Below are 53,016 nucleotides of genomic sequence, written 5' to 3'. Positions count from 1 at the left end.
CGATGAGGGCCCCTAGTCCAAACAGTGCTCTACCTCCAAGACTCTTACAACGTGAGGCTAGCCCTAAAGCTATTTCGGAGAGAACCAGCTATCTCCAAGTTCGATTGGAATTTCTCCGCTACCCACACCTCATCCCCGCACTTTTCAACGTGCGTGGGTTCGGGCCTCCAGTTGGTGTTACCCAACCTTCACCCTGGACATGGGTAGATCACCTGGTTTCGGGTCTACGACCACATACTCATTCGCCCTATTCAGACTCGCTTTCGCTGCGGCTCCGTCTTCTCAACTTAACCTTGCATGTAATCGTAACTCGCCGGTTCATTCTACAAAAGGCACGCCATCACCCATGAACGGGCTCTGACTACTTGTAGGCACACGGTTTCAGGATCTCTTTCACTCCCCTTCCGGGGTGCTTTTCACCTTTCCCTCACGGTACTGGTTCACTATCGGTCACTAGGGAGTATTTAGCCTTGGGAGATGGTCCTCCCAGCTTCCGACGGGATTTCTCGTGTCCCGCCGTACTCAGGATCCACTCAGGAGGGAACGAAGTTTCAACTACAGGGTTTTTACCTTCTCTGACGGGCCTTTCCAGACCACTTCATCTACCCCGTTCCTTTGTAACTCCATGTAGAGTGTCCTACAACCCCAAGAGGCAAGCCTCTTGGTTTGGGCTATGTCCCGTTTCGCTCGCCGCTACTCAGGGAATCGCGTTTGCTTTCTCTTCCTCCGGGTACTTAGATGTTTCAGTTCCCCGGGTCTGCCTTCAATACCCTATGTATTCAGGTAAAGATACTGTTCCATTACGAACAGTGGGTTTCCCCATTCGGAAATCTCCGGATCAAAGCTTACTTACAGCTCCCCGAAGCATATCGGTGTTAGTCCCGTCCTTCATCGGCTCCTAGTGCCAAGGCATCCACCGTGCGCCCTTTCTAACTTAACCTAAAAGGTCATTTCTCTAATTGAATAGAGAGAAAACTAAAATGGCGATCACTCGGTTTTTCTTGGTTCTTCTTACTTACGATTATCTAGTTTTCAAGGAACAAAAAAGCTTTGAGAGAATTGCTCCCTCAAAACTAAACAAACAAGCTAGTCAACAGTACGAACCAGAAGGTTCGCATTCCGATTGCCATTACGGCAATATCCTTAGAAAGGAGGTGATCCAGCCGCACCTTCCGATACGGCTACCTTGTTACGACTTCACCCCAATCATCTGTCCCACCTTAGGCGGCTGGCTCCAAAAGGTTACCCCACCGACTTCGGGTGTTACAAACTCTCGTGGTGTGACGGGCGGTGTGTACAAGGCCCGGGAACGTATTCACCGCGGCATGCTGATCCGCGATTACTAGCGATTCCGGCTTCATGCAGGCGAGTTGCAGCCTGCAATCCGAACTGAGAATGGATTTATGGGATTGGCTCGACCTCGCGGTTTTGCAGCCCTTTGTTCCATCCATTGTAGCACGTGTGTAGCCCAGGTCATAAGGGGCATGATGATTTGACGTCATCCCCACCTTCCTCCGGTTTGTCACCGGCAGTCACCTTAGAGTGCCCAACTGAATGCTGGCAACTAAGATCAAGGGTTGCGCTCGTTGCGGGACTTAACCCAACATCTCACGACACGAGCTGACGACAACCATGCACCACCTGTCACTCTGTCCCCCGAAGGGGAACGCCCTATCTCTAGGGTTGTCAGAGGATGTCAAGACCTGGTAAGGTTCTTCGCGTTGCTTCGAATTAAACCACATGCTCCACCGCTTGTGCGGGCCCCCGTCAATTCCTTTGAGTTTCAGCCTTGCGGCCGTACTCCCCAGGCGGAGTGCTTAATGCGTTTGCTGCAGCACTAAAGGGCGGAAACCCTCTAACACTTAGCACTCATCGTTTACGGCGTGGACTACCAGGGTATCTAATCCTGTTCGCTCCCCACGCTTTCGCGCCTCAGCGTCAGTTACAGACCAGAGAGCCGCCTTCGCCACTGGTGTTCCTCCACATCTCTACGCATTTCACCGCTACACGTGGAATTCCGCTCTCCTCTTCTGCACTCAAGTTCCCCAGTTTCCAATGACCCTCCCCGGTTGAGCCGGGGGCTTTCACATCAGACTTAAGGAACCGCCTGCGCGCGCTTTACGCCCAATAATTCCGGACAACGCTTGCCACCTACGTATTACCGCGGCTGCTGGCACGTAGTTAGCCGTGGCTTTCTGGTCAGGTACCGTCAAGGTACCGGCAGTTACTCCGGTACTTGTTCTTCCCTGACAACAGAGCTTTACGACCCGAAGGCCTTCATCGCTCACGCGGCGTTGCTCCGTCAGACTTTCGTCCATTGCGGAAGATTCCCTACTGCTGCCTCCCGTAGGAGTCTGGGCCGTGTCTCAGTCCCAGTGTGGCCGATCACCCTCTCAGGTCGGCTACGCATCGTTGCCTTGGTGAGCCGTTACCTCACCAACTAGCTAATGCGCCGCGGGCCCATCTGTAAGTGACAGCCGAAACCGTCTTTCAGCTTTCCCTCATGTGAGGGAAAGGATTATCCGGTATTAGCTCCGGTTTCCCGAAGTTATCCCAGTCTTACAGGCAGGTTGCCCACGTGTTACTCACCCGTCCGCCGCTGATCTTCAAAAGCAAGCTAATGAAGATCCGCTCGACTTGCATGTATTAGGCACGCCGCCAGCGTTCGTCCTGAGCCAGGATCAAACTCTCCAAGAAAGAGTTATGAGTTAGCTCATAAAGTTAAAACGTTGGCTCATGTTCTTCTATAAATAGAAGTCATGATAATTTATTGTTTGTTGACGCTTGTTTGTTTAGTTTTCAAAGAGCAAGTCATGCGCGCCGCTCAGAAGCGACTTTAATAATTTATCACATCACAGCGTTGAATGTCAACAACTAATTTCAAATTAATTTTCACATCTAGAAAATGTTGTTAACCTGTTCGCGACTGTTTCTATATACTATCACCGGACATGCCCAGAGTCAACATGATTTATCCTTGAAATAATTGGGAAACATTTCGATTGATCCTTTTCTTCTATATAAAAACAGCCGGCCTCCATTCAGGAGACCGGCAGCTATTATGGCTTATTTAGAAATCTTAATGATATCCTCGTCTTTCACATCTACATTGCCCTTTTTATTAATGACAATGCTCTCGCCTTCCGAAAGGTTCGTGAAAACAATCGGAGTGATAGTGGATGTTGCGTTTTTCTTAATGTAATCAAGGTCCACTTTCAATAACGGCTGTCCTTTGGTGACTGTATCATTTTCAGAAACAAGTGTTTCAAACCCTTGTCCTTTCAAATTAACAGTGTCAATACCAACATGGATGAGGATTTCCCGTCCAGAGTCAGACAGAATACCAATCGCATGCTTTGTCGGGAACAGGTTGACGATCTTTCCGTCTACTGGTGATACAACTGTACCCTCAGCAGGAACGATCGCAAAACCGTCTCCCATCATCTTGCCTGAGAAGACTTGGTCAGGCACTTCAGTGATTGGCAAGATTTCTCCTTTAATAGGAGAAACAAATACATCAGCGCTTGCATCTGCGTCATGGTGCGTTTGCAACGCTTCTGGATTTACTTCTTCGATTTGCTGTTCAACTTCTGTTGCCTGGTTCGTTTCGACCGGACGAGGCCTTTTACCATTCATGATGTCTCTCATCTGACCTTTGATTGTCTCTGAACGCGGTCCGAAGATCGCCTGGATATTGTTGCCGACTTCAAGTACGCCAGCTGCACCAAGCTTTTTCAAACGGTCTTTGTCGACATCCTTAATGTCATTTACTGATACACGAAGTCTGGTGATACATGCATCAAGATGAGCGATATTTTCTTTTCCGCCCATTGCTTCAAGGACTTCATATGGAAGGTCGCTAGTTTGTCCTTTCGCTGAGCCTTCTACCTCATCTTCTTCTACTTCTTCACGGCCTGGAGTCATCAGGTTAAACTTACGGATCGCGAAACGGAAGCCGAAGTAGTAAATGACCGCGAACACTAAACCTACAGGGATAACAATCCATGCATTTGTCTGAGGGTTGATCAGACCGAACAGAATGTAGTCAATCAGACCACCGGAGAATGTCATACCGATTTTTACATTTAACAGGTGCATCGTCATAAAGGATAGACCTGCAAAGATCGCGTGAACCCCAAATAGTACTGGTGCTACGAACAGGAATGAGAACTCAAGTGGTTCTGTGATCCCTGTCAGGAATGATGTCAATGCTGCAGATACCATCAAACCGCCGACGACTGCTTTTCTTTCAGGACGTGCTTCTTGATAAATCGCTAAAGCTGCTGCTGGAAGGCCAAACATCATGAACGGGAATTTACCAGTCATGAACGTACCAGCAGTCAGGTCTTGTACGTTGTCCCCAATCTGAGCCATGAAGATACGCTGGTCACCGCGGACAACATCGCCAGCTAATGTAGTATATTGGCCGAATTCATACCAGAATGGTGAATAGAAAATATGGTGCAATCCGAATGGAATCAATGAACGTTCAACTACTCCAAAGATGAACGCAGATAAAGTCAAGTTGGCGTGAACCATGTTTTGCGAGAATGCATTCAGGCCATTTTGGATTGGCGGCCAGATGACAAGCATTGCTAAACCAAGCAAAATGGCTGTTCCCGCTGTAATGATTGGCACGAAACGCTTACCAGCGAAGAACCCAAGATAGGATGGCAATTCAATTTCAAAGAACTTATTGTAAAGAGCGGCAGCTATTATACCAACGATGATACCGCCGAATACACCCGTTTGCAGGGTTGGGATTCCCAGGATGTTTTGATAGTTAAGTCCATTTACATCCTCTGGTGTGATTTGAAGAACTGTACCCATTGTCACATTCATGATCAGGTACCCGATGATTGCCGCAAGACCGGCTACACCTTCACCGCCAGCTAAACCGACGGCAACACCGACCGCAAATAAGAGCGGAAGGTTTCCGAAGACAACGTCCCCGGCCTTTTGCATGACAGCAGCTACCATATCGACGCCGCTGTTATCTAAAAATGGAGCAAGCTCCAGCAAAGCAGGGTTGCGAAGCGCAGCACCAAGAGCAAGCAAAATACCTGCAGCTGGCAATAGTGCAACTGGAAGCATCAGCGCTTTACCTACTTTTTGAAGAACACCAAAAGCTTTCTTTAACATAGGAAGACCTCCTGTAATTTTTTCTCCTAAAGCGGTTACAAACAATAAAAAAACAAATAAAAAAGGCATGAGAAAGATGTAGCGGAAAGAAGCATACGGATATATTACCCATAAAACTCCATTTCAATTACATTCTTTACTCATGCCTGATCGAATCAGTAACACGTAAAAAATAAATGCCTATTTAACTTTTTTCTGAAGCCTTTGCAGATGCATCGTCAGATACACGGCTTCAGCATCGCATACTTGTTTTTTCAAGGTCTGCTGCATCACTTTAATGAGTTTCCACGAAAGATTGTAACACAGAGGATATTCTTCTTTCAAGAGGTCTGCAAATTTTTCTGGTTCCTCTACTTTTTCCCCATTATTGACTCTTTCGATCGTGAATCGTATGTGGCGGACTAGTCTTGTATAGTCAATGCCTTCTTTATCAATGACGATATCCAGGTTCTCCTCAATCATCTGTACCAGTTTTGTCACAAGTTGTGAGTGTTTGTTCACATCAGACAGATTGCGATTCATTACGGCACTATGAATATGGAGGGCAACAAAGCCGATCTCCCCATCTGGAAGTTCAACACCAGACTTCTCTTTAATCAGCTGTACAACTTCCTTCGCAATTTCAAATTCGGTCGGATACAGTGTCTTGGTTTCCACCAAAAATGGATTCTTGAATTCCATCCCTTTTGCAATCCTGTTGACCGCGAACATTAAGTGATCGGTCAGGGCAACATGGATGTGTTCGTTCAGTTGGCTCGCTGTCCGTTTTTTGATTAATTCAATAGAAGAAATGATGGCCTCATGCAGATCATTCTCAACAAATGGCAAAAGTTTAATGTAGTTTGCCTGTTCCTTTTCATCCTTCAGGACAAACATCTTCTCTGCCTGACCCTCTTCTAGGCTGTCACCCTTTTTCCGATTGAAGCCAATGCCCTTGCCAATCAGGATGACTTCTCCGAACGTTGGATGGTCAGCAATTAAGACATTATTATTCAAACCCTTTTTCACTTCGATTTTATCCATGCTGTATCCCCGTTTCAGCTTGTTCTATGGGAATATCGTATAAAACGAAGATTTATAAGTCAATCCGAAGTATTTGACAGGAGCTCTTCAATTTTTGGCAAAAAAAGATCCAGCGTCAGCCGCTGGACCTCCCTGCTATTCTGTTAGAAACACAAAGTATAGAACGAAAATCACGAAAAACAGATACATAATTGGATGGACATCTTTTGACTTTCCTTTTACGAGCATCGTGATTGGATAAAAAATGAATCCTGCCGCGATCCCAGTAGCAATGCTAGATGACAAAGGCATCGCAATCATTGTCAAGAATGATGGCACTGCGATTTCAAAACGACCCCATTCAATCTTGCCCAGTGAAGAAACCATCAGCACACCGACGATGATCAATGCCGGCGCCGTCACTGCCGAAGTGACTACAGAAAGCAGCGGGAAAAAGAATAGCGATAACAGGAAGAATCCTGCTGTAACCAGGGAAGCAAATCCGCTTCTGGCACCTGATGCAACACCTGCAGATGATTCAATATAGGATGTAGTTGTCGACGTACCAAAGATGGAACCAACTAGTGAAGCGATCGAGTCTGCAAACAATGCGCGGCCGGCGCGCGGTAGCTTGTTCTCTTTCATCAGACCTGCCTGGTTGGCAACTGCCACAAGTGTACCTGCGTTATCAAAGAAATCGACGAACAAGAAGGTCAGGATAATCCCGAGCATGGTTGATGTATAGAAAGATGGATCACCGAATGCTGTAAAAACTGCTCCAAATGTTGGCGCTACGCTTGGTACTGCCCCAACTACCTTTTCAGGCGTATCAATAAGATTGAAAATCATTCCGACAATAACACTTATGATGATTCCAAAGAAAACAGCACCGTGAATGCCTCTTGTCAGCATGATGACCGTAATTAATAAACCAAAAAGCGCTAGTAATGTATTGGCATTTGTCAAGTCGCCCAATCCAACAAGTGTTGCTGGATTATCGACAATGATTCCTGCATTTTTCAAACCAATGAATGTGATGAACAACCCAATTCCTGCCCCAACTGCATGCTTGAGTTCAACTGGGATGGCATTGATCAGTTTTTCACGCCAGCCTGAAATTGTCAGGAGCAAGAAGAATACACTTGAGATGAAGACTGCGGCAAGCGCGTGCTGCCATGGAGCACCGTGGCTAAGAACAACTGTGTAAGCAAAGAATGCGTTCAAACCCATTCCCGGAGCAAGGGCGATCGGGTACTTACCGATCAGTCCCATGATGATGGAACCTACAGCTGCCGCAAGAGCTGTCGCTACAAAAACAGCACCGGCATCCATCCTCAACGAATCCGGCAGATCCTGTATGTCAGCCAGAGTGAGGATATTCGGATTAACAATCAGGATGTACGCCATGGCAAGGAACGTTGTCATCCCGCCGATGAATTCGCGGCGATAGTTCGTGCCAAGCTTCTCAAACTCGAAATACTTCTTCATTTTTCATTTCCCCCTGAATAGTTTTCAGGAAATACAGCCAAAAAGAAAAACGCCTCGGGATACCGGGCGTTGACTAAAGGCAATAGGAGAAATGATGGCGGCAATAGATTAAAAGCTTGATAGATTGCCAGCCATGAATTCTATACCTCGTAGTCAAGCCATTTACGGTAGCTCGGTAGAAACTTTTGGGCCATATCCCCAACATTATACGACGAATTATGACAAAATATTAAGTTCAGATTCATTCTATCAGGACTTTTGCCCCGAGTCAATAAAAAAACGAACATTTTCATGTCCGTTTTTAATATCGTTCGTGTTTTATTCCCATTCAATGGTTGCTGGCGGTTTGCTGGTTATATCATAAACGACGCGGTTAATGTGGTCCACTTCGTTGACAATCCTGGTGGAGATGACTTCTAGAACATCCCAGGGGATCCTTGCCCAGTCTGATGTCATCCCGTCGATGGACGTGACTGCACGGATTCCGATTGTGTAATCATAGGTCCTGGCGTCGCCCATGACACCCACGCTGCGGATATCAGGCAGCACGGTAAAATACTGCCAGATGTCACGGTCCAGGCCTGCCTTCTTGATTTCATCCCGCAGGATAGCATCTGATTCGCGAACAATCTCCAGCTTTTCTTCCGTTATGGCTCCTAGGACACGGATACCGAGGCCTGGTCCAGGGAATGGCTGGCGCCAAACGATTTCTTCCGGCATGCCAAGTTCAGTGCCAAGCGCACGGACTTCATCCTTGAATAATGTATTCAATGGCTCAATCAATTTGAACTGCATATCCTCAGGCAGTCCGCCTACATTATGATGCGACTTGATGGTCTGGGCTGTAGCTGTCCCGCTTTCAATGATATCGGTATACAATGTTCCTTGTGCCAGGAACTCAATGCCTTCCAGCTTTTCTGCTTCATCGTCAAATACATAGATGAACTCATTACCAATGATCTTGCGCTTCTGCTCAGGGTCTGAAACTCCCTCCAGCTTGCTCAAGAAACGGTCCTTCGCATCGACTTTGATGACATTCATATTGAAGCCGTCAGCTAAATTTTTCATAACGCCTTCCGCTTCATCTTTCCTCAATAAACCGTGATCAACGAAAATGCAAGTCAGCTGGTCGCCAATCGCTTTGTGGATCAGGACTGCGACCACCGAGGAATCCACTCCCCCGCTAAGCGCACACAGAACTTTCTTGTCTCCGACTTGCTGGCGGATTTTTTCTATTTCGATTTCGATAAAGTTTTCCATCGACCAATTTCCTTCGCATTCGCAAACTTTGAATACGAAATTTTTCAAAAGGTCATTTCCATAGATGGAATGGCGTACTTCCGGATGGAACTGGACTGCATAAAGCTTGCGGCTCTCATCACTCATGGCCGCAATTGGGCAGGAAGGATTGATGCCATCCACCGAAAAGCCAGGAGGTGACATTGTCACAAGGTCTCCATGGCTCATCCAGACAACCTGTTCGCCCGGTGTTCCTTCAAATAATCTGTTCTGGTTATGAAGTGTCAGCAGCGCTTTCCCATATTCACGGTTCTTCGCCTTCTCGACTTTCCCGCCGAAATGCATCGTCATCAGCTGCATTCCGTAGCAGATCCCTAGAATCGGTAAGCCAAGTTCAAAAATCTCCTCATCACAACGGAACGCTCCTTCATCATAGACAGAATTCGGGCCGCCGGAAAAAATGATTCCTTTTGGATTCATCTCCTTGATCTCCGCTGCCGTAATCGTATGTGGATGAAGCTCGCTGTAAACGCCAAACTCCCTGATCCTTCTTGTGATCAACTGGTTATACTGACTGCCAAAGTCTAATACAATGATTTTTTCCTGGTCTTGCAGCTCGGTTTTCATAAAGTCACCTCATCATAAAATAGGAACGCGGAACTTCCTTAAGCAGAAGGTTATGTAAATAGTATGGTTTGCACCCGCGTTTTTTAAATAAAAAAAGCCAGAATCCTGCCTCCAAAAATAATAGGAAAGCAGGATTCCAGCCTGTTACGAACAAAAAAGAAGCCTGCCTTCATAGTCAAATCATTTCCGGTGATTTGGTAGATACTTTCGAACCATATTATCGAGGATATATGAAGGTTGATTCTATATAGTTGCAAACATTGTATCAGTATAATATTTTAACGGTCAAGCACTAACTTTCCGAATCATGAACTCCCAATACTTTTTCGCATCCTGCCACATGTTTTCATCCTGATTGCCACGATAAAGATACTCTTCATACTTTTCAGTGAGCCAGCGCATCTCATTCGTAGAGAAGAACGAATCCACATAGTAGGCATAATCGCGCAGTGTCTGGCCATTCTCTCTCTTGATACCGTATCTTCCAAGCTGCTTCAACAGGACAATATACGCTTTCTCCATGTACTTATTTTGCTTTGTGTATTTATAGAGAAGGATATACATGATAGGAAGCCATCTTCCTCTCAGTTTATACATGATCGCAGCGAATACGGCCAATACAAGTAATGTGAGGAAGATTTTCTGGAAGTTATTCTGCAGGATTGCCCCCGCATTTTTCAGGCCATCTGAAAAAGAGACCTTTGGCTTGTCAACCGGTGCCTGCTCTTCTGGGAGGTCCGGCTTCACCGGAGCAGCAGGTGTTGTATCTTCCTCTTCTTCCTGCCCCGTCTGATTTTGTGAGTCGTCTTTATTGTCATACTCGAATTGAACGTTATTCGTAAAGCCTTGCGTTGGCTCAAATGGTACCCAGCCAACACCTGGGAAATAACCCTCTACCCATGAGTGAGCATTATTATTTGTGACTTCATAAAGCCGGCGGCCATTCTCCAATGTATCGATGTATTCCCCTTCTGTATAACCCTTTACCCAACGGGCAGGTATACCAACAGAACGCATCATGACGACCATCGAAGTCGAGAAATTATCGCAGTAGCCTCGCTGTGTTTCAAACAGGAACTGATCGACATAATCCTCATCATCCTCTGGGATTGCCACATTCGTTTGGTCATAGACAAAATCATTCGATCGGAAATACTTTTCAATCGCCTGTGCTTTTTCCAGCCAGGTCTTCTTATCTTCTGTTATCTCCTCAGCAAGCTTCACTACCCGCTCCGGAAGCCCTTCTGGTACCTGTGTGTATTTCGAGACAAAGGCAAACTCTGCTGCCAGTTCTTCAGGTCCGGCTGTCTTAAGCTTTTCTACACTGTACACCGGATGGTTAAAGGTAAGCGAGTATGGCCCAATTGAGCCTGCTTGCCCGTCTGCGATGGACGTGATTTTTTCAGTTGTCGGATCAAGGCTGAATTGCAGGGTTGAGCGGCCTGAAGATGCCTCAACTTGTGTCACACCCAAAGGATAGACAAGGTGAGGATAACCAATCTTTGGGACAACCTTGCTCGTACGCTGTTCGGTTTTGACTTCAGCTTCAAAAGGCTCCATCGGGATGGTCTGCTCAGGCAAAAATTCTACTGGCACGGCAGTCCCCTTGTCTGCAATCCATCCTTTACCTGTATAGAAGTCTTTTGTTTCAATCCGCCAGTAATGACGTCCATCGGCTTCAGCAGTGAAAACGACCCGGTCGTCTCCGATGAACGGTCCGCCAAGTGCTGAATCATCCGTTCCGTAGCCGACTTTTTTCACCCCGCCGCTGCCATCGCCTGAGTCTTGATTATAGGAGGTGATAAATGGCACAGGGTCCGGCCAAATCGGATCAGCCTTTGGAGCCGCGTAACCAACACCTACACTCAGGACAATCATGGCGATTAGTGGAACCATCCACTTTTTCGCACTTCTCAGGTTCTTATTCACTACTTCCTTATCGGCAATCCTGTAGTAAGCCAGCATTCCCATTACAGCAAAACCCGCAATCACTGTCCGGACAATTGCCAGGTCCGCTTCATATGGAGAGAACGTATCCAGCACAGTGATGTAAACAAGCGTCATGAAGAAAAACACAAAAATTTGTTTTCTGTTAATCAGCCAATATTGAATCAGGTATGCCATCAGCCAAAGCAAGATAAAGAACAATAACGTCCTGAATGCATTGGATATTTCAGTCCATTCGGCATTCATGATAATCGATGAATTAGCGATCACTTCATTGACCAGCTGACCGAACCATTCCAGACTGAAGAAGGTTCCGTCATAATACATAAAGTGAACGGAATACAGGATTATGATGATTTTTATGATAGCCGAAGGGAGGATCGGCATATTGAAAAAGTACATCATTAATGCGATGAATACAAAACCGAGAAATACACTTAAGTGTCCAGTATCTGTCAGTTCCTTCAATGGCCGCAGCCATTCCCAAAGCAGCAAAAAGCTGAAAATAAACAGTAAAAAGAAGGCAAAGTCTTTTTTGGTTTTATCAATCCTCAACCTCTATTCACCTCCGAGAAGGCTTCCGAGAAATGTCCGTCGTGTACCATCACAAGATGGATTCCCCTCGCATTTGCTGACGCCCTTAAGTTCTTTTCCATATTTGTCGGCGATTCCTGACTATTCTTGATCAGGAAGATGCTCACCGATCCATTCCGTTGATTATAGAAAGAAGCCTTTTCGATCAACTCTTTCGTCAATTGGGCGGTGATCATCATGATTGAATTGTTCTGCTGCGCTAAAAAACTCTCTGTCTCAAGGACCCGGTTAAACGGGACCGGACTCTCATCCCTGATTTTAGCCAGATGGTAAAGAAGCTGTTGCTGCTGGGCTTCACCGCCACGGGCCGGAAACGCCTTCCGTTCAGCACTCAATGTCAATAATCCGACCTGTGCACCTTTTCGTAAAATAGCCCTGATGACGGAAGCGGTGAAAGAAACGACTATCTCGAAGCGCTGCTCAGGGGCACAATCCATTATAATCGTCACGTCGTGAGACTGCCTCTGTTCGAATTCCTTCGTCATAATGTCATTCCGTCTAGCTGTCGCCTTCCAGTTGATCCATGAAAAACGGTCTCCCGGCTGGTATTCTCGAACACCAATTGCCATGGATGTATCCCGCTGGACTCGTTCCTTCGAAGCGGTCATTCCCTGATCAAAATGATGTGCTACAGGCCTATAAATCATATCCTGATAAGCAGGGTACACGAGTATCTTATTTTCAACCGGCAGGATCTTTTCTTTTTCAATCAATCCAAGCGGATCTCCCGTTTTAAACTTGATCCCCACTAAGGAATGTTCACCCCGGGGAAGGTTTTCAATGGTATAGTCAAAGCCGAATGCCCGGTTGAATCCTGGAAACAGCATCGTTTTCGCTTTTTCAATATCCCTGTTCCCCGTAAGTGTATCTCCTACCTCTTCCTCGGCAATTGCGTAAAAAAGCGGGAATGACACTTTCCTGTCCAGCACGACACTTGCCTTGAACTTCTCACCAGCGTTATATTCCTGCTTCGTATACACCCTTTCGGCCTCGATATCCTTTATTGAATAAAAGGCAAGGCCAAGGGCGTACAGAGCGAAAGGCAAGAAGCTGTAAAACAGGAACCAGCTGACAAAGCCACCCTGGAACATGGCATATGAAAAGGTAATTAGAATCAATAACAGTAAAACGATCAGTTTCCAAACCTCTTTGAACTTTTGGAAAAATTTCTTCATATTACTTCACGAGCCTTTGGACCGGCACAGGCACCCTCGCCAACACCCTGTTGACGACATCCTCAGTTGTGATCCCTTCGAACCTGGCCTCCGATTTCAAAATGATCCTGTGGGCGAATACATATGGAGCAAGGTACTGGACATCATCAGGAATGACATAATCCCTTCCATAAATAAATGCATATGCCTGGGCAGCCTTCATCAAAGCAATAGAACCACGAGGGCTTACACCAAGGTATACACTCGAATGGCCTCTAGTCCGGCTGGCCAGCTCCACAATGTATCGCTTGATCGTTTCATCTACTACCACTTCTTTAATGCTTTGCTGCAGTTCGCGCAGATCTTCAAGTGATACAACAGGCTGCAAGTCTTCAATCGGAAGGTTACGCTGCGCTCGGTTCAAAACTTCCATTTCTTCATCCATCGCAGGATAGCCCATTTTCATTTTTAAAAGGAAACGGTCAAGCTGTGCTTCCGGCAGTGGATATGTACCCTCATAATCAATCGGGTTCTGTGTCGCCATGACGAAGAACGGCTTGCCAAGTATATGGGTTACGCCGTCAACCGTCACACTATGCTCTTCCATTCCTTCTAGCAGAGCCGACTGTGTCTTTGGAGATGTTCTGTTGATTTCATCGGCGAGAATGATATTGCCCATGATTGGTCCTGGCCTGAATTCAAATTCCATCTCTTTCGGGTTGTAAATCGATACCCCTGTTACATCAGAAGGCAACAGGTCTGGTGTGAACTGAATCCTCCTGAATTTAGCGCTTACAGACTTCGCCAGAGCGCGGACCATCATCGTCTTGCCGACACCCGGCACGTCCTCAAGCAGCACATGTCCGCCTGCAAGCAGCGCGATCAAGCTTAGCTCTGCTACATTACGCTTTCCTGTCATAACCTTATCAATATTCCCCAGTATTCTATCAACTGTTGGATTCATCTGATTCCTCATCGGAAATTTCCCCCTAAAATCTATTTATCTACGTAGACCCATTGCTTTTTTTACTTCAATAAGTCTATATTCGCTATTTTCTGTCAAAATCCTGTTATATGGCAGATGAAAATATTACCGCTTAGTAATAGACGGGGGTTTTGTTAGGAATGTTTCATTCAAAAAAAAAAAAAAACGGTCTCTTATCGAGAAGCCGTCAGCATCTGAACCTTTTACTCTATTTAACTTGCAGCCTTTGGGATGGCTCCCATCCCTTCAAGGATGATTCTCGCATCCATATTAAGATAGGCTTCAATATCATTCCGCATAAACAAGAGCGTGTGGTCCTTGATCACCACTTTCAAGCTCCTTAAGTCAAATTTTGAAGCATAATTGTTCACTGCATTGATGACTGCCACGTCTTTTCTGGTGAGCGGCTGCTGCCCTGACTCCATCCGCTTCGTCAAAAACTCAAGCAATTCTCGCGCATTTGATTTTAAACGGCTGCGATTCTCGTTCAGGATGTCAATGTTCTCTTCCATGTACATTCTTGCGGCAGCAAAATCCAGTTCCTCGACACAATTGTTAATCCTGGCAATCAAATCCAAAACATGCATGACCTCTCCTCCTGATGTACGTACTCTGCCTATCCTTTATATCGTCCGGCGACCCTGCTACTCCATCTTTTATGTAAAAATTAGTAAATATGACTTACAACCTCAGATGGATTATAGGCAGAACAGGCTATATAGGAGATGGCTATATAAGGACAGTCTATAGACACATACACCCTTATGCTTGGCGTTTCTCTTACATAAAGTACATTCCACGGATCTATGTATCCTTATACACCGGTTTTCTCTTTCATAAGGGCACATTCCACGGATCTATGTACCCTTATACTTCGGTTTTCACTTTCATAAGGGCACATTACAGGGATCAATGTACCCTTATACACCGGTTTTCTCTTTCATAAGGACACATTACAGGAATCAATGTACCCTTATGCAGGTGTCCGAACGAGTCGTTCCGTCATTTCTACCATTTACACGAAGTAGTTGGTTTTCACCAGCCGCCACCTTCTCCTTTATCTGTGGGTCTTTCCATTTTCATCAACATAGATGGATTCGATGATGGTCCGTTCAAATGGCTTTCCTTTAGCATCAAAACCTGTTACATCTGTCGTCAGGTTGTAAACCCCAGATTCCGTTAGGTCCCCGTCGAGGACTTTACCAGCTTTCGAGCCTTTTCCGGTTTCTTTTAGCTTCTTTTTGCCATCATGGTCATATTTGATCCATTTTGTTTTATATGAAGCCTTCACCTTTTGATTCTTGGCGTCTTTCAATTCAGCAACAAGCGGACTGTCGATGCCGACTACCAGCATATACGCCGCTGCTGGGCCCGTTACCTTCCATTTCCCTGCTTCTGGCTTATCGATTTTAAATGAATGGACCCATGCACCTTTAAAAAATTCACCGGTATCCTGTTCAACTTTTGCCGCCTTATACTCCTGGCCATCTGGTCCCTTCAGTTTAAGTGAACTCAGTTTCTTTTCACTGAGGAATGCCATCTGGAAGCTTTCTGCTCCGTCCTCGATCACGAAGTCTTCTTTGATGGCTTTATCCGCTTTGCCGCCTTTGACAATCTGGTTTGTCTCAGACACTGGTTCTGTCATGCTGGCTGCCGAGAATGCGTTTGAACCGGCAGTCTGCTCTGACATTGTGTACGGTTTGAATACCGAAAAAGTATATGAGCCTTCACGGATTGTAGTATGGTTCCAGGCGCCTTCACGGATGATTGTTCCGCCAGGCAAGCGGGAGCTGGAGACTGTGACGACCCCGTCATTCGAACCATAACTGCTTAAATACAGTCCTCCCCAGTATAAAGCGCTGCCGAACGAACCCCATTTATAGCCCCCGAGCGTATAGTACTTATTCAATTTCGTTTCGGCTTTTCCATCTGTGATGCTGCGAAAATATTTCATGTTTCCTGTTTGAAGCGACCGAGTTGCATCATTATTGTTGCCTAGCAGTGCAGCCAGCCACCATGCCGCGCTGCTGTGAGCAAGATCTGAAAGCTGGGTGCCATGATGAGGCGAGGACAGCGAAATCATATTCGAAACATATGGATGCGCACCATAGTGGACAAGTGCAGTCTGTGCATCCACACCTCCCTTGCTATAACCTACAACAATAAGCTTTTTCTGCCCGAAGTAATCATAGATTACCTTGAGTTTTTGCGCTAACATCGCCCCATTCTCCCACATATCACGATCTGAATAGAGATCAATGAATGCTGTCTGATAGCCATTAGCCAGGGCGGTTTCATACATATCGTTGCCTTCCCACCAGACAGATGCGGAATTATTATACCCATGGACAAATACAATTGGTGCTTTAGCAGGATCAACCCAAGATGGTTCTGCACCTACATACCATGTTCCCGGAACTCCCGAGGAACCTCCTCCCAAATCACCGGCTCTTGCCCCAACAGGAACCATCAGCAATAAAACCATTAATAATGACATAATTCTCTTACTCCTTCGCAAGCCCATACCCCTCCCCTTTTTCTTCAGGCCTTTTCGAATTGAGGCCATCATTCAAGTGTATTGTGCTGATCATCGAATAAGAATGGGAACTGGGCTTCTTTTATTGGGAAAAGAAATAACGAACTAGCATCATAATTTTCTATCGTATGGTGATAATAAAATCTATCCTTTTAAGAATTGGTGATAATTTGAACAGCTTGATAAAGATCCTGGTTCCTAGACAGTTATTTTTATTGCTTTTACTTTCAACCGGATTGCTCAATCACGTTATTCTGATTCCTAACCTGCTTTCAGCAGCCGGACGTGACAGCTGGCTAAGTGTTCTCTTGGCCTTTCCTATCTCTCTTGTTTTCCTTTGGCTGATTTATTTCATTGTCAAGAAAAGTCCGCATGAGGGCTTCTTTTCAATGATCAGGAATAGACTTGGGAAATCTTTTTCGATCCTTTTTTCCATCCCTATAATTTTCTTTTTATTTGCTAGCGCTTATATCACTCTTAGGGATTTAATCATCTGGCTGAATGCATATTTCCTGGCCGACACTTCTTTTTTCTTTATCAATGCGATGTTGATCGTTGCTTGTTTTTTGGTCACTCTCGCCGGAATTAAATATATGGCGATAGCCAGCGGTTTCATATTGCCCCTTGTCATGATTTTCGGAATATTCATCGCACTGACAAACACAGATTTAAAAGATCCTGCCTTGCTATTCCCTGTTTTAGCTGATGGGTATTTTCCTGTTGTCAAAGGGATCATTTATGCCCTATCCGGACTTCTGGAAATATATCTGGTGGTATTAATGCATCCATTTTCTCAGGAACGTATCAAGTTCAGGCAATTATTCATTTTGTTGACCATTCTTACCGGATTGATCTTAGGTCCACTTACCGCATCAATAATGGAATTTGGACCAGTTGAATCCGTTCACTATCGGTATCCCGCCTATGAGCAATGGCGTGTTTTAAGCATTGGAGAGTATATCTCTCACTTGGATTTTTTCGCATTGTATCAGTGGCTGAGTGGTGCCTTGATTAGAATTGGCTTGTTCATGTATCTCATTGGTCTGTTTTTTACAGATCAAAAGAAGCATTACCGATTGAAACCCAAGCTGATTGTCACCTTATATATAACCTTATTTGGTCTGATGATGTTAGATTTAGAATCTTATTCTTTTTATCATTTCGTTTTCGCTTACTTTCTTCCGGCCAGCATGATTTTCTTTATGGTCCAAACCTTAGCATCAGCGTTAATTCTGTTATTTTTCATGAAAAGGGATGAACGAAATGGCAAGAACAATAAACTCGAATCCTCTTCATAAATCAAGTCTTATAGAAAAGGCTAAAGAACGACTAAAAAACAGTCAGGATTTCGTCTGTAAAGAACACAAGACCGATAAAGGCTCTTTTGAGATCGTTTATTTCGAAAGCTTGATTGATATTCAATATTTGGACCAATATATATTGCCGAAAATTGGTACTGATTCAGAAGGTTCTCCTAAAGAGAAGCTTACTGCTTATTTCCAAGTGGCAGATGTAACCTCCAAACCTTTGGAAGAGGTGCTCGATTTACTCTTAGGCGGAAATGTATTATTCCGGTTTCAAGAAGAACTGCTCAGTATCCAGGCTGCAGACCTGCCTAAACGCCAGCCGGAAGAATCCGCACTTGAAACGTCCATCAGAGGACCAAAGGATGGTTTTGTAGAAGATTTAAAAACGAATATCTCCTTAATCCGCAGAAGGCTGAACACCTCTTCCTTGTGCCTGGAAAAGTACACAATCGGCAAGAGAAGTAAAACAAAGGTCGCATTGCTGTATATCGATGATTTGATTGATAAAAAAGTTCTCAATGAAATTCAAAGGCGGATGTCTAATGTTGAATTGGACATATTAACAAGCATTTACGACCTGGAATCAAGAATCCGGGACAGGCCCCTCTCCTTCTTTCCAACAATGGACTACACAGGGAGACCTGATTTTGTTGTCCAGGCACTGAACCAGGGACGGTTTGCTCTTATGGTGGACGGGAATCCTACAGTGTCTTTTGCGCCGATTAACTTGCTTCTGCAAACAAAATCACCTGAGGACAGTTACATTAGCTATGCCTATGTTTCATTAGAAAGAATGATCAGGATGCTCGGAATCACTGTTTCTGCTTTTTTGCCGGGAACATGGATTGCTTTCTCTGCGTTTAATATTGAACAAATTCCTTATTTACTTGTAGCCACCATCTCTGTTTCCCGCTTTGGATTGCCCTTGTCTGCACCAATTGAAATGTTCATCATTCTTTCCTTGTTTGAGCTATTCAATGAAGCTGGTGTTCGTTTGCCGAGGGCGATCGGTCAGACAGTTGCTGTTTTAGGCGGCCTGATTGTCGGAGATGCAGCCATCAGGGCAGGCTTGACGTCACCGACGATGTTAGTCGTGGCTGCGATAACCTATATTTCATCTTTCACTTTAGTGAATCAGTCTCTTAGCTCCGCGATTACAGTTATAAGATTCGTCGTTATATTTCTGAGCACTTTCCTAGGATTATTTGGTGTGATAATCGGGTTTCTCCTGACCGTTCTTTACTTTTCGACGATTTCATCCTTTGGCTCGCCTTATCTGGCTTCGATTGCTCCTATTAGCTTGAGGGAAGCCATAAAATCCTTCCTAAAAGCACCGACTCAGTATTATAAGTCGAGAACCTCCTCAACAAACCCTGAAGACCCGACAAGAGGTGGAAATCGTTCATGAGAAATTCATGCCTTATTCTTTTGATCATCGGCTGTTTAATGCTGAGTGGCTGCTCAAATATTAAAAATATCCAGGATCTAACGTATATTGTGGCGATAGGTATGGATTATGACCCCGAAAAAGAAGAATATACTGCCTACCTGCAAGGGCTGAATTTTGCCAATGTTGCCAAGCAAGAGGGGAGCAGGCCTACTGAACCTATACCAATCTTTATTGCATCCGCAAAAGGAGAAACTTTAAACCTTGCAGTAAGCAAACTGTACAATCGGACAGAACCACCATTATTTTTCGGACATGTCATCACCCTTCTTCTTAGTCAAAGAATTGTTACACATCGCTTCAATGAGGTCATTGAGGAAGTGGGCAGGAATCGTTCGCTGCGGCCGACGCTTCGAGTGATGACCACAGAGGAAAGCATTCAGGAAGTTTTAAATATAAAGGCCCTTTTTAATTATCCTGCTATCTATACAGTTCTTTATAAAAAAGGGGACACCGAATTATTTCAGGATGAAATAAAACCTACTACCCTCATGGACTTCTTAAGACAATATAATGAGCCAATGGGCTCCGCTAAGCTTCCATTAGTCAAAATCGATAAAGAAAGCTGGCAGGCTGACAAAAGCTATCCGGTATTATATTTTGATGGTCTGGCGGTTTTCCAACAGCAAAAGTACACGAATTCATTGCCTTTCGAGGAATCACTCTTTATCGACTGGCTTTTGGAAAAGAAAGTGTCATTGACCCAAAGAGCAGAAGAAGCGGGTGAATTAGCTGCAGTTGTCAAGCTAGCCTCCCCAAAAATGAAAATCAAATATCGAAAAGAAACCGATGCCCCCCACTTCTCCCTTGAAATTAGTGTACAAGCAGATTTACTGGAAAAAGTCAGGAACATTTCTTTAGAGACTTTAAAAAAAGAGATCGAAGAGGAGCTAAAAAAGAAACTGATTTCAACCTATTCAAATGGAGTGAAAAATCGTGCTGATGTTCTGAACATCGGAGAAAAATGGTACAGGACATACCCTAATAAATACAAAGAAGTAAAAACAACAAATACCTTTTACTTAGAGGAGGGTTCATTAAAAGATGTGAAAGTCGATGTCCAAATCCTCCATTTCAACAGCTATAAATATGATTAGCGGAGCTGCTTCGCTCACATGATTCAAAAAATGGCCATTCATCACTTAATGAATGGCCATCTTTGAACCTCAAATCATTATTCTCCAACAATCTTGGCGTCTTTCAGCATATCCTCTGTGAGTGTAATTCCTTCTTCTTCAGCAGCCTTCTTATTAACAATCAGTTCCAGGTTTTCAGGGAAGCCTACTGGAATTTCGCTCGGCTTCTTACCCTTAAGGATTTCTACTGCCATTTTACCAGTCGTGTAGCCCAAGTCATGATAATCAAATCCGTAGGAAGCAAACGTTCCGCGCTTTACCGAATCTCCATCACCGGAAAAGATTGGGATGTCCTTGTCATTTGCTACTGTGATGACAGATTCAAGTGCAGCTACAACAGTGTTATCCTTTGGTATATACAATACGTCGACACGGCCAACCATTGATTCAGCTGCCTGCTTAACTTCAGCGCTCGTTGATATGGTTGTTTCGACCACTTCCAGTCCCTCATCCTTTATAGCCTCTTTCGCATTCTTCACATTTATGACAGAATTCGGCTCGCCATTGTTGTATATGATACCGACCTTTTTCGCATCAGGGACGAATTTTTTGATTGAAGCGATTGTATTTTTGATGGCATCTGGATGAGTATCAGATAATCCAGTTGCATTTCCGCCTGGCTTTTCGAAACTTTGTACAAGCTCGGCAGAGACAGGATCGGTTATGGCAGAGAACAAAATCGGTATATCCTTCGTCGCCTGGACTGCCGCCTGGGCACTAGGTGTCGCAATCGCTAAAATAAGATCATTCTTATCCGAAACCAGCTTTTGGGCAATCGATGCATTGTTATTCATATCCCCCTGTGCATTCTGGTAATCCAGCTTGAGATTCTTGCCTTCTTCATACCCTGCATCCTTAAGAGCAGCAATAAATCCCTCTCTTGTCGCATCCAGAGATGGGTGCTCAACAATTTGGGTAATTCCGATCTTAACCATTTTTTCTTTACTGTCCCCGCTCGCCTCGTCGCTTCCGCCTCCACATGCCGCAAGCAAGAGCATAGCCCCACTTAATATAACTGCCAATGTCTTTTTCATCTAAACTGACCTCCCGAAAATGCAAACTGATTATGTACGTCCCTGGAGAAATAACTAATCTGCTTCCTCCTTTGTTTTTGTATTTTTTTAATATTCTGATATTAACACGGTATCTAAAGTGGGACAATAGGAGATTTTGAGCTTTTTTATCGAATTTTAGAACAAGCATTAACGAAATTAAAAGGACCCATCCAAAATAGGATAGATCCAATCCATTGTTAATCATTACGTATAAACGATTCCAGTTCATTTGTTTTATTACCGTCAAGCATATAAGAATACCCGTTGTTAGCACCCTTTCCTTCCTTGTTGATTGCGATATTGAGGTCGTTCAGCAAGCCGGCGATATATGCGTGTGCCTGCTTCATTCTCTCACTTGGTGCCTTGAACTGGTCTTTATAGTCAAACGGATTTTCATTTTTCAAATTCAGGTGCTCATATCGCTTTTTATGCTCCTCAACAACGATGGATGTAAGCTTGTTGAGATTATGGAAGTCTTTTTCAATTACCGCTCCCTCAACCTTATAATTCAGCTCTAATCCCCCCAATAGTACAGTTGCTTCAATCCAATGGTAATGCTCTGGGTCATCAGCATACTGCTCAGGGAGTGGCGCACTGTACAACTCGGCATGCTGTGCAATAAACTCTTTTACAGTTTTTGCGTCATAGGGACCCAGCCCTTCCGTAATCGTGCGGTCTTCCCAGGCTTTATCATTAACGGTATCTTCATTCGCTGTAGTTGTTTTTTGAGGCTGGTCCTTATCCAGAGTTTTTCCCGGGACATCTGTTGCTTGCTCAACCGGTGATTCCTGAATTGTGATTACTTCATGGAAGACGAATGTTCCCACCCCAGCAAATACAACAGCCGCACACACATTAATGATGATTTTTTGAAGAAGAGAGCCTTTCTTTCTATTTCCCGGAGAGTTCAATGCTTCCCATACACGCTGCTTTTCTTTTTGTGAGAAAGTAATTTTGCTGTACATTTCGTTATCAAGTTGTTCCTTTAAATTGATCATATCCTTTTCACTCATATTCGAACCTTCTCCTTTCAAGCTCCTTTTTCAAAAGCTGTTTACCGCGGCTCAGTCTCGTTTTAACCGTTGCTTCCTTCAGACTGGTAATCTCGCTGATTTCTCTTAGCTTCAATTCCTCATAATAAAAGAAGAAAAGGATTTCACGGTATTTCGATGGGAGATTCATTAATGATTTTGTCACGGTCTTTTGTGTACTTTTATCAATTAACTTTAGCTCAGGAGTTTTTTCCCTGGATGTTACTGTAAACTTTTTGAATGGCAAAATACGTTTATATGCATTACTTTTCACAACATCCTTTGACCGATTTACGGCAATCCGGTAAATCCAGGTTTTATAGGTTGAGTTCTCCTTAAAAAGATGAAGGTTATTATAACAGCTGATGAACACATCCTGCGCAATATCCTCGGCTAGGTTGATATCTTTGACGTATGTAAATGCCAGTTTCTTAACCATATCTCCATAGGAATCCATCAATTCATTTAAGATCTCTTCTTTTGAAGCAGATCTCTCTTTTCCGGAAAATTGAAATCGATGCAATCTATTTGCACCTCCTGTTAAAAAATCAACCTTTAGACGACAAGCGCGTTAAAAGGTTTCAATCTTTTTAATATTCTAGTCCCCTCAATAGCTGACATTAAAGATCCAGCGACTGTACAAGATTAGCAGTGGTAATTATCATCATATCAAGCTTAAGCAATTTAACTTTTGTTAAAAGCTAAATGATTCACCGGCAATCAAAAAAGGACCCTCCCCATTACAGGAAGGATCCTGATTGAAATGCTATATTGGATTTGGTTCTGTATCAGTATTCTTCACTTTTACTTCACCTTTCTTCTCTTTCGCCTTTTTTCCAGGGACTTCTTTCCTGAAGTCTTTCAAAATCGCGAAAGACATGGCGATCAGGACGAAGGTCAATGGAAAGGCACTGACAATGATGGCTGTTTGCATAGCACTCAGTCCGCCAGAGAGCATAAGTACAACAGCAGAGGCTGATAGAAAAAGCCCCCAGATAATTTTCACGACATTTGGTGGATTCAAGTCTCCTTTCGCTGTTTGCATCCCTAAGACGAATGTAGCTGAGTCAGCCGAAGTAACAAAGAATGTAGTAATAAGAATTAATGTAATAATGACCAATGCACCGGAGAATGGTAATAGGTCATATACGTAAAATAGGGCTGTTTCTAAGCTTTGACCGGATATGTTGGCACCTTCAAAGTATTCGAAGTAAATAGCCGTTCCTCCAAATACCGCAAACCAGAAGGCACAAACAAGTGTGGGAATGATGAGTACGGCAACCATGAACTCCCTTACCGTCCTTCCTTTGGAAACACGGGCAATGAATGTTCCTACAAAAGGTGCCCATGCAATCCACCATGCCCAGTAAAAGATTGTCCAGTCTTTTATCCAACCAGCTTGCTCTTCATTAAATGGAGTCAATCTTAAGCCCATGCTCGGCAGGTTTTGCACATAGCTCCCAAGTGTTGTCGTAAACAGGTCAAGGACAAAGCCTGTTGGACTTAAGATTAATAACCCAAAAAGCAAAAGGACAGCTAAAATCAAGTTCGCATTGCTTAAATACTTAATTCCCTTTTGCAGACCAGTGCTGGCAGATAGGAGAAAGAGAACAGTTACAATTGCTATTATAATAAGCTGAATCGTGAAGTTGTTTGGTACTCCCGCAACATAGTTTAGACCTCCATTTATCTGTGCCGCACCCAATCCTACAGATGCCGCTACACCAAAAATCGTTGCAAATACAGCGACTACATCTACGATGGTTCCGAGTATTCCCTTTGAGCGTTCCCCTATCAAAGGCATGAGGGTTATACTCATCAGACCAGGTTTCTTTTTCCTGAATTTATAGTATGCCAGGACAAGTGCGATGACAGCGTAAATAGCCCAGGCATGAAAACCCCAATGCATGTAAGTGTATCTTAAAGCAGTTTTTGCTGCCTCAGGTGTGCCCCCTTCACCAATTGGCGGATTTACAAAATGAGAAATAGGCTCCGAGACCCCAAAGAAAAGCAACCCTATACCCATGCCAGCACTGAACAACATTGCAAACCACGTTGCACGGCTGAAGTCAGGCTTGTCCTCATCTGCTCCTAACTTTATTTTTCCATATTTGCTAAAAATCAAAAATAACGCAAACAGGAGGAAGAAAGAGGCTGCTAATTGATAAAACCATCCAAAAGTGTCTAAAAAGAATCCCTTGGCCACATCCATTACTTCACCTAATTGAATTGGAGCTACCACACCCCAAATCACAAATCCACTCGCAATGACGAGAGAAATCCAGAATACCTTTGATACCTTGTTCACTTCAGCCACTCCCCATGATGAATTTCCTTACAAGATACGGTTATCTTGCCCGAAATCAAGGCATGCATTCGCGAATATCCCCATATATGAGGGGCATTAAATTCCCAAAATTCTGTACAAGTTCCTATTATTATGTATTTATTAAGTTACCAATAAAGAGTATGATAGAAAGTAAAAAGGCTGTTTCGAAGTATACGAAAAGAGTCCTGAACAAAAGAAAGAGGTAAGCAAATGAATGCAGCATACTCAACAACCAAAGAAACATCTAAAACAAAAGTTTTAGTCATCAATGCTCTTTTTATTGCATTGACCGTTGTAGCAACCATGTTCATCAATATCAGGCTCCCGATCATGGGGAATGGAGGCCTGATCCATATGGGCAACATCCCTTTGTTTATTGCCGCTTTCGTTTACGGCAGGAAAACAGGTGCAATAGCAGGAGCCTTTGGAATGGGCTTGTTCGACATCATTTCGGGATGGGCATTGTGGGCGCCGTTCACTTTCGTTATCGTCGGCACGATGGGCTATGTAGCTGGATTGATGGCTGAAAAAATGCCTGGCAAGAAAATGTATGTGTACTCTTTGGCAGTTATCGTTGCGCTTGTCATTAAAATCGTTGGCTACTACTTTACGGAAGTGGTTCTATACGGAAACTGGATCCAGCCATTCGGCTCAATTCCAGGAAACGTCATGCAGGTCGTCATTGCTGGTCTGATTGTCATCCCACTTGTTGGCCGGATAAAGAAATTGTTATAGCTAAGAAAAGCGCAGGCGCCTTGGCAGCCCCGACCAGCGCTGGAGGGACGACCAGTGAAGTCGCTCTTTGACTTCATTGGGCCACTAATCTTATTGCAAAAAAGTTATACGTTCTATTAAAGATAAAACCCCTATGGATTATACTTCTCCATAGGGGTTTTATTATGTATTCATAGATTAGCGCTCAAAAGACATTGACTCCATGTCCTTTCATGTGTGCTGATATATTGTCGAACGCCAATCATAAATTGTAGATATTTCTCGGGAAATTGTTGGATTTTGAAGTTGGGGTGAACAATACCTGACTTTTTTCCGGAGGCAGTTTGAAAGGTTTTTGTATTGCGTATCGTCAGGCGATATACAATAATTCTGTCTAAAACACGGCACAAACACCATCAGTGTGCTCGATTTCATATAGGGCAGCAAGATCCTTTACCAGGACTTGCATGTACCTTATTTCCGGAATATTGCTGTTAGCCATCCCCATTTTCTATTCTTGATTTCCTCTTCCAGACGTTTGTTAAAATCACTCTGGGAGTTCCACTCATCCTTTTGCTCTTCCCGCATTTTCTGAATCTCTTTTTGCAGGAGCTCACTTCTCTCTCTCTCCTGCTGAAGCAAGTCTTCGTAATGGGCATTTTGCTGTTCAAGTAATCTTTCAATTTTCGCATTTGTTCTTTGTGCAGAATTTCCGATACTGGAACTAATCACATGATGATCCTGCTGAAGCTGGGAAACACTAGTCTTCATCTGGGCCATATCGTTTTTCAACTGAATATTCATTTCACGCGCGGCAGCCAGTTCATTGACCACAAAAAGCAATACCTCCTTTAATTGGTCGGGATCCTGCGGTAAGTTATTCCCATATGTATCGTTGATTGCAACCTCTGTACTGCCCGATTCATCCAGCCTCTCCTTTTGCTCGGCAACAAGGTCTTTAGCAGTATCGTCCAATGGCTTGTCCGTATCGCGCAGCGCTATAAGCGCACTAATATCGGATTGGACAAAAATCCTCCGGTCGCCATCCTTCAAAAACTCATATCCATTCCGCTCCAGGATTTGGCCGTACTTTCGAACTGTAGGGGTTGCAATCCCAACAGCTTCTGCCACTTCTTTTGTTGAGAATGCCTGTTCATTCGGTTGTATATCGTGTCTCATATCGCACCTCCTATCTCCAATATGACGAGTTTCAACAATATTTGCAAGAGTCATATCGGCTATATTTTCATTCTACCAGAATTGACGATATTCGACATATCGGTTAGGAATTATTTTCTCTTCTGAAAAGTCGGTTGCCCAGCATTGAATGAAGTAGATGCCGGGCATTTTTAGAGCGATATACAAGCCTATCAGCCGCAACAAAATTTCTGAAATGGATTATCACCGTTTACTCAACTTGAGAACCAAAAATCGCCAAATCTTGATAATCCAATACGAACCTGGAGCCGTTCCATTTTAGTCTATTCTGGATAAAGCCCAATGAATCAGCGTGATATCTTCCTGAAATCTTCTGATAGGCCAAAAGTTCATATATTTTATTGGAATCAAAGTCGATTGGATATAAACCGCTTATTGGATCCACCCATCCATTGACCGCTGACTTAAGCTTCCCGTTTGTATCGTATATCTCATTCAAATATTCCGGCTCTCTCAGAGTCAAATCAATAAGATATTTTGTGTTGTTTAGGCTGCTGAACACTTCAACCTTGTAGTCATCTTTATAGGTAACCCCATATTGATACATTTGGTTATAGACATCCGAATCGAATAACAAGCGCAGATTGTTATGAACAAATGTATAAACATAATTGTAAGTTGTCCCCCCGCTGCCCCCTGTAGCTATGGTGATCAATATATCCCTTACTCCATCTCCAGTAAAATCACCGAGAAACAGAGTCGGATGATACCCCATATTTTCATTAAGCGGAACCTGCGTGAGGTTTCCTGTTGCTCCGTCCTGGATGACAAGCGTCAAGTTTTTAATGATCGAAACATCTGATTCTTTCATGCCAGTAACATACACTGCGTCTGGAATCTTGTCACCATTCACATCGCCTCTAGCAAAAGCTACGACAGTCGAATTCCTGTTATTCGAATAATGATAATGATTTTGCATAACCTGCTCCCTGTATTGATTTGATTTATGCAATACCATATTCGAAAAATTGTATGTTGGTTCATTTATCTGCTTATACAGCACAACAAAAAAAGAAGCTTCCCATAAGTTTACTTAACTTACAGGGAGCTTCTCTTTGCTTTTGCCTTTTATTTAAAAAGGGGTGAAGCGGCAGATTACATCATGCCGCCCATTCCGCCCATGCCGCTCATGTCAGGCATTCCAGCGCCGCCTTCTTCTGGAATGTCAGCAACTACTGCTTCAGTAGTCAAGAACATTGCAGATACGGATGCTGCGTTTTGTAGTGCAGAACGAGTAACCTTAGTTGGGTCAACGATACCAGCTTCAATCATGTTTACCCACTCGCCAGTTGCAGCGTTGAAGCCTGTGCCGACTTCTTCACGCTTCAGGCGCTCAACGATGACTGATCCTTCAAGGCCAGCGTTATGAGCGATTTGACGAACTGGTTCTTCCATTGCGCGAAGGACGATGTTTACGCCAGTAGCTTCGTCGCCTTCCGCCTGGATTTCAGATACTTTGTTGTATACATTCAGAAGCGCTACGCCACCGCCTGATACGATACCTTCTTCAACTGCAGCGCGAGTTGAGTTAAGAGCATCTTCAATGCGAAGCTTACGTTCTTTCAATTCTGTCTCAGTAGCAGCACCAACTTTGATGACTGCAACGCCGCCAGCTAGCTTAGCAAGACGCTCTTGCAGCTTTTCACGGTCAAATTCAGAAGTTGTTTCTTCCATTTGAACGCGGATCTGGTTCACGCGGCTTTCGATAGCAGCGCTGTCTCCAGCACCTTCAACGATTGTTGTGTTTTCTTTAGTAACCACAACTTTAGAAGCGCGTCCAAGAGACGTGATTGTAGCAGACTTAAGGTCGCGTCCAAGCTCTTCAGTGATCACTTCACCGCCAGTCAATGCAGCGATGTCTTCCAGCATAGCTTTACGGCGGTCACCGAAGCCAGGAGCTTTAACAGCTACTGCATTGAATGTTCCGCGAAGCTTGTTGACTACCAATGTAGCAAGTGCTTCACCTTCAACATCTTCAGCAACAAGCAATAATGGCTTGCCTTGCTGTACAACCTGCTCAAGGACAGGAAGGATTTCCTGGATGCTGCCAATCTTCTTGTCAGTAATCAGGATATATGGATTTTCAAGAACTGCTTCCATCTTATCAGAATCAGTTACCATGTAAGGAGATGCATATCCGCGGTCGAACTGCATACCTTCAACAACATCCAATTCTGTCGTGAAGCCTTTAGATTCTTCGATTGTGATAACGCCGTCGTTGCCAACGCGCTCCATAGCTTCAGCAATCAATTGGCCAACTTCTTCGTCAGCAGCAGAGATTGCCGCAACTTGTGCGATAGAAGCTTTGCCTTCAATTGGCTTAGAGATAGCCTTAAGCTCTTCAACAGCTGTAATAACAGCCTTTTCCATACCTTTGCGGATGCCCATTGGGTTAGCGCCAGCAGTTACGTTCTTAAGACCTTCACGGATCATCGCTTGAGCAAGAACTGTTGCCGTAGTCGTACCGTCACCAGCAACGTCGTTCGTCTTGCTTGCTACTTCAGCAACAAGCTTAGCACCCATGTTTTCGAATGCATCTTCAAGTTCGATTTCTTTCGCGATTGTTACACCATCGTTCGTGATAAGAGGTGAACCGAATTTCTTCTCAAGAACCACGTTGCGTCCTTTTGGTCCAAGAGTTACTTTTACTGCATTTGCAAGAGAATCTACCCCGCGAAGCATCGCGCGGCGTGCTTCTTCACTGAACTTAATTTCTTTTGCCATTGTAGAAAAACCTCCTCAGATTTTTTAATTTAAAGTTCTGTTTATAATCGCAGTGATTATTCTACTACTGCTAAAATGTCATTTTCACGTAGGATCAGATACTCAGTTCCCTGGTACTTCACTTCTGTGCCTGCGTATTTTGAGAAGATAATGCGGTTTCCGACTTCAACTTCAAGAGCAACACGCTCGCCGCTTTCAAGGACACGGCCAGTTCCAACAGCTACGACTTTACCTTCTTGAGGTTTCTCTTTCGCTGTGTCGGGTAACACGATACCGCTTGCAGTTTTTTCTTCAGACTCAACAAGCTCGATAATAATGCGATCTCCTAGTGGCTTGATCAAGTGAAACAACCTCCTCAAATTATATGTAAATTATTTTTATTAGCACTCGCCTCAATAGAGTGCTAACACAATTTATATAATAATGAATCTCAATTTTTTTTGCAAGCGTGAAGCAAGATTTTTTCTTAAAAAATTATGATTCCCATGCCCTTGTCGAATCGTGGAAAATTCTCTGCTGACGTCCTTAACATTCTATTTGAAACAGGACATGCCTCTTCAAAGGACTGCCCATATCCACTTTAGGATGTTGAAAAGTCTTAACGGGCTTCATGCCGATTTTTTTCATGACATTTATAGAAGGTCTGTTGATCTCAGCTGTGAAACTGACGACCTTGCTAAAGCCCAGTTCATTAAATCCATACTCCAGACAGGCCTTAGCCCCTTCCGTTGCATACCCATTTCCCCATGCCTCTTTCTTGAGCCTCCAGCCAATTTCAATACAAGGGGTAAAATCCGCTTCGAAAGTTGCCCTGTGAAATCCTATAAAACCTATATATTCTTTCGTCTCCTTGACTTCAACAGCATACAGCCCATAGCCGCATTCCTCCAGCTCGGAGATGATGTTTTGATAAAATTGATGCGTTTCTTCTTCTGATAAAGTATTGGCAAAATACTTCATGACCTCCTGGTCCGCATTCATTTTTGCAAAGTGCTCCAGATCTTCTGCTGACCAGTCACGCAGTTTCAGCCTTGACGTTTCCAAATAGATCATATTTCCTCCGACCCTTTTCAAAAAATAATTCACCTTATCCTGTATGTGCTATTCCAAAATGATTAAAACTTGGTTTCACCTTTTTTCTCCTGACCCTACAATTTGAACTTTCCAATCATTTATTAGTAGAATAAAGACAGTGTCTATCCAAACCAAAGCTGTCCTCGTATTTTATTTTACAGGTCGGCTTATTATTACGTAAAATTTCAGGACATATATTATCTGCATTGATAAGGAGTTTTTCTATTGAAAAAGGAATATTGGTACATCATTATCGCCTATATAGTCATGCAGCTTTCAAGCCTGATTGGCATCCCGATTGTCGCCTTCACCGGTGCTGCAATGGGAAAGAGCCTGGAAGAAATGGAAACCCTCTCGATTCCATACTGGCTTGTGATCAGCTTTTCACTGACACTAGTCATCGTGCTTTTGCTTTTGAGGAAAGAACGCAGATCTCATGCGGACTTACGTGATGCGTCCTCTCCAGCAAGCTCAGCCGCCTGGGCTTTCGCAGGTGTATTCCTCGCACTGTTCGCGCAATCAATCGCCGCCAATATCGAAAATATGCTTGGCATCGAAATGGGATCTGAGAATACCCAGGAAATCATTAAGCTGATTGAAATGTTCCCGGTTGTCATTTTGGTCAGTTCGATCATCGGCCCTATATTAGAGGAAATCGTCTTCCGTAAGATCATTTTCGGCAGCCTGCATAAGAAAATGAATTTCTTTTTCGCTGGATTGATCAGCTCTGTTATTTTTGCGCTTGCACATATGGAACCAGAGCATGTGATCTTGTACTCTGCAATGGGGTTCACTTTTGCTTTCCTTTATGTAAAAACAAAGCGGATCATCGTGCCAATCATCGCCCATGTTACAATGAATACAATGGTTGTTCTGCTTCAATCCGTATTTAGGGAAGACATTGAGAGAATGATAAAAGAAGCAGAGAAAATTCAAGGTTTTATTGGGGGATTCTAAGTTATGAAACAATCGCCTTTATTTTCAGGCATTGTCTACATCTTGTTAGGCAGCTTATTCACCTATTTCGCCATCCAGAATGTAAACGATTCAGGATGGGGATTCTTCAGCTACTTGCTAGTGGCTCTTGCCACGTTCGACTTTGGTTCTGGCATCAGGATGATCCTTTTTCATTTCAAATTGAAGAATATAAAGAAAAAGTAGCTCCTTCCTCTGAAGGAGCTACTTTTTATTCTGCCGATTCTGTTGGTTCGGTATCTGTCGGGTAATGCTTTAAGAAATAGATCAATGATTGCAATTCAACTGCCAAATCAATATGATGGATCCTGATCGATGAAGGCACGTTCAGCCTCGCCGGCGTGAAGTTCAGGATTCCTTTGATATTTGCCTGCACCAATCGGTCTGTTATCGGCTGTGCGACAGCAGACGGGACTGTCAGGATTGCCACCTGGATGCCTTCCTCTACGACAACTTTGTCGAGATCATCCATATGGTACACTGCTACGTCACCAATCTTCGTGCCCACTTTGCCTGGATCTACGTCAAAGGCAATCTCGATTTTCGTATTATTGTTCTTTGAAAAATTGTAGTTCAGAAACGCTGTTCCCAGATTACCGACTCCGATCAAGGCAACCTTCGTCAATTCATCCTGATCCAGCGTCTTTCGGAAAAAGGTCAGCAGGTAATTGACATTATAGCCGTACCCCTTTTTACCCAAAGCTCCAAAGTAGGAAAAATCCCTGCGGATTGTCGCTGAATCCACTTTTACCGCTTCACTTAATTCCGCTGATGATACCCTTTGCTTTCCTGAAGAATGCAAGTTCAATAAGAACCGGTAATACAGCGGCAAACGTTTTGCGGTTGCCTGCGGAATCTTCATAGCATCATTCGTCATTCTCCATCCTCCACCCTGTCCGTATTTCTATCTCAACTTTTCTTCTCTCTTGAAATCGCCGTTCTTACCACCGGTTTTTTCGACCAGATAGGTCTTTCCAATTACCATGCCCTTATCAACGGCCTTGCACATATCATAAACAGTCAGCGCACATGCTGAAGCTGCTGTTAACGCTTCCATTTCCACACCTGTATTCCCTTTTGTTTTTACAGCTGCGGAGATATTTAAAACATAGTCATTTCCATTTTGCTCCCAATCGAATGAAAGGTCAATCCCTGTCAGTGGAATCGGGTGGCACATCGGGATGATTTCAGACGTTTTTTTCGCCGCCATGATGCCTGCTACTTGCGCGACAGCCAGTACATCCCCTTTTTTCATTTTATTTTCAGTGATTCTCACATATATATCTTCATTCACGGTTATGCTTGAATGGGCGACTGCCGTACGGACCGTCTCCGGTTTTTCACTGACATCGACCATCTTTGCTCTGCCCTCTTCGTTAAAATGAGTAAATTCTGCCATATGTAAGCTCCTTTCTATCAAATGATACACTATTTTGTCAAACTTGTGTGTGAACTTTGTTTCAGTGTTCACAATACAAAGTGAAATTTCAATACCATATAACCTATAGCAGTTCGCACATATTGCCGTGCCTATATTAATGGGTTACACTATCTCTAAGGCAATAGAGGTGAAAAATAATGATTTTATTACAGGTTAATCAGCTATCAAAATATTTTGCTGCTGATCTTATTTTATCGAATATAAAGTTTGAAATACAGACCAACGACCGTGTTGCGCTTGTTGGAAGGAACGGAGCAGGAAAATCAACCCTGCTGAAAATCATTGCCGGGTATGAATCCCATGATGGCGGAGAAATCATCCGTCCTAAAGGGACGATGATTGGCTATCTCGCCCAGAATACCGGGCTGGAATCCGAGAAAAGCATCTGGGATGAAATGCTGGCCGTTTTTGACCATCTGCACAGGATGGAAAAAGACTTGCGCAGATTGGAAGAAAAGATGTCGGATCCTGACATTCTTTCTAACCAGACAGAATACGACAGGGTTTTAAAAGATTATGACCTGCTGCAGGTCCAGTTCAAGGAAAAAGGCGGCTACCAATATGAAGCCGATATTCGTTCCGTCCTTCACGGCCTTAACTTCCATTCTTTTGATTATTCCACAAAAATATCCACTTTAAGCGGGGGACAAAAAACTAGACTCGCATTGGCGAAACTTTTATTGACCCGTCCGGATATTTTGATTCTCGATGAACCGACGAACCATCTTGATATTGACACGCTATCGTGGCTTGAGCAGTATTTGCAGGGCTACAACGGCGCAATCTTGATTGTATCCCACGACCGGTATTTCCTTGATAAAGTCGTCAACCAGGTTTATGAAATTTCCCGCCATCAGCTGACAAAGTTTCCTGGCAATTACAGCTCGTACTTAAATCAGAAAGCTGCGAATTACGAACGCGACATGAAACTGTATGAGAAGCAGCAGGATGAAATCTCCAAGCTCCAGGATTTTATCCAGAGGAACTTGGCCAGGGCATCCACAACCAAGCGTGCCCAAAGCCGTCGGAAGCAGCTGGAAAAAATCGATCGCATGGACAGGCCCAAGGGAGATGAAAAATCTGCCTCATTCAGCTTTCAAATCGAACGACAAAGCGGCAACGATGTCATGAAGGTTGATGCCCTATCTGTCGGCTATCACAATGACATCGTATCTGAAAATATCTTTTTCAATCTTTCACGTGGAGACAGCACGGCACTGGTTGGACCAAATGGCGTTGGTAAATCAACTTTATTAAAAACCATCGTGGAGAAACTGCCTTCGATTAAAGGGAATATTCAATACGGTTCTAATGTCTCGATTGGCTACTATGATCAGGAACAGGCAGAACTTAGCTCGAACAAAAAGGTTTTGAATGAACTCTGGGATGAATACCCATTGAAATCCGAAAAAGAGATCCGTACCGTCCTGGGGAACTTCCTATTCTCAGGAGACGATGTCCTAAAGATCGTTTCCACGCTTAGCGGTGGCGAAAAAGCACGTTTGGCACTGGCCAAGCTGATGCTGCAGAACTCGAATTTCTTAATTCTGGACGAGCCGACAAACCACCTTGATCTGGACAGCAAAGAAGTTCTTGAAAATGCACTGATCGATTATCCAGGCACCATCCTGTTCGTCTCACATGACCGTTATTTTATCAATAGGATAGCCACAAAAGTACTCGAGCTCGATCGAGGCGGTGCAACGGAATACCTTGGTGATTACGATTACTATGTCGAGAAAAAGCTGGAGCAGGAAGAGCTGCGAGCCATGGCCGAACAGGCTGCCAAAGCATCGGGAAGTGTTGTGGACAACTCCAAGCAGGACAAGACCTCCTACCAGCAGGACAAAGAAGCCAAAAAACTCGAACGCCAGCGCAAACGCCGCATGGAAGAAGTGGAAGCAAAAATTGAACAACTAGAGTTGGAAGTCGCTGAATATGAAGAATTGCTCTGTGACCCTGAAATCTTCCAGGATCACGAAAAAGCTGGAGAAATCAATAGCAAAATTGAAGCCGCCAAAGAGGCACTCGATGAATTGATGGAAGAGTGGACAGAGCTGGCTTAATAAGTGAAATACCGGACATGAATGTGTCCGGTATTTTTTTGTGTTGAAAATAGGTATAGCGCATTTGCTCTATAAAAGAGTTTTCACCAACCAAGACTTTCGCTTTTTAATTAATCTCAAATGACATAAACAGCATTTGTTCGACAATATTCTATAAAAATCGCAAATAATCCACAAAAAAGCCCCGATTTAAAAACCGGGACTTTTTGTTCACATAGTTATTCACATAGTAAAGACTGATTTATAGCTTATCCAGATAGTTTTCCACATTATCCACAAAAACAGCTGATTTTATCCACATTATACACAGATTAACATCTAAAACACTAACATATCCACAGAAGAGTCTGACAACATTTTTTTCTCTTGCGACTTTAGTTGTGGATAGTAATCTCTAGACCTGGATTTCCATTCAAAGTTAAATCAGCTCGCTGGCCTTTTTCATACATAACACTTCCTGCAGCAGCAATCATGGCAGCATTATCTGTGCACAAAGACAATGGAGGAATAACAATTTCCACATCCGAATCTACAAATTCTGTGGATAGTTTTTCTCTCAATCCCTTATTCGCTGCAACTCCTCCAGCAAGAAGAACCTGTTTTACTCCGTACTCCTTAACAGCTCTTTGTGTTTTAGTGACAAGTACATCGATCACACTTTCCTGGAAACTAGCTGCAAGGTCTTCAGGCGCTATTTCCTCGCCTCGCTGCTGGGCATTATGCACAACATTGATAACAGCAGACTTCAAACCGCTGAAACTAAAATCATAAGAGCCTTCTTCGAGCCATGCACGTGGCAAGTCAATCGTTGCCTTTCCTTCATGGGCAAGCCTGTCAATATGTGGACCACCCGGATATGGAAGATGCAATGTCCTTGCTACCTTGTCATACGCTTCCCCTGCAGCATCATCTCTTGTCTCGCCTATTACCTCGAAATGACCGTGTTCTTTCATATATACGAGCTCAGTGTGCCCGCCAGATACGACTAGTGACAGCAGCGGGAAGTTCATTTCAGCAATTAGACGGTTCGCATAGATATGGCCCGCAATATGATGGACGCCAACGAGTGGTATTCCATTCGCAAACGCCAGTGCTTTGGCAGCATTAACGCCGATCAATAAAGCGCCTACTAGACCTGGGCCTTCTGTAACAGCAATCGCATCCAGGTCCTTTACATCAACCTTTGCCTGGGCTAAAGCTTCCTCTAAAACAAGAGTGATCTGTTCAACATGATGCCTAGAAGCGATTTCAGGTACAACGCCGCCAAAGCGCTTATGGCTCTCAATCTGAGAAGCGACGACATTCGCAAGAATCTCCCGTCCATTTTTCACAATCGCAACAGCCGTTTCATCACAGCTCGTCTCTATTCCCATTATTAATTGGTCTTTTGTCATTATAAATTCACCCACATTACTAAAGCGTCTTCCATATTGTCTGTATAATATTGTTTCCTAATAGCTCCTTCTTCGAATCCGAACTTGCGATACAAATTTTGAGCCCTCACATTGCTGACCCTGACTTCTAGAGTCATCCTCATTGCATCCATTTCGCGGGCAAGCTCCATGACCTTAGCCATCAGAGCCTTACCCAGCTTCAATCCCCTGTATTCCGGAAGCAAGGCGATATTCGTGATATGTGCTTCATCAACGATAATCCACACTCCACAATAGCCAACTACTTTTTGATCCACTTCCACAATCAGATATTGTGCAAACTGATTCTTCGTCAACTCATTGAAAAAAGCTTCCCTGCTCCATGGTATAGTAAAGGAATTAACCTCTACCTCCATCACTTCATCCAGATCATCTACCGTCATATGCCGGAACGTTATCGTTTTATTCATCTTCTCTTCCCACTTAATTTTTAGTCTCTTGCGCTTTCAGCCAGTTAGCCTCTGCTTCCGCCAGGCGGATATAATTAGGAACAAAAGTATGAAGGTCAACACCATCTTTATCCCGTCCCAATAATGCAAGCTCTGCTGGTCTAGGGTTCAACTCAGTGACAGCTGCAAAAACTGCCTTATCACCAAGCTCCTCCTTAATGACCTCTTCATGGAGTTTCAAATCATTGCTCGTGAATAATATCCTGCTGTCCATTTCATTCAATTGTTTTACCCAATCTGCTGACATGACAAGCCGATCATTTTTTACAGTCTCCAATAATTGATTCTCAAACTTATATAACCCAGTATAAATCTGTCCTCTCCTTGCATCAAAGAAAGGTGAAACATACCCATCAAAATACCTTCCAGCGGATGCCGCTGCCACTTCAAGGCTAGATACTCCTGATAACGGAATCTTCAAGCTCCAGGCCATTGTTTTAGCAATGGTCACTCCAATCCTTACACCAGTGTAGGAACCAGGACCCTCGGCAACTACAATCTTTGATAATTCTGCCGGCTTAATATTACATTCTTCCATCAATGTCTGGATCGCCGGCATGACCCTTACCGAATGATTCTTCTTTATATTGGAGATATACTCTCCCATAACGGTCTCACCATCAAGCAAGCCAATCCCCAGGACATAATTGGACGTATCGATTGATAATACCTTCATTTAAAATATCTCCTTACACAATTCTTCATATCGATTGCCCTTTGGCTCAGCAACGATTCTTCTGGCACCATCTTCATCAAGATATAATTGAAGAAGCAATAGCTCTTCAGGCAGCTGGGCTTCAATCAAATGAGCCCATTCCACAACCGTCACACCATTACCTTCAAAGTATTCTTCAAAACCAAGATCTTCAAACGCATCTTCCACTCGATACACATCCATATGATAGAGAGGGAGGCGCCCCTGGTATTCCTTGATGATCGTAAATGTCGGACTGTTCACATTCCTCGTGATCCCCAATCCTTCGGCAAGACCCTTTGTGAAAGTCGTCTTTCCTGCACCTAAATCGCCTTCGAGCGCAATGACATCTCCTGCTTCAAGTAGACCAGCCAGCCTTTTAGCAAAATCCATTGTATCTTCCGGCTGCTTTGAAATGTATTGATATGTAGCCATATATATATCACCTAACTAATAATCAGATTTATAATGATAAGCCCAATCGCCTTGGTTAGCTCCGATCATCGCTGATCTTATATAAAGGAAAACGTATAGTTTCCTTTAAAAGATAAAAAACCTTAGGATGCCTCCTAAGGATGACGATTCTATATGTAGTTTACACGATTTATCAAGGACGGGCAAAAAAACCAACTACTTTTCTTTTTTAGGCAATAAAAAAAACGAAACCCTGTTTCGTCCTGATAATCTACCAAAATATTAAAATGGCGGTCCCGACCGGGATCGAACCGGCGATCTCCTGCGTGACAGGCAGGCATGTTAACCGCTACACCACGGGACCAATATGTATAAAAAGATGGATTATTGCGGGGGCAGGATTTGAACCTGCGACCTTCGGGTTATGAGCCCGACGAGCTACCGGGCTGCTCCACCCCGCGTCGATAATAATATATTATTTTAAATAAATAATATGTAATCCATTAAATTGTTCAAACAGCCCGGCGGCGTCCTACTCTCACAGGGGGAAACCCCCAACTACCATCGGCGCTGAGAAGCTTAACTTCCGTGTTCGGTATGGGAACGGGTGTGACCTTCTCGCCATCGCCACCAGACAATTTTTAAGGACAATATTTATTATACTGCCTTTTATGCATTTTTCAAGAGGTAATTTTTTTTGCTGTCGCAAAAAATTTATTCCCTCAAAACTAGATAATGTGTAAGAAGAATTTCAAGAAAAACGAATGATCTATTTGGTTAAGTCCTCGAACGATTAGTATCAGTCAGCTCCACACGTCACCGCGCTTCCACCTCTGACCTATCAACCTGATCATCTTTCAGGGTTCTTACTAGCTTGCGCTATGGGAAATCTCATCTTGAGGGGGGCTTCATGCTTAGATGCTTTCAGCACTTATCCCGTCCGCACATAGCTACCCAGCGATGCCTTTGGCAAGACAACTGGTACACCAGCGGTGCGTCCATCCCGGTCCTCTCGTACTAAGGACAGCTCCTCTCAAATTTCCTGCGCCCACGACGGATAGGGACCGAACTGTCTCACGACGTTCTGAACCCAGCTCGCGTACCGCTTTAATGGGCGAACAGCCCAACCCTTGGGACCGACTACAGCCCCAGGATGCGATGAGCCGACATCGAGGTGCCAAACCTCCCCGTCGATGTGGACTCTTGGGGGAGATAAGCCTGTTATCCCCGGGGTAGCTTTTATCCGTTGAGCGATGGCCCTTCCATGCGGAACCACCGGATCACTAAGCCCGACTTTCGTCCCTGCTCGACTTGTAGGTCTCGCAGTCAAGCTCCCTTGTGCCTTTACACTCTGCGAATGATTTCCAACCATTCTGAGGGAACCTTTGGGCGCCTCCGTTACTCTTTAGGAGGCGACCGCCCCAGTCAAACTGCCCACCTGACACTGTCTCCCGCCCCGATCAGGGGCGTGGGTTAGAATTTCAATACAGCCAGGGTAGTATCCCACCGACGCCTCCACCGAAGCTGGCGCTCCGGTTTCTCAGGCTCCTACCTATCCTGTACAAGCTGTACCAAAATTCAATATCAGGCTACAGTAAAGCTCCACGGGGTCTTTCCGTCCTGTCGCGGGTAACCTGCATCTTCACAGGTACTATAATTTCACCGAGTCTCTCGTTGAGACAGTGCCCAGATCGTTACGCCTTTCGTGCGGGTCGGAACTTACCCGACAAGGAATTTCGCTACCTTAGGACCGTTATAGTTACGGCCGCCGTTTACTGGGGCTTCGATTCAGAGCTTCGCGTGAGCTAACCCCTCCTCTTAACCTTCCAGCACCGGGCAGGCGTCAGCCCCTATACTTCGCCTTGCGGCTTCGCAGAGACCTGTGTTTTTGCTAAACAGTCGCCTGGGCCTATTCACTGCGGCTCATCCGGGCTATTCACCCAAATGAGCACCCCTTCTCCCGAAGTTACGGGGTCATTTTGCCGAGTTCCTTAACGAGAGTTCTCTCGCTCACCTTAGGATTCTCTCCTCGCCTACCTGTGTCGGTTTGCGGTACGGGCACCTTTTATCTCGCTAGAGGCTTTTCTTGGCAGTGTGGAATCAGGAACTTCGGTACTATATTTCCCTCGCTGTCACAGCTCAGCCTTCACGCAAGCGGGATTTGCCTCACTTGCAGCCTAACTGCTTAGACGCGCATATCCAACAGCGCGCTTACCCTATCCTCCTGCGTCCCCCCGTCGCTCAAACGATAAAGAGGTGGTACAGGAATATCAACCTGTTGTCCATCGCCTACGCCTTTCGGCCTCGGCTTAGGTCCCGACTAACCCTGAGAGGACGAGCCTTCCTCAGGAAACCTTAGGCATTCGGTGGATGGGATTCTCACCCATCTTTCGCTACTCATACCGGCATTCTCACTTCTAAGCGCTCCACCAGTCCTTACGGTCTGACTTCAACGCCCTTAGAACGCTCTCCTACCACTGACATCTAAGATGTCAATCCACAGCTTCGGTGATACGTTTAGCCCCGGTACATTTTCGGCGCAGAGTCACTCGACCAGTGAGCTATTACGCACTCTTTAAATGGTGGCTGCTTCTAAGCCAACATCCTGGTTGTCTAAGCAACTCCACATCCTTTTCCACTTAACGTATACTTTGGGACCTTAGCTGGTGGTCTGGGCTGTTTCCCTTTTGACTACGGATCTTATCACTCGCAGTCTGACTCCCACGGATAAGTCTTTGGCATTCGGAGTTTGTCTGAATTCGGTAACCCGATGAGGGCCCCTAGTCCAAACAGTGCTCTACCTCCAAGACTCTTACAACGTGAGGCTAGCCCTAAAGCTATTTCGGAGAGAACCAGCTATCTCCAAGTTCGATTGGAATTTCTCCGCTACCCACACCTCATCCCCGCACTTTTCAACGTGCGTGGGTTCGGGCCTCCAGTTGGTGTTACCCAACCTTCACCCTGGACATGGGTAGATCACCTGGTTTCGGGTCTACGACCACATACTCATTCGCCCTATTCAGACTCGCTTTCGCTGCGGCTCCGTCTTCTCAACTTAACCTTGCATGTAATCGTAACTCGCCGGTTCATTCTACAAAAGGCACGCCATCACCCATGAACGGGCTCTGACTACTTGTAGGCACACGGTTTCAGGATCTCTTTCACTCCCCTTCCGGGGTGCTTTTCACCTTTCCCTCACGGTACTGGTTCACTATCGGTCACTAGGGAGTATTTAGCCTTGGGAGATGGTCCTCCCAGCTTCCGACGGGATTTCTCGTGTCCCGCCGTACTCAGGATCCACTCAGGAGGGAACGAAGTTTCAACTACAGGGTTTTTACCTTCTCTGACGGGCCTTTCCAGACCACTTCATCTACCCCGTTCCTTTGTAACTCCATGTAGAGTGTCCTACAACCCCAAGAGGCAAGCCTCTTGGTTTGGGCTATGTCCCGTTTCGCTCGCCGCTACTCAGGGAATCGCGTTTGCTTTCTCTTCCTCCGGGTACTTAGATGTTTCAGTTCCCCGGGTCTGCCTTCAATACCCTATGTATTCAGGTAAAGATACTGTTCCATTACGAACAGTGGGTTTCCCCATTCGGAAATCTCCGGATCAAAGCTTACTTACAGCTCCCCGAAGCATATCGGTGTTAGTCCCGTCCTTCATCGGCTCCTAGTGCCAAGGCATCCACCGTGCGCCCTTTCTAACTTAACCTAAAAGGTCATTTCTCTAATTGAATAGAGAGAAAACTAAAATGGCGATCACTCGGTTTTTCTTGGTTCTTCTTACTTACGATTATCTAGTTTTCAAGGAACAAAAAAGCTTTGAGAGAATTGCTCCCTCAAAACTAAACAAACAAGCTAGTCAACAGTACGAACCAGAAGGTTCGCATTCCGATTGCCATTACGGCAATATCCTTAGAAAGGAGGTGATCCAGCCGCACCTTCCGATACGGCTACCTTGTTACGACTTCACCCCAATCATCTGTCCCACCTTAGGCGGCTGGCTCCAAAAGGTTACCCCACCGACTTCGGGTGTTACAAACTCTCGTGGTGTGACGGGCGGTGTGTACAAGGCCCGGGAACGTATTCACCGCGGCATGCTGATCCGCGATTACTAGCGATTCCGGCTTCATGCAGGCGAGTTGCAGCCTGCAATCCGAACTGAGAATGGATTTATGGGATTGGCTCGACCTCGCGGTTTTGCAGCCCTTTGTTCCATCCATTGTAGCACGTGTGTAGCCCAGGTCATAAGGGGCATGATGATTTGACGTCATCCCCACCTTCCTCCGGTTTGTCACCGGCAGTCACCTTAGAGTGCCCAACTGAATGCTGGCAACTAAGATCAAGGGTTGCGCTCGTTGCGGGACTTAACCCAACATCTCACGACACGAGCTGACGACAACCATGCACCACCTGTCACTCTGTCCCCCGAAGGGGAACGCCCTATCTCTAGGGTTGTCAGAGGATGTCAAGACCTGGTAAGGTTCTTCGCGTTGCTTCGAATTAAACCACATGCTCCACCGCTTGTGCGGGCCCCCGTCAATTCCTTTGAGTTTCAGCCTTGCGGCCGTACTCCCCAGGCGGAGTGCTTAATGCGTTTGCTGCAGCACTAAAGGGCGGAAACCCTCTAACACTTAGCACTCATCGTTTACGGCGTGGACTACCAGGGTATCTAATCCTGTTCGCTCCCCACGCTTTCGCGCCTCAGCGTCAGTTACAGACCAGAGAGCCGCCTTCGCCACTGGTGTTCCTCCACATCTCTACGCATTTCACCGCTACACGTGGAATTCCGCTCTCCTCTTCTGCACTCAAGTTCCCCAGTTTCCAATGACCCTCCCCGGTTGAGCCGGGGGCTTTCACATCAGACTTAAGGAACCGCCTGCGCGCGCTTTACGCCCAATAATTCCGGACAACGCTTGCCACCTACGTATTACCGCGGCTGCTGGCACGTAGTTAGCCGTGGCTTTCTGGTCAGGTACCGTCAAGGTACCGGCAGTTACTCCGGTACTTGTTCTTCCCTGACAACAGAGCTTTACGACCCGAAGGCCTTCATCGCTCACGCGGCGTTGCTCCGTCAGACTTTCGTCCATTGCGGAAGATTCCCTACTGCTGCCTCCCGTAGGAGTCTGGGCCGTGTCTCAGTCCCAGTGTGGCCGATCACCCTCTCAGGTCGGCTACGCATCGTTGCCTTGGTGAGCCGTTACCTCACCAACTAGCTAATGCGCCGCGGGCCCATCTGTAAGTGACAGCCGAAACCGTCTTTCAGCTTTCCCTCATGTGAGGGAAAGGATTATCCGGTATTAGCTCCGGTTTCCCGAAGTTATCCCAGTCTTACAGGCAGGTTGCCCACGTGTTACTCACCCGTCCGCCGCTGATCTTCAAAAGCAAGCTAATGAAGATCCGCTCGACTTGCATGTATTAGGCACGCCGCCAGCGTTCGTCCTGAGCCAGGATCAAACTCTCCAAGAAAGAGTTATGAGTTAGCTCATAAAGTTAAAACGTTGGCTCATGTTCTTCTATAATAGAAGCCATGATAATTTATTGTTTGTTGACGCTTGTTTGTTTAGTTTTCAAAGAGCAATGAAATTGGAGCGGGTGAAGAGAATCGAACTCTCATCATCAGCTTGGAAGGCTGAGGTTTTACCACTAAACTACACCCGCATATAAAGTTGAATTGCTGAATGGTCGGGAAGACAGGATTCGAACCTGCGACCCCTTGGTCCCAAACCAAGTGCTCTACCAAGCTGAGCTACTCCCCGTTATTGAAGAAAAATAATGGCGCGCCCGAAAGGAGTCGAACCCATAACCTTCTGATCCGTAGTCAGACGCTCTATCCAATTGAGCTACGGGCGCATATAGTATTGATAGCAACTTTTATATATTATCACACCCGATAAAGGATGTCAATAACTTTTTTGGTGCGGCCGAGAGGACTTGAACCTCCACGGGGTTGCCCCCACTAGGCCCTCAACCTAGCGCGTCTGCCATTCCGCCACGACCGCATAACATGACAGGTTTAAATCTTAACTGATTCAAGCACATTAATCAACAGGTAATTAATGGTGCGGGTGAAGGGAGTCGAACCCCCACGCCTTGCGGCGCCAGATCCTAAGTCTGGTGCGTCTGCCAATTCCGCCACACCCGCATATTCACATTGTTCCTTTTTTCGCTGGAGCGAATTAAGGAAGATTATTTCGCTAGTGCGAAAATATCATGGTGAGCCATGAAGGACTCGAACCTTCGACCCTCTGATTAAAAGTCAGATGCTCTACCGACTGAGCTAATGGCTCAAAAAATGGCTGGGCTAGCTGGATTCGAACCAACGCATGACGGAGTCAAAGTCCGTTGCCTTACCGCTTGGCTATAGCCCAATAAAAATGGCGGTCCCGACCGGGATCGAACCGGCGATCTCCTGCGTGACAGGCAGGCATGTTAACCGCTACACCACGGGACCAGAGGAAATATCATATGTTTTAAAATGGTGACCCCTACGGGATTCGAACCCGTGTTACCGCCGTGAAAGGGCGGTGTCTTAACCGCTTGACCAAGGGGCCATATTAAAAGGTTCTGGCGGAGAAGGAGGGATTTGAACCCTCGCGCCGGTTACCCGACCTACACCCTTAGCAGGGGCGCCTCTTCAGCCTCTTGAGTACTTCCCCATACCTTTAAAATTAATGGCTCCGCAGGTAGGATTCGAACCTACGACCGCTCGGTTAACAGCCGAGTGCTCTACCACTGAGCTACTGCGGAAAAATAGTATTTGTTCTTTCAAAAGTTACCCTTAGCCGACTGTCCTCATCTCAGGACGCTTATCCAAGAAGCGGCTCGATGAGTACAACTCGCAGTAAAATCGGAGATGATATCGCTCGTTGCTCTACCACTGAGCTACTGCGGAATAACTTTATTTTTTTGTGCCGTTGTCTTATCGACTCTTACTATTATAGGGAGGTGCCCACTAAAAGTCAAGGGTGTTTTAAATAAGTTTTTCATTTCTTTTTTAGAAGCCTACAAAGCCTTATTCTACAGTCATTTCTTTTACTTTTATCAGCTTTCCTCGGCATTTTCCACACACATATTTCGAGGTATTGATAGATCTTTTGCGGCGATAGATCAACTTACATTCGCTGCACTGATAATAAATGAATTTCTGTTTCACCCTTCTTTTCTTTTCTTCCGGAAGCACTGAACAAAATCTCGGGGCATCTACCTTTTTCAACAAATCTCTAAAGTCTTTATCGCGATGCTTGTATCCTTTTCCTTCTATATGAAGGTGGTAATGGCATAGCTCATGTTTGATAATCCCAATGAGTTCAGCTTCACCCAGCTGCTCAAAATACTTTTTATTAATTTCGATATTGTGGCTGCTTAGCATGTATCGTCCGCCGGTTGTCCGGAGTCTGGGGTTGAAGAATGCTTTATGCCGGAATGGTTTCTGGAAGTATTCCTTGGAAATCAACACGACAAGATCGTGTAATTCTTGATCAGTCATCTGCAAAACGCCTGCCTTTTAAAGAAACATGACAACCTATTATAGCATATATTAATGTTACCTTTTAACGTATTATCTTAAGGAGGTATTGCTCTATGCCTGTCTGGTTTCAAAATCAAATGAAACGAGCCTTCTATGAGAAAAACAGATATCAAATCAAACTTCTAAACCAATGTTGGTACTTTTATAGAAAGAAACATGGGTCAAATGATTAAAAGACTGCAGGGTCTCCTGCAGTCTTTTGTATTATGCCTGGTCAGGCTTCAGCATTGTCAAAGCGACTCGACCTTTCTTCTGGTCGACACTATCCACCCAAACAGTAACGACGTCCCCGACGGAGACAATATCAAGGGGGTGTTTTACGAATCGGTTGCTTAGCTTCGAGATATGGACAAGCCCATCTTGTTTTACCCCGATATCAACGAAGGCTCCGAAGTCTACCACATTTCGTACAGTACCTTGAAGTTCCATTCCTGTTTTCAGATCCTCAAGCTTCAATACATCCTTTTTCAATAGCGGTGCTGGAAGCTCATCACGCGGGTCCCGTTCAGGTCTTACAAGTGCATCTATAATATCTTTCAGTGTAAGTTTGCCGATTCCTAATTCATCTGCTGTTTGGTCGATGTTGATTTTTGCGAGAGCATCCTTTAAGGCTGGAGTCCCTAAATCCTTAGATTTAAAGCCAAGGCTCTCGAGTAATTGTTTTACCTCACCGTAACTTTCCGGGTGGATGCCCGTTCGATCTAGAGGTTCCTTTCCATCAATTACACGCAGGAATCCAATTGCCTGTTCATAGGTTTTGGCTCCAAGTCGCGGAATTTTTTTCAGCTGCGTCCTGCTAGTAAACTTTCCTTCTTCCTCACGTTTCTTCACGATGTTATTGGCTACTGTTTTGGAAAGGCCAGATACATACTGCAATAAAGAAGATGAAGCTGTATTTACATTGACTCCTACCTGGTTAACTGCTGTCTCAACAACGAATGTCAGAGATTCAGATAGCTTTTTCTGGCTGACATCATGCTGATACTGGCCAACACCGACGGATTTCGGGTCGATTTTAACAAGTTCAGCAAGTGGGTCCTGCAATCGTCGGGCAATTGAAACCGCGCTTCGCTCTTCAACCTGGTAATTAGGAAATTCTTCACGAGCAAGGTCTGACGCGGAATAGACACTGGCACCCGCTTCATTGACAATGAGATAGTAAATCTCCTTATCCATTTCTTTCAGTATATCCGACACGAATTGTTCCGTTTCCCTGGATGCAGTACCGTTGCCGATTGCAACCATTTCTACGTCATACTCTTTTAGGACCTTAACGAACTTATCCTTAGCTTCCGTATTTTTCGAGCCAGAGGTATGCGGGTAAATGACGCCGATTGAAAGAACTTTTCCCGTTTCATCTACAGCAGCCAACTTGCAGCCTGTTCTGAATGCAGGGTCAACTCCCAGGACCACCTTCCCTTTTAAAGGTGGTTGCAAGAGCAATTTTCGGAGGTTTTCCGAGAAAATATGAATTGCTTGCTCTTCGGCCTTTTCTGTCAGTTCGTTCCTGATCTCACGTTCGATTGATGGCTGAATCAGTCGCTTATATGCATCTTCGATTGCCTCTGTTACTGCAGAAGCTGTGATCGAATGATTTTTAGTAATCCACTTGCGCGTCAAATAGGTCATGATGACATCTGTTTTCGGCTTTATTGATACCCTTAACAGATCTTCTTTTTCACCGCGATTGAGGGCAAGGATTCGATGCGGTACCACTTTATTGACTGGCTCGGAATACTCGTAATACATCTCGTATACATTTTTCTCATCCAGCTCTTCATTTTTCACTGAAGATTCGATAGAGCCAGACTTAAAAGTTTCATTCCGGATCCACTTGCGGCTGTCTGCGTCATCGGAAACAATTTCGGCAACAATGTCTTTCGCACCGGCAAGTGCCTCTTCAATAGATTCTACACCTTTTTCTTCCGATAAAAACTCCTGTGCTTTTTCTTCAAGACTACCGTTTACCGGAAATTCCAGCATCCACTGAGCAAGCGGTTCAAGACCTTTTTCTTTGGCAACAGTCGCTTTCGTCCTTCTTTTTTGCTTGTATGGACGATACAGGTCTTCTACTTCCTGTAGCTTGATTGCTTTTTCGATGCTTACCTTCAATTCGTCCGTCAGTTTCCCTTGTTCTTCAATGAGCCTGATGACTTCCTCTTTGCGCTGTTCTAAATTCTGTATGTATTGCCATCGGTCAACGATGTCACGGATTTGCACTTCATCAAGGGCACCAGTCATTTCCTTTCGGTAACGGGCTATGAACGGTACAGTGTTTCCTTCATCAATTAATGAAATGACACTTTGCACTTGTTTAGCTGTTAACGATTGCTCTTTGGCAATGATTTTTACATATTGATCTTGCTTATCCATTGTTTGAGTCAAGAGACAATCCTCCATAATCTATATTGTTATTACTGTCACTTTATTAGTGTACCAAAACCGCAGGTAGGTTTACAGTTCGGCTTACAACGAAGGGAATATAACCTCCCGGTCGTCAGCACCAACTTTTATTATAGCCCGCTGTTCCCTACCTTAAAAAACAAAAAGAAGCCCACCGGCTAAAGTAGACTTCCTACAATAAAAGTTGCATCATCCATTGAATTAGCATATTCACTCTTGATTTGTTCTGCGATTGCACCAACCGAGCGGTACCCTTTCAAAATCGTTTTAGCGCCGTGGATATTGTCAAAACCGTCTGAGTAAATCAGGAATTTTGATTCTGGCTCATAAACAAATCTCTGGGTGTGGAACACTTGCGGCTTGCCTGATAAATAACCTGTGACTGGCAATGGATATGTCAGCTTGCCATTCGAGGTATAGAGGAAGAAGCGAATGTTTCCTACGCAGCTGTATACAAACTCACGGCTTTCGAAGTAGACTTTGAAGATTGATACAGCGGCCCCCCGCTTTTGCACTAAGACACTGTTGCAGTATTTCATAAGTGTATCAACATCTTCGTGGTGATGTTGCTCTACTACCGAAACCACTGCCGCAGAAGCTTCATGGGCGTACTGCCCGGACCCTAACCCATCAGCAAGTACACAGACAAAATAATCATCAGTCGCTGTATAAAAATAGCTGTCACCGCACTCTATTTTACCTTCTTTGATTGTCTGGTAAGCATAAAGTTCTATTTTGTCTTTCAACTGTTGGATCATGTAATGTACTCCGAGTTGTTGTTTTCCGCATGAATCGCTTCTTGAAGTTTCTTGATCGCTCTTCTTTGAAGTCTCGATACATGCATCTGTGAAATACCAAGCTTGTCTCCTGCCTCTTTCTGGCTGAGGTTGTCAAGGTAGGTATATTGGATAATTAACTTTTCGCGTTCGCTCAGGACATGGAGCACTTTTTCGAGCACCATTCTTTGATTGATTTTTTCATAGCCTTCATCAATGTTTCCAACGATATCCAACAGGGTAACTGTTCCACCGTCAGAATCAGCTTCAATAGAATGGTCAACAGATAATGCCTGGTAGCTTTTGCCCATTTCCATAGCTTCCAACACTTCTTCTTCGGAAACCTGGAGCGCCTCCGCAATTTCATCCACACGTGGTGAGCGGTGCAGCTGGGTGGTCAGGTCTTCGACTGTCGTCTTGATTTTCGGACCTAGCTCCTTTATTCTTCGCGGTACATGGACGCTCCATGTTTTATCTCTTAAAAATCTTTTGATTTCTCCAATGATGGTTGGTACGGCAAATGCCTCAAAGCTTTTACCGAATGTTTCATCGTATCGGCGGATTGCGCCTAAAAGACCAATCATTCCAACCTGGAAAATATCCTCATGGAATGACCTTCCTTTTGAGTACTTTCTCGCGATTGTTTCGACAAGGTTTTGATAGTGAAGAACCAGCTCATTTTGGGCGTCTGCATCCTCATGCAGCTGGTAGGCTTTGATTAACTCATTAATCTCTTCTTTTGGCCTCTGCTTAGGTTGAGATTGTCTCTGCATCTCTCTCCACCTGCTCTCCTTCTCGGTACTTGGTCATAAAGACCGTGACGCCCTCTTTGTGATGGATTCGAACCTCGTCCATCAAGGTTTCGATCAAATACAGTCCCAAGCCTCCTTCGCGAAGGAATTCCACTGAACTATTCTGGTCATAAGGACCAAGTCCCTGGCGTGCTGAATGGAAATCAAAGCTTTGACCATTATCTGCAACCATCACTTCAAGCTTGTCTTCATACAATCCGAAACCGATGATGACTTCGCCGTTCTCATTGTTTTTATATGCATGCTGAACAGCGTTCGTACAAGCTTCGCTGGTAGCAATCTTTAAATCTTCAATTTCGTCGTAGGTAAAACCCATTCGGCTTGCAATACCAGACAGGGTCAAACGAATGACTCCAACAAATTCCGGTTTAGCCGGGATTTTCATTTCTATATAGTCAAATGACTGGTTCATTGCACTCCACCCTCAATCTGGCTGTTTATATCGATAATATCGGCCAAGCCAGTGATTTCGAAAAGTCTCTGTAAACGCTCGGACAACCCGACGATCTTGAACTCACCGTCATGTGCACGTACGTTTTTGAATACTCCTACAAATACTCCAAGCCCAGTACTATCCATATAATTGACCTCTGAAAGGTCAACAACCATCTTTACGCCCTCTTTTTCGGACAAAGGAAAAAGCTTTTCACGAAGCTGTGGAGCTGTATATGCATCTATTTCGCCACTTACTTTGACTGCTAGCGTTGATTCTTTTTCTTTCACATCTATCGAAATATTCATAAATGACCCACCCTTTACAATTCAATTGCTCTTATGATTTACCCGTTTGAAACCCAATTAAACATCTCTTTTCAAAATGATTAATGTAAAATCATCACGCAATTGGAAATGCTGAAGTTTTTCAAGTTCTCTAAAGATATTATTGACAATTTCCTGAGCATTTAAGTGAATATATTTATTTATATATCCGATTAATGTTTCCTTTTCGATGAAGCCTTCTTCCGTCCTGCATTCTGTTACTCCGTCAGACATCAGGATTACCATATCCCCAGGAAGTATTTCTTTTTCATACTGGGTATACTTCGTCCGCTTGTCCACCCCTAACAGCAAGCCTCTTGCAACTAACTCGGTGAATTCCTTCTTTTTGGAATCATAGTAGAAGCCCGGCTCATGCCCTGCAGATGCATAATAAAAGATGTTGTTTGAAGGATTAAACATTCCATAGAACATCGTGATGAACATACTTGGGTCAACGTTCTGCTCAACGACTCTGTTCAGATTTTCCAGGATGCTGCTTGGGTCAAGCCGGTTTTCTGGCAGACTGTCCATCGCATACTTGATCATGGACATACAGAGAGCTGCCGGAATCCCTTTCCCGATGACATCAGCGATCGCAACACTGATATTATTGTTCTCATCCTGGACAAAATGGAAGTAGTCGCCATTCATATGCTTTGCTGGAACACTGATTGCCCCGATATCAATACCTGGAACTGCCGGGATTTTGGTCCCGAGCAAGGTTTGTTGAACATTGGCGGCAATCTCCATTTCGGACCTTAATTCCTCCTGCTGGTGTCTTAGGCTTTGATGCTCACGGTATGCGATACCATAGCCAATCATTACTTCAAGCAGGATATCAAAAGAATGCATAATATCTTCCGGAAGTTCAGGATACATCTCAAGAAGCAAGCTTTTATGCACGCTGATGATTTCTTCCGGCGCGATCTTGTGTTCAATCGACTTCCGGCTGAATTTCTGCCCTGCATACAATGCTTGTTCTGATTGCTCTTTTATATAATTGTCAAGAATATCCCGATACTTTGATTCCATCATTTCTCGGAAATCCATACTTTCTCCCCCTAACGGAGCCATTTAGTTGCTTTAATCTGTGTTCCTTGTCCGGGTGTTGAGTCTATGTCGAATTCATCCATAAGACGCTTCACTCCGGGAAGGCCGGCTCCTAGTCCTCCTGATGTTGAAAAACCATCTTCCATTACCTGGCGTATTTCTTTTATACCCGGGCCGCTATCTACTGCATTGATTCGCAATCCCGCTTTTCCGCCATCATACAGCTTGTCTATGCAAATCTGTCCTTTTCCGGCGTACAAGTAAATATTCCTGGCCAACTCACTGATGGCAGTGGTGATTCTTGCTTGGTCAACAGTGCCGAACCCAAGCTCTTTCGCAACATTCCGGCCAAGCTGGCGCGCTGCCACGATGTCCCATTCATTAATAATCGTAACGCAGGATTGGATGTCCATTCAGCTATTCCCCCAATTCCTGTTGTAATTTCTCCAAACCTTTTTCTAAATCTAATGCAGTTAGGACATCATCAAGGCCGATCCCTAATTCAATTAGCGTTATGGCAACAGCAGGCTGGATTCCGGTAATGACTACAATCGCACCCATGAGCTTGGACATATTGATGACATCCCCAAGAACCTTGGCGATAAAAGAGTCGATGAAGTCGATTGAGGTTAGATCGATGACGACCCCATTGGCACTTGTCTCATGTATCTTATGGAGCAAATCCTCTTGAAATTGAAGAGCGGTCTGGTCATCAAGCTCCCACTGAATGGAGACCAACAGACAATCATCCAGCTTTAGGATAGGTATTCTCACTTTGCTCCCTCCAATGAAACGATCTTTTTATTTGTCAGCTCAAGAGCTGCTTCGATTCCTTTTTTCAAGTTGTTCTTGGTTGTAAATTGGTTCAGGTCGATGCCCAGGTTGACGATGGTCTGGGCAATTTCAGGACGGATCCCGACCAGCATGCACTTAGCACCAATCAGCCTGACAGCATCCGCCGCCTGGATAATATGATGGGCAACCATTGTATCCACAACAGGTACACCGGTAATATCTATCAGAACTACCTCGGAACGGTGTTTTACCGCACCTTTCAGCAGGTTTTCCATGATTTGCTTTGCCCGCTCCGTATCAATTGTACCGACTAACGGCATCACTGTAATTCCGTCAAATACAGGGATGAGTGGTGCCGAAAGCTCTTGCAAGGCAATTTTCTGAAGGGAAACGGTTCTTTCCCAGGTGGATGAATACACGCTGACGATTTCATTGTTCATCGGCGTTGCCCAGCGATCAAACTCATAAACGATTTCCATCTGGTTCTCCGTCGTCACAATCCCTTCCTTTTGCATTCCTTCAAAAACGATCAAATTAAAGGTGTGAAGACCTTTTGTGACAAACGTCAACGGCCAGCCAAGCCTGACAACCTTTTCGGCAAAATCCGTCAGCCTTTCTTTATACTCTTCGCTCGTGCCCTTGAAATTCGAGATGATCAGGTCAATGAATTCCT

Annotated in this window: 42 protein-coding genes, 13 tRNA genes, 5 rRNA genes and 2 riboswitches (2 of these 62 running past the window's edge); of the genes, 8 read left to right on the top strand and 52 right to left on the bottom strand. The window is 44.7% G+C overall.

The window, feature by feature from the left end; translation table 11 throughout:
* From LGO15_RS01545 to LGO15_RS01495, 11 genes are all read right to left on the bottom strand, one after another.
* Positions 1-940 (bottom strand): 23S ribosomal RNA (locus LGO15_RS01545); it reaches 1,995 nt to the left of the window's first position.
* A 207-nt stretch (positions 941-1,147) separates the two neighbouring features.
* Positions 1,148-2,697 (bottom strand): 16S ribosomal RNA (locus LGO15_RS01540).
* Together the 16S and 23S rRNA genes form the textbook arrangement of a ribosomal RNA operon.
* A 369-nt stretch (positions 2,698-3,066) precedes the next feature.
* Complete coding sequence (gene ptsG, locus LGO15_RS01535) at positions 3,067-5,142, bottom strand: glucose-specific PTS transporter subunit IIBC (protein ID WP_226086415.1); 2,076 nt, start codon at positions 5,140-5,142, stop codon at positions 3,067-3,069.
* A 180-nt stretch (positions 5,143-5,322) separates the two neighbouring features.
* On the bottom strand, positions 5,323-6,165 hold the full coding sequence (gene glcT / locus LGO15_RS01530) for a glucose PTS transporter transcription antiterminator GlcT (protein ID WP_226086414.1): 843 nt from the start codon (positions 6,163-6,165) through the stop codon (positions 5,323-5,325).
* Between the two features lie 135 nt (positions 6,166-6,300).
* Positions 6,301-7,632, bottom strand: a complete 1,332-nt coding sequence (locus LGO15_RS01525; RefSeq protein WP_167834486.1) for an NCS2 family permease — start codon at positions 7,630-7,632, stop codon at positions 6,301-6,303.
* A 130-nt stretch (positions 7,633-7,762) separates the two neighbouring features.
* Positions 7,763-7,864: riboswitch (purine riboswitch) on the bottom strand.
* A gap of 86 nt (positions 7,865-7,950) precedes the next feature.
* On the bottom strand, positions 7,951-9,498 hold the full coding sequence (gene guaA, locus LGO15_RS01520) for a glutamine-hydrolyzing GMP synthase (RefSeq protein WP_167834485.1): 1,548 nt from the start codon (positions 9,496-9,498) through the stop codon (positions 7,951-7,953).
* A gap of 152 nt (positions 9,499-9,650) precedes the next feature.
* A riboswitch (purine riboswitch) is annotated at positions 9,651-9,752 on the bottom strand.
* 31 nt (positions 9,753-9,783) lie between these two features.
* Positions 9,784-12,000, bottom strand: coding sequence for a transglutaminase TgpA family protein (locus LGO15_RS01515; protein WP_226086413.1), 2,217 nt, complete (start codon positions 11,998-12,000; stop codon positions 9,784-9,786).
* Positions 11,997-13,214, bottom strand: a complete 1,218-nt coding sequence (locus LGO15_RS01510) for a DUF58 domain-containing protein (RefSeq protein WP_226086412.1) — start codon at positions 13,212-13,214, stop codon at positions 11,997-11,999. Before LGO15_RS01510 ends, LGO15_RS01515 begins: the two co-directional genes overlap by 4 nt.
* A gap of 1 nt (position 13,215) precedes the next feature.
* On the bottom strand, positions 13,216-14,169 hold the full coding sequence (locus LGO15_RS01505; RefSeq protein ID WP_167834482.1) for an AAA family ATPase: 954 nt from the start codon (positions 14,167-14,169) through the stop codon (positions 13,216-13,218).
* A 221-nt stretch (positions 14,170-14,390) separates the two neighbouring features.
* Entirely contained in the window at positions 14,391-14,765 is a 375-nt protein-coding gene (locus LGO15_RS01500; RefSeq protein WP_226086411.1) for a hypothetical protein, read from the bottom strand.
* A 470-nt stretch (positions 14,766-15,235) separates the two neighbouring features.
* Entirely contained in the window at positions 15,236-16,675 is a 1,440-nt protein-coding gene (locus tag LGO15_RS01495; RefSeq protein ID WP_226086410.1) for an esterase/lipase family protein, read from the bottom strand.
* Positions 16,676-16,884: 209 nt separating this feature from the next.
* Here LGO15_RS01495 and LGO15_RS01490 point away from each other — a divergent pair, with 209 nt between their 5' ends.
* The 3 genes from LGO15_RS01490 to LGO15_RS01480 are packed head-to-tail and all read left to right on the top strand — an operon-like array spanning position 16,885 to position 20,565.
* A complete protein-coding gene (locus tag LGO15_RS01490; RefSeq protein ID WP_226086409.1) occupies positions 16,885-18,012 on the top strand; it encodes an endospore germination permease in 1,128 nt (375 codons plus the stop codon).
* Complete coding sequence (locus LGO15_RS01485; protein WP_226086408.1) at positions 17,978-19,429, top strand: spore germination protein; 1,452 nt, start codon at positions 17,978-17,980, stop codon at positions 19,427-19,429. The genes LGO15_RS01490 and LGO15_RS01485 overlap by 35 nt, the downstream gene beginning before the upstream one ends.
* Positions 19,426-20,565, top strand: coding sequence for a Ger(x)C family spore germination protein (locus LGO15_RS01480; protein ID WP_226086407.1), 1,140 nt, complete (start codon positions 19,426-19,428; stop codon positions 20,563-20,565). The genes LGO15_RS01485 and LGO15_RS01480 overlap by 4 nt, the downstream gene beginning before the upstream one ends.
* A 77-nt stretch (positions 20,566-20,642) precedes the next feature.
* Here LGO15_RS01480 and LGO15_RS01475 read toward each other — a convergent pair whose 3' ends face one another.
* The 4 genes from LGO15_RS01475 to LGO15_RS01460 form a co-directional block, all read right to left on the bottom strand.
* Positions 20,643-21,638: an ABC transporter substrate-binding protein gene (locus LGO15_RS01475; protein ID WP_167834476.1), complete on the bottom strand. Its 996-nt coding sequence runs from the start codon at positions 21,636-21,638 to the stop codon at positions 20,643-20,645.
* A 218-nt stretch (positions 21,639-21,856) separates the two neighbouring features.
* Positions 21,857-22,672 (bottom strand): hypothetical protein, encoded by an 816-nt coding sequence (locus tag LGO15_RS01470; protein WP_226086406.1) that lies wholly within the window; start codon positions 22,670-22,672, stop codon positions 21,857-21,859.
* Positions 22,665-23,213: a sigma-70 family RNA polymerase sigma factor gene (locus tag LGO15_RS01465; RefSeq protein WP_167834474.1), complete on the bottom strand. Its 549-nt coding sequence runs from the start codon at positions 23,211-23,213 to the stop codon at positions 22,665-22,667. Before LGO15_RS01465 ends, LGO15_RS01470 begins: the two co-directional genes overlap by 8 nt.
* Before the next feature lie 243 nt (positions 23,214-23,456).
* The gene (locus LGO15_RS01460; RefSeq protein ID WP_167834473.1) at positions 23,457-24,998 is read right to left on the bottom strand and encodes a glycine betaine uptake BCCT transporter; all 1,542 of its coding nucleotides are present in this window, start codon (positions 24,996-24,998) and stop codon (positions 23,457-23,459) included.
* A 231-nt stretch (positions 24,999-25,229) separates the two neighbouring features.
* On the opposite strand from LGO15_RS01460, the gene LGO15_RS01455 reads away from it, so the two are divergent.
* Positions 25,230-25,754, top strand: coding sequence for an ECF transporter S component (locus LGO15_RS01455; protein WP_167834472.1), 525 nt, complete (start codon positions 25,230-25,232; stop codon positions 25,752-25,754).
* Positions 25,755-26,207: 453 nt separating this feature from the next.
* On the opposite strand, the gene LGO15_RS01450 is transcribed toward LGO15_RS01455, so the two are convergent.
* The 5 genes from LGO15_RS01450 to LGO15_RS01430 form a co-directional block, all read right to left on the bottom strand.
* Positions 26,208-26,912: a hypothetical protein gene (locus tag LGO15_RS01450; RefSeq protein WP_226086405.1), complete on the bottom strand. Its 705-nt coding sequence runs from the start codon at positions 26,910-26,912 to the stop codon at positions 26,208-26,210.
* A gap of 229 nt (positions 26,913-27,141) precedes the next feature.
* Positions 27,142-27,870 (bottom strand): FG-GAP repeat domain-containing protein, encoded by a 729-nt coding sequence (locus tag LGO15_RS01445; RefSeq protein WP_226086404.1) that lies wholly within the window; start codon positions 27,868-27,870, stop codon positions 27,142-27,144.
* Positions 27,871-28,046: 176 nt separating this feature from the next.
* Positions 28,047-29,675 carry a chaperonin GroEL gene (gene groL, locus LGO15_RS01440; RefSeq protein ID WP_167834469.1) on the bottom strand — a complete coding sequence of 543 codons (1,629 nt, stop codon included), beginning with the start codon at positions 29,673-29,675 and terminating at the stop codon, positions 28,047-28,049.
* A gap of 56 nt (positions 29,676-29,731) precedes the next feature.
* The gene (gene groES, locus LGO15_RS01435; RefSeq protein ID WP_226086403.1) at positions 29,732-30,016 is read right to left on the bottom strand and encodes a co-chaperone GroES; all 285 of its coding nucleotides are present in this window, start codon (positions 30,014-30,016) and stop codon (positions 29,732-29,734) included.
* 184 nt (positions 30,017-30,200) lie between these two features.
* Complete coding sequence (locus LGO15_RS01430; protein WP_226086402.1) at positions 30,201-30,728, bottom strand: GNAT family N-acetyltransferase; 528 nt, start codon at positions 30,726-30,728, stop codon at positions 30,201-30,203.
* 246 nt (positions 30,729-30,974) lie between these two features.
* On the opposite strand from LGO15_RS01430, the gene LGO15_RS01425 reads away from it, so the two are divergent.
* A complete protein-coding gene (locus tag LGO15_RS01425; protein WP_167834467.1) occupies positions 30,975-31,706 on the top strand; it encodes a CPBP family intramembrane glutamic endopeptidase in 732 nt (243 codons plus the stop codon).
* Positions 31,707-31,709: 3 nt separating this feature from the next.
* Complete coding sequence (locus LGO15_RS01420) at positions 31,710-31,910, top strand: YdiK family protein (RefSeq protein WP_226086401.1); 201 nt, start codon at positions 31,710-31,712, stop codon at positions 31,908-31,910.
* 25 nt (positions 31,911-31,935) lie between these two features.
* Here the strand turns inward: LGO15_RS01420 and LGO15_RS01415 are convergent, their stop codons facing one another.
* On the bottom strand, positions 31,936-32,601 hold the full coding sequence (locus tag LGO15_RS01415) for a redox-sensing transcriptional repressor Rex (RefSeq protein WP_167834465.1): 666 nt from the start codon (positions 32,599-32,601) through the stop codon (positions 31,936-31,938).
* Positions 32,602-32,628: 27 nt separating this feature from the next.
* Entirely contained in the window at positions 32,629-33,123 is a 495-nt protein-coding gene (gene moaC, locus LGO15_RS01410) for a cyclic pyranopterin monophosphate synthase MoaC (RefSeq protein WP_226086400.1), read from the bottom strand.
* Between the two features lie 179 nt (positions 33,124-33,302).
* On the opposite strand from moaC, the gene LGO15_RS01405 reads away from it, so the two are divergent.
* The gene (locus tag LGO15_RS01405; protein WP_226086399.1) at positions 33,303-35,231 is read left to right on the top strand and encodes an ABC-F family ATP-binding cassette domain-containing protein; all 1,929 of its coding nucleotides are present in this window, start codon (positions 33,303-33,305) and stop codon (positions 35,229-35,231) included.
* 374 nt (positions 35,232-35,605) lie between these two features.
* On the opposite strand, the gene tsaD is transcribed toward LGO15_RS01405, so the two are convergent.
* The 21 genes from tsaD to LGO15_RS01300 all read right to left on the bottom strand — a co-directional run bounded on the left by tsaD (position 35,606) and on the right by LGO15_RS01300 (position 45,706).
* Positions 35,606-36,625: a tRNA (adenosine(37)-N6)-threonylcarbamoyltransferase complex transferase subunit TsaD gene (gene tsaD / locus LGO15_RS01400; protein WP_226086398.1), complete on the bottom strand. Its 1,020-nt coding sequence runs from the start codon at positions 36,623-36,625 to the stop codon at positions 35,606-35,608.
* On the bottom strand, positions 36,625-37,074 hold the full coding sequence (gene rimI / locus LGO15_RS01395; protein ID WP_226086397.1) for a ribosomal protein S18-alanine N-acetyltransferase: 450 nt from the start codon (positions 37,072-37,074) through the stop codon (positions 36,625-36,627). The genes tsaD and rimI overlap by 1 nt, the downstream gene beginning before the upstream one ends.
* A 13-nt stretch (positions 37,075-37,087) precedes the next feature.
* A complete protein-coding gene (gene tsaB / locus LGO15_RS01390) occupies positions 37,088-37,789 on the bottom strand; it encodes a tRNA (adenosine(37)-N6)-threonylcarbamoyltransferase complex dimerization subunit type 1 TsaB (RefSeq protein ID WP_226086396.1) in 702 nt (233 codons plus the stop codon).
* Positions 37,790-38,242 (bottom strand): tRNA (adenosine(37)-N6)-threonylcarbamoyltransferase complex ATPase subunit type 1 TsaE, encoded by a 453-nt coding sequence (gene tsaE / locus LGO15_RS01385; RefSeq protein WP_167834459.1) that lies wholly within the window; start codon positions 38,240-38,242, stop codon positions 37,790-37,792.
* Positions 38,243-38,509: 267 nt separating this feature from the next.
* A tRNA-Asp gene (locus tag LGO15_RS01380) sits at positions 38,510-38,585 on the bottom strand.
* Between the two features lie 23 nt (positions 38,586-38,608).
* A tRNA-Met gene (locus tag LGO15_RS01375) sits at positions 38,609-38,682 on the bottom strand.
* 58 nt (positions 38,683-38,740) lie between these two features.
* A 5S ribosomal RNA gene (rrf, locus tag LGO15_RS01370) occupies positions 38,741-38,856 on the bottom strand.
* Between the two features lie 138 nt (positions 38,857-38,994).
* Positions 38,995-41,929: ribosomal RNA gene (locus tag LGO15_RS01365) — 23S ribosomal RNA — on the bottom strand.
* A gap of 207 nt (positions 41,930-42,136) precedes the next feature.
* Positions 42,137-43,686: ribosomal RNA gene (locus tag LGO15_RS01360) — 16S ribosomal RNA — on the bottom strand.
* A gap of 118 nt (positions 43,687-43,804) precedes the next feature.
* Positions 43,805-43,878 (bottom strand) — tRNA-Gly (locus LGO15_RS01355).
* Between the two features lie 21 nt (positions 43,879-43,899).
* Positions 43,900-43,976, bottom strand: a tRNA-Pro gene (locus tag LGO15_RS01350).
* 17 nt (positions 43,977-43,993) lie between these two features.
* A tRNA-Arg gene (locus LGO15_RS01345) sits at positions 43,994-44,070 on the bottom strand.
* 63 nt (positions 44,071-44,133) lie between these two features.
* A tRNA-Leu gene (locus tag LGO15_RS01340) sits at positions 44,134-44,219 on the bottom strand.
* Positions 44,220-44,277: 58 nt separating this feature from the next.
* Positions 44,278-44,362, bottom strand: a tRNA-Leu gene (locus LGO15_RS01335).
* A gap of 69 nt (positions 44,363-44,431) precedes the next feature.
* Positions 44,432-44,507, bottom strand: a tRNA-Lys gene (locus LGO15_RS01330).
* A 6-nt stretch (positions 44,508-44,513) separates the two neighbouring features.
* Positions 44,514-44,588, bottom strand: a tRNA-Gln gene (locus tag LGO15_RS01325).
* A gap of 7 nt (positions 44,589-44,595) precedes the next feature.
* Positions 44,596-44,671 (bottom strand) — tRNA-Asp (locus LGO15_RS01320).
* Between the two features lie 25 nt (positions 44,672-44,696).
* Positions 44,697-44,771, bottom strand: a tRNA-Glu gene (locus LGO15_RS01315).
* 14 nt (positions 44,772-44,785) lie between these two features.
* Positions 44,786-44,876: transfer RNA gene (locus LGO15_RS01310), tRNA-Ser, on the bottom strand.
* A 16-nt stretch (positions 44,877-44,892) separates the two neighbouring features.
* Positions 44,893-44,967 (bottom strand) — tRNA-Asn (locus LGO15_RS01305).
* A gap of 265 nt (positions 44,968-45,232) precedes the next feature.
* Positions 45,233-45,706 (bottom strand): SprT family protein, encoded by a 474-nt coding sequence (locus tag LGO15_RS01300; RefSeq protein ID WP_226086395.1) that lies wholly within the window; start codon positions 45,704-45,706, stop codon positions 45,233-45,235.
* A gap of 95 nt (positions 45,707-45,801) precedes the next feature.
* Here LGO15_RS01300 and cmpA point away from each other — a divergent pair, with 95 nt between their 5' ends.
* A complete protein-coding gene (gene cmpA / locus LGO15_RS01295; RefSeq protein WP_167834251.1) occupies positions 45,802-45,921 on the top strand; it encodes a cortex morphogenetic protein CmpA in 120 nt (39 codons plus the stop codon).
* Between the two features lie 31 nt (positions 45,922-45,952).
* On the opposite strand, the gene LGO15_RS01290 is transcribed toward cmpA, so the two are convergent.
* The 9 genes from LGO15_RS01290 to LGO15_RS01250 all read right to left on the bottom strand — a co-directional run.
* Entirely contained in the window at positions 45,953-48,121 is a 2,169-nt protein-coding gene (locus LGO15_RS01290) for a Tex family protein (RefSeq protein WP_226087790.1), read from the bottom strand.
* Positions 48,122-48,309: 188 nt separating this feature from the next.
* Positions 48,310-48,909, bottom strand: coding sequence for a PP2C family serine/threonine-protein phosphatase (locus LGO15_RS01285; protein ID WP_167834253.1), 600 nt, complete (start codon positions 48,907-48,909; stop codon positions 48,310-48,312).
* Entirely contained in the window at positions 48,906-49,700 is a 795-nt protein-coding gene (sigB, locus tag LGO15_RS01280) for an RNA polymerase sigma factor SigB (RefSeq protein WP_144481156.1), read from the bottom strand. The genes LGO15_RS01285 and sigB overlap by 4 nt, the downstream gene beginning before the upstream one ends.
* Positions 49,678-50,151, bottom strand: a complete 474-nt coding sequence (gene rsbW / locus LGO15_RS01275) for an anti-sigma B factor RsbW (protein ID WP_167834254.1) — start codon at positions 50,149-50,151, stop codon at positions 49,678-49,680. The genes sigB and rsbW overlap by 23 nt, the downstream gene beginning before the upstream one ends.
* Positions 50,148-50,480 carry an anti-sigma factor antagonist gene (locus LGO15_RS01270; protein WP_167834255.1) on the bottom strand — a complete coding sequence of 111 codons (333 nt, stop codon included), beginning with the start codon at positions 50,478-50,480 and terminating at the stop codon, positions 50,148-50,150. Before LGO15_RS01270 ends, rsbW begins: the two co-directional genes overlap by 4 nt.
* Positions 50,481-50,537: 57 nt before the next feature.
* Positions 50,538-51,548, bottom strand: coding sequence for a PP2C family protein-serine/threonine phosphatase (locus LGO15_RS01265; protein ID WP_167834256.1), 1,011 nt, complete (start codon positions 51,546-51,548; stop codon positions 50,538-50,540).
* An 11-nt stretch (positions 51,549-51,559) separates the two neighbouring features.
* Positions 51,560-51,961: an anti-sigma regulatory factor gene (locus tag LGO15_RS01260; protein ID WP_041967777.1), complete on the bottom strand. Its 402-nt coding sequence runs from the start codon at positions 51,959-51,961 to the stop codon at positions 51,560-51,562.
* A gap of 4 nt (positions 51,962-51,965) precedes the next feature.
* Positions 51,966-52,322, bottom strand: a complete 357-nt coding sequence (locus LGO15_RS01255) for an STAS domain-containing protein (RefSeq protein WP_041967776.1) — start codon at positions 52,320-52,322, stop codon at positions 51,966-51,968.
* A protein-coding gene (locus tag LGO15_RS01250; protein ID WP_167834257.1) for an RsbT co-antagonist protein RsbRA crosses the window boundary here: on the bottom strand, positions 52,319-53,016 show its 3' portion. Its footprint extends 136 nt past the window's final position; the window shows 698 of its 834 coding nt (coding positions 137-834); its start codon lies beyond the right edge, outside the window; its stop codon occupies positions 52,319-52,321. The genes LGO15_RS01255 and LGO15_RS01250 overlap by 4 nt, the downstream gene beginning before the upstream one ends.

Origin of the sequence: Mesobacillus sp. S13 (assembly GCF_020422885.1) — a bacterium.
GTDB lineage: Bacteria > Bacillota > Bacilli > Bacillales > Cytobacillaceae > Mesobacillus > Mesobacillus selenatarsenatis_A.
The sequence above is the reverse complement of the archived record's forward strand: the minus strand, read 5'-3'. Positions and strand labels throughout refer to the sequence as shown.

Bases quoted from the DNA above. Each gene is read 5' to 3' on its own strand.
- LGO15_RS01525 (WP_167834486.1), bottom strand. From the start codon at position 7,632: ATGAAGAAGTATTTCGAGTTTGAGAAGCTTGGCACGAACTATCGCCGC.
- LGO15_RS01495 (WP_226086410.1), bottom strand. From the start codon at position 16,675: ATGTCATTATTAATGGTTTTATTGCTGATGGTTCCTGTTGGGGCAAGA.
- LGO15_RS01270 (WP_167834255.1), bottom strand. From the start codon at position 50,480: ATGAATATTTCGATAGATGTGAAAGAAAAAGAATCAACGCTAGCAGTC.
- LGO15_RS01500 (WP_226086411.1), bottom strand. From the start codon at position 14,765: ATGCATGTTTTGGATTTGATTGCCAGGATTAACAATTGTGTCGAGGAA.
- tsaB (WP_226086396.1), bottom strand. From the start codon at position 37,789: ATGAAGGTATTATCAATCGATACGTCCAATTATGTCCTGGGGATTGGC.
- moaC (WP_226086400.1), bottom strand. From the start codon at position 33,123: ATGGCAGAATTTACTCATTTTAACGAAGAGGGCAGAGCAAAGATGGTC.
- LGO15_RS01260 (WP_041967777.1), bottom strand. From the start codon at position 51,961: ATGGACATCCAATCCTGCGTTACGATTATTAATGAATGGGACATCGTG.
- cmpA (WP_167834251.1), top strand. From the start codon at position 45,802: ATGCCTGTCTGGTTTCAAAATCAAATGAAACGAGCCTTCTATGAGAAA.
- LGO15_RS01510 (WP_226086412.1), bottom strand. From the start codon at position 13,214: ATGAAGAAATTTTTCCAAAAGTTCAAAGAGGTTTGGAAACTGATCGTT.
- LGO15_RS01290 (WP_226087790.1), bottom strand. From the start codon at position 48,121: ATGGATAAGCAAGATCAATATGTAAAAATCATTGCCAAAGAGCAATCG.
- rimI (WP_226086397.1), bottom strand. From the start codon at position 37,074: ATGAATAAAACGATAACGTTCCGGCATATGACGGTAGATGATCTGGAT.
- LGO15_RS01475 (WP_167834476.1), bottom strand. From the start codon at position 21,638: ATGAAAAAGACATTGGCAGTTATATTAAGTGGGGCTATGCTCTTGCTT.
- LGO15_RS01420 (WP_226086401.1), top strand. From the start codon at position 31,710: ATGAAACAATCGCCTTTATTTTCAGGCATTGTCTACATCTTGTTAGGC.
- LGO15_RS01405 (WP_226086399.1), top strand. From the start codon at position 33,303: ATGATTTTATTACAGGTTAATCAGCTATCAAAATATTTTGCTGCTGAT.
- LGO15_RS01265 (WP_167834256.1), bottom strand. From the start codon at position 51,548: ATGGATTTCCGAGAAATGATGGAATCAAAGTATCGGGATATTCTTGAC.
- ptsG (WP_226086415.1), bottom strand. From the start codon at position 5,142: ATGTTAAAGAAAGCTTTTGGTGTTCTTCAAAAAGTAGGTAAAGCGCTG.
- guaA (WP_167834485.1), bottom strand. From the start codon at position 9,498: ATGAAAACCGAGCTGCAAGACCAGGAAAAAATCATTGTATTAGACTTT.
- sigB (WP_144481156.1), bottom strand. From the start codon at position 49,700: ATGCAGAGACAATCTCAACCTAAGCAGAGGCCAAAAGAAGAGATTAAT.
- LGO15_RS01470 (WP_226086406.1), bottom strand. From the start codon at position 22,672: ATGAGTGAAAAGGATATGATCAATTTAAAGGAACAACTTGATAACGAA.
- LGO15_RS01485 (WP_226086408.1), top strand. From the start codon at position 17,978: ATGGCAAGAACAATAAACTCGAATCCTCTTCATAAATCAAGTCTTATA.
- LGO15_RS01450 (WP_226086405.1), bottom strand. From the start codon at position 26,912: ATGAGACACGATATACAACCGAATGAACAGGCATTCTCAACAAAAGAA.
- LGO15_RS01480 (WP_226086407.1), top strand. From the start codon at position 19,426: ATGAGAAATTCATGCCTTATTCTTTTGATCATCGGCTGTTTAATGCTG.
- tsaD (WP_226086398.1), bottom strand. From the start codon at position 36,625: ATGACAAAAGACCAATTAATAATGGGAATAGAGACGAGCTGTGATGAA.
- LGO15_RS01430 (WP_226086402.1), bottom strand. From the start codon at position 30,728: ATGATCTATTTGGAAACGTCAAGGCTGAAACTGCGTGACTGGTCAGCA.
- LGO15_RS01415 (WP_167834465.1), bottom strand. From the start codon at position 32,601: ATGACGAATGATGCTATGAAGATTCCGCAGGCAACCGCAAAACGTTTG.
- LGO15_RS01505 (WP_167834482.1), bottom strand. From the start codon at position 14,169: ATGAGGAATCAGATGAATCCAACAGTTGATAGAATACTGGGGAATATT.
- glcT (WP_226086414.1), bottom strand. From the start codon at position 6,165: ATGGATAAAATCGAAGTGAAAAAGGGTTTGAATAATAATGTCTTAATT.
- rsbW (WP_167834254.1), bottom strand. From the start codon at position 50,151: ATGAACCAGTCATTTGACTATATAGAAATGAAAATCCCGGCTAAACCG.
- LGO15_RS01445 (WP_226086404.1), bottom strand. From the start codon at position 27,870: ATGCAAAATCATTATCATTATTCGAATAACAGGAATTCGACTGTCGTA.
- LGO15_RS01285 (WP_167834253.1), bottom strand. From the start codon at position 48,909: ATGATCCAACAGTTGAAAGACAAAATAGAACTTTATGCTTACCAGACA.
- LGO15_RS01300 (WP_226086395.1), bottom strand. From the start codon at position 45,706: ATGACTGATCAAGAATTACACGATCTTGTCGTGTTGATTTCCAAGGAA.
- tsaE (WP_167834459.1), bottom strand. From the start codon at position 38,242: ATGGCTACATATCAATACATTTCAAAGCAGCCGGAAGATACAATGGAT.
- LGO15_RS01455 (WP_167834472.1), top strand. From the start codon at position 25,230: ATGAATGCAGCATACTCAACAACCAAAGAAACATCTAAAACAAAAGTT.
- groL (WP_167834469.1), bottom strand. From the start codon at position 29,675: ATGGCAAAAGAAATTAAGTTCAGTGAAGAAGCACGCCGCGCGATGCTT.